Below are 42,080 nucleotides of genomic sequence, written 5' to 3'. Positions count from 1 at the left end.
TTATCTACCGAAGCCCAACATTGTACAACGTTGTTTGCTGCGATGGAATGAATTGTAGCGCAGTTCTTGAAGGGTTCAGGAAAAACGCCACAATTTTTTCAAACTCAATGCTTGACCGCAGTTTCGGACGGCTTGGCATCGGTGGCCGCAACGGCTGCCACCGGTTCCTCGGCCAGGGGCTCTGGCACATGCTCCAGCGCCACCTTGAGCACCTGATCGATCCACTTGACGGGCACGATCTCCAGACCGCTCTTCACGTTGTCCGGAATCTCCTGAAGATCCTTGACGTTCTCCTCGGGGATCAGCACGGTCTTGATGCCGCCGCGCAGGGCCGCCAGCAGCTTTTCCTTGAGGCCGCCGATGGCCGTCACTTCGCCACGCAGGGTGATCTCGCCCGTCATGGCCACATCGGCTCGCACGGGAATGCCCGTCAGAGCGGAGACGAAGGCCGTCGTCATGGCGGCACCGGCGCTCGGGCCGTCCTTGGGCGTCGCGCCATCGGGCACGTGCACGTGGATGTCCTTCTTCTCGAAGGCCTCGTCCTTGATGCCCAGCAGACGCGCACGGCTGCGCACCACGGTACGGGCGGCCTCCACCGACTCCTTCATCACGTCGCCCAGCGAACCGGTGCGCGTGATCACACCCTTGCCGGGCATGGTGGCGGCTTCGATGGTCAGCAGATCGCCGCCCACCTCGGTCCAGGCCAGGCCCACGACCTGACCGACCTGGTTGTTGCGTTCGGCATGGCCGTAGCTGTACTTGCGCACCCCCAGGTATTCGTTGAGATTCTCGGCGGAAACCACGACCTTGGGCTGGAGCTTGCCCAGCTGCAGACCCTTGACCACCTTGCGGCAGATCTTGGAGAGTTCGCGCTCCAGAGAGCGCACGCCGGCTTCACGCGTGTAGTAGCGCACGATGTCGCGGATGGCCGACTCGGTGACTTCCAGCTCGCCGTCGCGCACGCCGTTGTTGGTGATCTGCTTGGGCAGCAGATAGCGCATCGCGATATTGGCCTTCTCGTCTTCGGTGTAGCCCGAGAGGCGGATCACTTCCATGCGGTCCAGCAGGGCCGAAGGAATGTTCATCGAGTTCGACGTGGCCACGAACATCACGTCGGACAGGTCGAAGTCCACCTCGACGTAGTGGTCGCCGAAGGTATGGTTCTGCTCGGGATCCAGCACCTCCAGCAAGGCACTGGACGGGTCGCCGCGAAAATCCATGCCCAGCTTGTCGATCTCGTCGAGCAGGAACAGCGGGTTGCGGGTGCCGACCTTCTCCAGGCTCTGCAGCACCTTGCCCGGCATGGCACCGATATAGGTGCGGCGGTGGCCGCGAATCTCGGCCTCGTCGCGCATGCCGCCCAGCGCCATGCGCACGTACTTGCGACCGGTGGCCTTGGCGATGGACTGGCCCAGCGAGGTCTTGCCCACGCCCGGAGGACCGACCAGGCACAGGATCGGCGCCTTGACCTTGTCCACGCGCTGCTGCACGGCAAGATATTCGAGAATGCGGTCCTTGACCTTTTCCAGACCGAAGTGGTCCTCGTTGAGCACAGCCTCGGCATTGGCCAGGTCGTGCTTGATCTTGGTCTTCTTGCTCCAGGGCAGGCCGGTGAGCACGTCGATGTAGTTGCGCACCACCGTGGCCTCGGCCGACATGGGCGACATCAGCTTGAGCTTCTTGAGCTCGGCTTCGGCCTTCTTGCGCGCCTCGGCCGGCATGCGGGCCGACTTGATCTTCTTTTCGATCTCCTCGATGTCGGCCCCGTCCTCGCCTTCGCCCAGTTCCTTCTGGATGGCCTTGACCTGCTCGTTCAGGTAGAAGTCGCGCTGGTTCTTTTCCATCTGGCGCTTGACGCGGCCGCGGATGCGCTTGTCGACGTTGAGGATGTCCACCTCGCGGTCGAGCTGCTCGAACAGGTTCTCGAGGCGCTCCTTGATGTCCACCAGGTCGAGCACGGCCTGCTTGTTCTCGAGCTTGAGCGGCAGGTGCGCGGCAATCGTGTCCGCCAGTCGTCCGGCATCGTCGATGCTGGCGATCGAGGTCAGGATTTCCTGCGGAATCTTCTTGTTGAGCTTGACGTACTGGTCGAACTGCTGCGTCACGGCGCGGCGCAGGGCTTCGATCTCGCTGGGCTTGCTGGCCTCTTCGTCAGGCTCCACAGGCACCACGGACGAGGTGAAGTGCGACTCCTCGTCGTTCACGTTCTTGACCAGGGCACGCTGCTGGCCTTCCACCAGCACCTTCACGGTGCCGTCGGGCAGCTTGAGCATCTGCAGGATGGTGGAGACGCACCCCACATCGAACATGTCTTCGGCGGCCGGCTCATCCTTGGAAGCGGTCTTCTGCGCCACCAGCATGATGCGGCGATCCCCTTCCATGGCCAGCTCCAAAGCCTTGATGCTCTTGGCGCGACCCACGAACAGCGGAATCACCATGTGCGGGAACACCACCACATCGCGCAGCGGCAGCAGTGGCAGGTCTAGCGGTGTGGAAGGCAAAGGGGTTTGTCCAGACATAGGTATCCTCGGTTTCTTTGCGGAAGATGGTCCGCCTACCGGTGTATTTCAACCCTGAGACAGAAATTGTTTTTCCCGCCTCAGGGATATGGGCCTTTGAAGGCCTGCAAGGCACGATGCCGGCCGCCTATTGCGTCCGGCGCCGCACTGCCTGTCTCCATCAGGCTTTTTTTGCAGCTTCCCGGTAAACCAGCAACGGGGCCTTGCCGTCCTCGATGGTGGCTTCCTCCACCACGACTTTTTCCACGTTCTCCGCATTGGGCAGCTCGAACATGGTACCAATCAGGGATTGCTCCAGGATGGAGCGCAGGCCGCGAGCACCGGTCTTGCGCGCCAGCGCCTTGCGGGCAATCGCCTTGAGGGCCGCGGGGCGGATCTCCAGCTCCACGCCTTCCATGGCCAGCAGCTTGCTGTACTGCTTGACCAGCGCATTCTTGGGTTCGGTCAGGATCTGCACCAGCGCGTCCTCGCCCAGTTCGGCAAGCGCCGTCACCACAGGCATGCGGCCCACCAGCTCGGGAATGATGCCGAACTTGATCAGGTCTTCGGGCTCGATCTCCTGGAACACTTCCGAGATCGAACGCTGCTTCTTGCTTTTGACCGCAGCGCCGAAACCGATGCCCGAGGCCTCGGTACGGTTTTCGATCACCTTTTCCAGGCCCGCGAATGCGCCACCGCAGATGAACAGGATGTTGGTCGTGTCGATCTGCAGGAAGTCCTGGTTCGGGTGCTTGCGCCCGCCCTGGGGCGGCACGCTGGCCATGGTGCCTTCGATGAGCTTGAGCAGGGCCTGCTGCACGCCTTCGCCCGAGACATCGCGCGTGATGCTGGGGTTGTCGGACTTGCGCGAAATCTTGTCGATCTCGTCGATGTAGACGATGCCGCGCTGCGCGCGCTCCACGTCGTACTCGCAGCTTTGCAGCAGCTTCTGGATGATGTTCTCGACGTCCTCGCCCACATAGCCGGCTTCGGTCAGCGTGGTCGCATCGGCCATCACAAAGGGCACGTTGAGCTGGCGTGCCAGCGTCTGGGCCAGCAGCGTCTTGCCGGAGCCCGTGGGGCCGATCAGCAGGATATTGCTCTTTGCCAGCTCCACTTCGTCCTTGCCGGCCTTGTCCTTGTAGCGCAGGCGCTTGTAGTGGTTGTAGACCGCCACGGCCAGCGTGCGCTTGGCCTGCTCCTGGCCGATCACGTAGTTATCGAGATTGGTCTTGATTTCGGCAGGTGTGGGCAGATCGCTGCGGCCTTCCTTGGCATCTGCGGCCGGCTGTTCGTCGCGAATGATCTCATTGCACAAGTCAATGCATTCGTCGCAGATGAAAACGGATGGACCTGCAATCAGCTTCTTGACCTCATGCTGGCTTTTGCCACAGAAGGTGCAATACAGATTCTTTTCGGTGGAAGAGCCTTTTTTATCGGCCATGGGGGCAGTGCCTCGTTGCAAAAAAACGAAAAAAGATGATAACCAAAGACAAAGCGGCGTTTCCCTTCAAGGGCAAACGCCGCCATTGACCGCATCAGGGTCATAGAGCGTATTCACGGCCAGGACAGAGCCGGCCTGACGGCCGGCCCTGCTCAGGCACGCTTGCTGATGACCTGGTCAACCAGACCGTAGTCCTTGGCTTCCTCTGCCGACAGGAAATAGTCGCGCTCGGTATCGTGCCGGATCTTCTCCAGGGGCTGGCCTGTGCGCTCGGCCAGGATCTTGTTCAGGCGCTCGCGCGTCTTGAGGATCTCGCGGGCGTGGATCTCGATCTCGGTGGCCTGGCCACGCGCACCGCCCAGCGGCTGGTGGATCATGACCTGGGCATTGGGCAACGCATAGCGCTTGCCCTTGGCACCGGCAGCCAGCAGGAAGGCGCCCATGCTGGCAGCCATGCCCGTGCACAGCGTCGAGACGTCCGGCTTGATGAAGTTCATGGTGTCGAAGATCGCCATGCCTGCCGACACGCTGCCACCGGGGGAGTTGATGTAGAAGGAAATATCCTTGTCGGGATTTTCGCTTTCGAGGAACAGCAGCTGGGCAACCACCAGGTTGGCCGTCTGGTCGTTCACTTCCCCGACCAGGAAAATCACGCGCTCCTTGAGCAGGCGCGAGTAAATGTCGTAGGAGCGCTCGCCGCGACCCGACTGTTCAATGACCATGGGCACCATGCCCAGACCCAACGTTTCCAATGCGCTCATATCTTCTCCAGTGCTATGCGCCTACTGTAGCCGCAATCCAGAACGTATTCACGATCTTCTCGACGCTGCGCCAGCAACTTCGCGGGATGGGATGCCAGGCGTGGCTCGCAGCCACTAGCTCGCTATTGGCAAGATTCGCAACACCGCAGACCACCCGCAAAGGCGCTACTCCTAAGGGTCGGGGTGAAACCGGACGGTTTCTTCGCGCTCACCCCGATTGCATCCCAACGCAGCAGCGACAAGATCGTAAACACGTTCCAAACGAAAATGGGGCTTGCGCGTAAAAGCACAAGCCCCGCCCGTCATGTCTTGTTCACCTGCCGCCAGGCGGCAGGCGCGACAGGGTCCAAGCTATCAGGCCTGGCCCATCAGTTCGTCGAAGGACACGGCCTTGTCGGTCACCTTGGCCTTGCCCAGCACGAAGTCGGTCACGTTGTTTTCGATCACGACGGCTTCCACCTCGGCCAGGCGGTTGCGGTCACCGAAGTACCAGCGCACCACGTCCTCGGGCTTCTCATAGCTGGAGGCCAGCTCTTCCACATGGGCCTTGATCTGCTCGGGCGTGGCCTGCAGGTTGTTGGTCTTGACCAGCTCGGCCACGACCAGGCCCAGGCGCACGCGGCGCTCGGCTTGGGGCAGGAAGATGTCTTCGGGGATCTCGGCCTGGGCGGCGTCCTTGATGCCGCGCTGATGCAGTTCGGCACGGGCGCCTTCCAGCAGGCGGGCCACTTCGGCCTGAACCGAAGCCTTGGGCAGTTCCAGCTCGGCCTTGGACACCAGGGCGTCCATCACGGCCTGCTTGTTGCGGCCCTGGACGCGGAACTTGACTTCGCGCTCCAGGTTCTTCTTGATGTCTTCGCGCAGGGCTTCTACAGAGCCGCCTTCCACGCCCAGGGTCTTCACGAACTCTTCGTTGACTTCGGGCAGCTGGGGCGCTTCGACCTTCTTGACCGTCACCAGGAAGTCGGCGGTCTTGCCGGCCACGTCCTTGCCGTGGTAGTCAGCGGGGAAAGCCAGGGGGAAGGTCTTGGATTCGCCTGCCTTCATGCCGCGCACGGCGTCTTCGAACTCCTTGAGCATCTGGCCTTCGCCGACCAGGAACTGGAAATCTTCGGCCTTGCCGCCGGCAAAGGGTTCGCCGTCGATCTTGCCTTCGAAGTCCACGGTCACGCGGTCGCCGTCCACGGCAGCCTCGGCTGCTGCACGCTCGGTGAAAGTGCGGCGCTGCTTGCGCAGGATGTCCACGGTCTTGTCGATGGCGGCATCGTCCACTTCGGCGGTCAGCTTCTCGACTTCGGCCGTTGCCAGATCGCCGATCTTGACTTCGGGCATCACTTCGAACACGGCGTCGAACTGGGCTTCGCCCTCGGGCGCGCCTTCCTTCTCGGTGATCTTGGGCTGGCCGGCCACGCGCAGGTTGGCTTCGTTCACGGCGGCGGCAAACGCTTCGCCCACCTTGTCGTTCAGCACTTCGTACTGGACGGAATAGCCGTAGCGCTGAGCCACCACGCTCATGGGCACCTTGCCGGGACGGAAGCCGTCCATCTTCACGGTGCGGGCCACCTTCTTGAGGCGGGCATCGACTTCGGACTGGATGGAGGACAGGGGCACGCTCAGCGTGATCTTGCGCTCGAGCTTTTCAAGAGTTTCGACGTTAACGGCCATGATTTTTCCTATGAGGGATGTGGACCGTGCAGGCTGCTGCTGCAACCCGCACCGTAATTGCGCAAAGTCACGGTGCGCACAGACAAAGAATCTTGCGAACTGCGGCACCTTAGATTTTCCGGAGCCTGCATCCGGCGGCTGTGGCGTCTGGCGCCAGGCGGTCGTGAATGGATACAGGCGAAGCCGACCATTATAACGAGGCGCCAACCGCCCCTATCCCGAGCCCGCAACCGGGTTTGCCCGCAAGGGGCCAGGTGGTGCTGGCAATGCCTTGCCCCTTCACGCGCCGGAACCGTGCATGGCCAGACATGAAAAAAGCCCGTATCTTTCAGGGGATACGGGCTGGGTCGCCGTGGCGGGAATTTCTTGGTGCGCGGAGCCGGACTCGAACCGGCACGGTGTTGCCACCGTCAGGACCTAAACCTGGTGCGTCTACCAATTTCGCCACCCGCGCGGTCCAGCAGAGAGCGCAAAAATGCGTCTACTGCGGTCAAGATGCAGATTCTAGCCGCAATTTTTTACCTCTCTGGCCAATCTGCCTCTAGGCATTCTCGCGTTTGATGCGAAAGACTGCGGCATACATGGCCGGCAGCGCCAGCAGCGTCAGCGCGGTGGCGACGATCAGACCGCCCATGATGGCCACGGCCATGGGGCCCCAGAACACGCTGCGCGACAGCGGGATCATGGCCAGCACGGCGGCCGCGGCCGTGAGCACGATGGGACGCAGGCGGTGCACGGCCGCCTCGACGATCGCATCCCAGGCCGCCAGGCCCTGGGCCCGGCCGGCTTCGATCTGGTCGATGAGGATCACCGAGTTGCGCTGGATCATGCCCATCAGTGCCACCACGCCCAGCAGGGCCACGAAGCCGAACGGGCGCCCCAGCAGCAGCAAGGCTGCCGCCACGCCGGGAATGCCCAGCGGCCCGGTGATGAACACCAGCAGCGAGCGGCTCACGCTGCGCAGCTGCAGCATGAGCAGCGTGAAGACAATGAACAGCAGCACCGGCACGCCGGCCACGATGGCGCCCGATCCCTTGGAGCTTTCCTCCACCGCGCCGGCTACCTCGATGCGGTAGCCCGTGTCGCCGGCCGCATGCCATGCGGACTCGATCTCGCGCAGCCTCGGCAGCAGTTCGTTGGTGACGGTGGCGCCCTGCAAGCCTTCGCGCACGTCGCCCTGCACGGTGATGGCGAAGTCGCGCTTTTCGCGCCACATCACGCCGGGCTCCCAGGCCATGGCCGGCTTGGCGATCTGCGTGAGCGGAATGGACTGGCCCGTGCCCGTGGTGACATAGGTGTTGGCGATGTCGGAAATCATGTCGCGCTCGTTGCCGGGCGGCCGCATGACGATGTCGATCAGCTTGTCGCCCTCGCGGTACTGGCCCACGGTGGTGCCGCTGAAATTCATGCTGGTCGCATCGGCGATGGACTTGCTGGTCACGCCCAGGGCACGGGCCTTGTCCTGGTCGATCTGCAGGCGCACCACCTTGATGGACTCGTTCCAGTTGTCGTTGACGCCGCGCATGTCGGCGTTTTCCATCATGACCTTCTTGACCTCGTCCGCATAGGTGCGCAGCTTGGCGGGGTCGCTGCCCATCACCCGGAACTGCACCGGATACGGCACCGGCGGCCCGTTGGGCAGCAGCTTGACGCGGGCGCGCACCTCGGGGAACTCTTCGGCCATGAGCGCCGGCAGCAGCTTGCGCAGCGTCTCGCGCTCGGGCAGGCTCTTGGCGACCAGGATGAACTGCGAGACATTGTTCTGCGGAAACACCTGGTCCAGCGGCAGATAGAAACGCGGCACACCCGAGCCAATCCATTCGCTGACCGATTCCACGCCGTCCAGCCGCATGAAGCGCTGCTCGACGCGGCGCGTCACCGCCTCGTTGGCCTGCAGCGCCGTGCCTTCGGGGAACCAGATGTCCACCAGCACCTCGGGGCGGCTGGAGTCCGGGAAGAACTGCTGCTGCACCTTGCCCATGCCCGCCAGTCCCAGCACGAACACCAGTACCGTGGCGGCGATGGTGAGCCAGCGGTGCTGCACGCACCAGTCCACCATGCGGCGGAAGCGGTTGTAGAACGGGCTGTCGAACACTTCATGCTCGCCGGCCGCGGTGTTGATGCAGGCGTCCTCGGCCCGGACCTCGCCCGACGCCACCTCGGGCGGCAGGGTGGCCGCATGGGGCGGGCGCTTGAGCAGCAGCAGGCCCAGATAGGGCACGAAGTACACCGAGGCGAACCAGCTGAGCACCAGCGCGATCACCGTCACCGCGAAGATGGCAAAGGTGTACTCGCCCGTCATGGACTTGGCCATGCCGATGGGCAGAAAGCCGGCGGCCGTGATCAGCGTGCCGGTCAGCATGGGCTTGGCCGTGATCTCGTAGGCAAAGGTGGCCGCGCGGTATTTCTCGTAGCCCTCTTCCATCTTGCGCACCATCATCTCCACGGAAATGATGGCATCGTCCACCAGCAGGCCCAGGGCGATGATGAGCGAGCCCAGCGAGACCTTGTGCAGGCCGATATTCCAGTACCACATGGCCAGGAAGGTGGCCGCCAGCACCAGCGGAATCGTGATGCCCACCACCAGGCCCGGGCGCGGATCGATGTACCAGCGCCTGTACCAGGGCTGCCGCCCTTCGCGCTTGTGAAAGCCCAGGCTGATGAAGCTGACGGCCAGCACCACGACCACGGCCTCGATCAGCACGTGCACGAACTCGCCCACGGAATCGGCCACGGCCTTGGGCTGGTCCTGCATATTGGTCAGCGTCACGCCGGCCGGCAGGCTCTTGCCGATCTGGGCCGAAGCCTCATGCAGGGCCTTGCCCAGGCGGATGATGTCCCCGCCCTTGATCATGGAAACGCCCAGCGCGATGGCGTTCTGCCCCTGGAAGCGCACCTTCACATTGGCCGGATCGGCATAGCCGCGCACGATGGTGGCGATATCGCCCAGCCGCAGCATGCTGCCCGAGGGGCCGCGTATCGGCATGGCGCGCAGCTGCTCCATGTCGGCGAACTGGCCGTTCACCCGCAGCTGCAGCGTGTCCTGCGGGGCCTGGACCACACCCGCGCTGGCCACGGCGTTCTGCTGGTTGAGCTGGTCCAGCACCTGGTTGAGATTGAGCCCCAGCTGCGACAGGCGCTGGGGCGAGATCTCCACGTACACCTTCTCGTCCTGCACGCCGAACAGGTCCACCTTGGCCACGTCGGGCACGCGCAGCAGGCGCTGGCGCACGTCGTCGGCCATGGTCTTGAGCTCCGCATAGCTGAAGCCGTCGGCCTGCAGCGCGTAGATCACGCCATAGACGTCGCCGAAATCGTCGTTGAAGAACGGCCCCTGCACGCCCTGCGGCAAGGTGTAGCGCATGTCGCCCACCTTCTTGCGCACCGTGTACCACAGCTGCGGCACCTGCCCCGGCGGGGAGTTGTCCTTGAGCTGGAAGATGACCTGCGACTCTCCGGGCTTGGAGTAGCTGCTGATCTTGTCCGCGTACGGCACCTCCTGCAGCGTGCGCTCTATCTTGTCCGTCACCTGCTGGGCCATCTGCTCGGCCGTGGCACCCGGCCAGTAGGAGCGGATCACCATGGCGCGGAAAGTGAACGGCGGATCCTCGTCCTGCCCCAGCTGGAAATAGGCCGCAAAGCCCAGCACCATGATCACGACCATGAAATAGCGCGTCAGCGCCACATGGTCCAGCGCCCAGCGCGAAAGATTGAAATGCGCCCCCGGCGCAGCCTTGCGCGGCGCGCTCACCGGCTGCCCTCCGCGGCCTTCACCCCGCCAGCCCCTACGGTTTCAGGAGCATCAGGCGCATGCCCTTCCTTGGTTTGTGCAGGGTTCTTTGCATATTTGTCGCGGTAGACCGTGACCTTCTGCCCCGGCGTGAGCACATGCACGCCGGTCGCCACCACCTGCATGCCGGGCGCCAGGCCCGACGCGATCACGGCCTCGTTGCCGTCGGCCGTGGCAATCTGCACGGGCTGCAGCCTGACGGTGCTGCTGGCCGCATCGAACACCCATACCGCCGTGCCCTGGCCGCCACCCCCTTCCTGGCGCAAGGCCGTGGTCGGCAGCTTGATGGCTGCCTGGCCGGCAGCATTCATGCCCTGCGGCTGGGCGCGGATGGTCGCACCCAGCGGCAAGGCCGCCTGCCCCGGCAGCGCCACCTTGACCTGGTAGGTGCGCGTGGCCGGATCGGCACTGGCAGCCACCTCGCGCACCTGGCCCTCCAGCGGCGGCTGTTCGCCGGCCCAGGGCGTGATGCGCACGCCCTGGCCGATCCGGACGGCCGCGCGCTTGTCCTCGGGCACGCTGAACACGGCATCGCGCGCGCCGTCCTGGGCAATGCCCATGACCGGCGTGCCCGCAGCCACCACCTGGCCGGGCTCGGCATTGACGCTGGTGACGATGCCGTCCGCATCGGCCACCAGCAGCGTGTAGTTTTCCTGGTTGGACTGGGCGGCCAGCTGGGCCTTGGCCTGGTCCAGCGTGGCCTGGGCGGCCTTGAGGCTGGCTTCGCGGCGCTCCATCTCGGCCGCGCTGATGAAGTTCTGGGCGCGCAGCGCGCCAAAGCGCTTGACATCGGCCGCCGCCAGATCGCGCTGCGTGGTGGCCGAAGCCACCTGGGCGCGCGCCGCATCGGCGCTGAGCTGGTAGTCGCGCGCATCCAGGCGCGCCAGCACCTGGCCGGCCTTCACATGCTGGCCCGGCTCCACCTCGCGCTTGACGATCTTGCCCGCGACACGAAAGCCCAGGCGCGACTCCACGCGGGCGCGCACATCGCCCGAATATTCGAGCTGCGACTGGATCTGCCCTTCGCCCACCGTGAGCAGCTTGACCGAGCGCACCGGCTCGGGCGCAGCCTCCTTGCTGGAGCAGGCCGACAGCAGCACGGCGGCGGCCACTGCAGACAGGGCGCCAGCATGCAGAACGCGGGAGCGCAGGCCCTTCTTCGCGAGGGGCAGGCGGAAAATGAGAGGGTTGGTTGAAGCCATGGCGCAGATTGTGCACGAGCGTTCGCCAATGACCGCCACAATAGCGGGCGTGAACGTCCAACGCGATCCTCCCGCCCCTTCCGCGACCTCGTCTGCTGCGGCATCCGCCCGGCCGGCGGCCGTCACGCATTACGAGAACTTTCCCGTCGCCTCCTGGCTGTGCCCTCCTGCGCTGCGTCCGCCCATCGCGGCCATCTATCACTTCGCGCGCACGGCCGACGATCTGGCCGACGAAGGCGATGCGCCGCATGCCGAGCGCCTGGCCGCGCTGCAGCGCCTGCGCGCGGACCTGCGGCAGCTGGGCACGCCCCGGCAGGACGAAATGCTGACCCGCACGGCCTGGTCCCAGGTCCTTGCGCCGCTGGCCGCGCAGGTCCGGGCCCATGCCCTGCCCATGGACCTGCTCGACGACCTGCTGGACGCCTTCGAGCAAGACGTGCGCATGACCGCCAGCCAGGCCGCCTATGCCGACACGGAGCAGTTGCTGGACTACTGCCGCCGCTCGGCCAACCCGATAGGCCGCCTGCTGCTGCACCTGTACGGCGTGCACGACGCTCAGGCGCTGGCGCAAAGCGACGTGATCTGCACCGCGCTGCAGCTGATCAACTTCTGGCAGGACCTCAGCGAAGACCTGCCGCGCGGCCGCCACTACGTGACGGATGCCGACCTGCACGCCCACGGCCTGGCCCGCGCGGACCTGCGCCCCGAGCGCGCCGCGCTGACCGCGCCCGTGCGGGCACTGCTGGCCGCGCTGGCTGCCCGGGCCCGCGCCCTGATGCGGCAGGGCGCGCCCCTGGTGCACCGGCTGCCCGGCCGGGCCGGCTGGGAACTGCGCCTGGTGGTGCAAGGCGGGTTGGCCATTCTGGACAAGCTCGACCGCATGCAGGGCGCCAACCTCTACCGGCGCGTGCAGCTGCGCAAAGGCGATCTGCCGCGCATGCTGTGGCGCGCCTGGCGGATGAAGCCCCGGAACTGAGCAGGGCATCTTGTCCGGCAGATATGAAAAGCATAGCTGTCTGCACCCTTGCCCATTGATATGCAGTACGAAATGCCTTTGAAATGAAGTAGCTGCAGGCGCTGGCAGCTATCGTATTCAATAGCCCCGTGCCGGCGCCGAGCGCGGGCCGGCATGGGACAATGCCACCCCTATGAATCCGGATCAGTACGTCCAAGACAAGGCCGCCGCCTCGGGCAGCAGCTTCTACTACGCCTTCCTCTTCCTGCCCAAGGAGCGCCGCGCCGCCATCACGGCCTTTTATGCGTTCTGCCGCGAAGTGGACGACGTGGTGGACGAAGTCTCCGATCCCGGCGTGGCCGCCACCAAGCTGGCCTGGTGGCGCAACGAAGTGCACCAGGCCTTTGCGGGCCAGCCCACGCACCCGGTCATGAAGGCGCTGATGCCGCATGCCGCCACCTACGGCATCGAGGAGCGCCACCTGCAGGCCGTCATCGAAGGCTGCCAGATGGACCTGGAGCAGACGCGCTACCTGGACTTTGCCGGCCTGCAGCGCTACTGCCACCTGGTGGCCGGCATCGTGGGCGAGGTCGCGGCCCGCATCTTCGGCCAGCAGGACGAGCGCACCACCGCCTACGCCCACACGCTGGGCCAGGCGCTGCAGCTGACCAACATCATCCGCGACGTGGGCGAGGACGCCCTGCGCGGCCGCATCTACCTGCCCATCAGCGAGCTGCAGCAGTTCGACGTGAAGGCGCACGAAATCAACAAGCGCGAATATTCGGAGCGCTTCACGGCGCTGATGCGCTTCCAGGCCGAACGCGCCCATGGCCTGTACGACAAGGCCCTGGCCCTGCTGCCCGGCGCCGACCGCCGCACCCAGAAGCCCGGCCTGATGATGGCCAGCATCTACCGCACGCTGCTGCGCGAGATCGAGGCCGAGAATTTCCAGGTGCTGCACCAGCGCATCAGCCTGCCGCCCATGCGCAAGCTCTGGCTGGCCTGGAAAATGCAGGCGCTGGGCCGGATGTAAAGAGCGCATGCACGCTCCTGCTTCATGAAAGTCGCCATCGTCGGCGCCGGCTGGGCCGGCATGGCCGCCGCCGTGCAGCTGGCGCAGGACGGCCATGACCCCTGCGTCTTCGAAGCCGGCCGCCACCTGGGCGGGCGCGCCCGCACGCTGGAGCTGCCTGGTGCCCTCGAGGCCGACAACGGCCAGCACATTCTGATAGGCGCCTATGCCGAATGCCTGCACCTGATGCGGTCGGTCGGCATCTCCGAAACGGAGGGCCTGCTGCGCCGCCCCCTGGCCATGCGCCATGCCGACGGCAGCGGCCTGGCCTTCCCCCCTCTGCCCGCGCCGCTGGATGCGCTTTTCGGCATTGCAGCCGCCCGCGGCTGGACGCTGCGCGAACGCCTGGCCCTGCTGGCGCGCGCGCTGCGCTGGCGCGTGCAGGGCTTTCGCTGCGCACCGACGGCCACCGTGGCCGAGCTTTGCCACGGCCTGCCGCAGCGCCTGCTCGACGAATTCATGGAGCCGCTGTGCGTCTCGGCCCTCAACCTGCCCACGGCCCGGGCCAGCGGCAGCGTGTTCCTGCGCGTGCTGCAGGACGCCCTGTTTGCCGGCAGCGGCGGCTCGAACTTCCTGGTGCCGCGCGTCAGCCTTGGTGCGCTGCTCCCGGAGCCCGCCGCACGATGGCTGCAGGCGCACGGCCATGCCGTGCATACGGGCCGCCGCGTGCAGCAGCTGGCTCCGCCGGGCCGGCAGTGGGCAGTGCACGCGCCGGTGCAATCCACGGCAGTTGCCGAACCCGCGCACTTCGATGCCGTGCTGCTGGCCTGCCCCCCGCAGGAAGCGGCCCGGCTGGCGCTGGCCGCCGCCGGGGACGAGCGCCTGCCCGCACGCGAAGGCCTGCGTTACCGGCGCTGGGCGCAGGCCGCGCAGGCGCTGGAACACACGGCCATTGCCACCGTCTATGCCCATACCGGCCAACGGCTGCCTTCCGGGCTGCCCTGGCTGGCCCTGCGCCCCGGCCCCGGGCAGCCTGCGCAGTTCGTTTTCGACCGCAGCCACCTGATGCCTGCGCAGGCGCATGATCCGGCCCGGCCAGGTCTGATGGCCTTTGTCGTCAGCGACTGCCGCACGGAGCGCGCGACACTGCAGCAGCAAGTGCTGCAGCAGGCGCGCGAACAGCTGGGCTGGCAGGACATCCAGCCTGTCCGGACCGTCGTCGAAAAGCGCGCCACCTTTGCCTGCACGCCCGGCCTGCAGCGCCCCGGCATGGAGCTGGGCCACGGCCTGTGGGCCTGCGGCGACTATGTCGACGGCCCCTATCCGGCCACGCTGGAAGGCGCGGTGCGCAGCGGCATCCAGGCTGCGCGGCAGCTAGCCGGCACACAGACGCCGCCGGGCAGCCCCGGGAAAACCTGATGTGGCATCGGCCCCTCAGCAGGCCATTTGACAGCCAATTGACAGCCAGGCTGCGCACCATGCGCAGACCCGCCATACCCATCAGAAAACAACCGGAGACTCCATGGCCAAGACATTCGACGTGCCGACCAGCGCGCTGCTATCCCTTTCCCGCCGGCACCTGCTTGCCGGAGCCGGCGCCCTGGCCTGCGGCAGCCTGATCGGCACGCGCGCACAGGCCGCCGACGCCGCCTGGCCCACCCGACCCATCCGCTTCGTCGTGCCATTCGCACCGGGCGGCAGCTCGGAAATCGTGGCGCGCTCCACGGCTGCGGAGCTGTCCAAGACCCTGGGCCAGAACGTGTTCGTGGACAACAAGCCCGGCGCCGCCGGCAATATCGCCATGCAGGAAGTGGCGCGGGCCGACGACCAGTCCACCGTCATCCTGGGCCATATCGGCACGCTGGCGGTCAACCCCTACATCTTCGACAAGCTGCCCTACGACCCCAAGAAGGACTTCGTGCCCGTCAGCCTGCTCGCCAAGATTCCCAGCCTGTACGTGGTGCATCCGGACCTTCCGGTCAAGAACATCGCCGAACTCGTGGCCTACGCCAAGAAGAACCCGGCCAAGCTCAGCTACGGCTCGGCCGGCAACGGCAGCGCGGGCCATCTGGCTTTCGAATACCTGAAGATGACGGCAGACATCTTCATGCTGCACGTGCCCTATCGCGGCACCGGCCCGATGATGACGGACCTGCTCTCGGGCCGCCTCGACGCGGCATCGGTCGGCGCGGCGGCGCTGCTGCCCTTCATCAAGGCCGGCAAGGTACGCTGCATCGCCACCGGCTCGGCCAAGCGCCTGCCCCAGCTGCCCGATGTGCCGACGGTGGCCGAACAGGGCTTTCCCGGTTTCGAAATGACCCAGTGGTACGGCATGCTCGCCCCCTCGTCGCTGCCGCGCCCGCATGTGGACAAGCTGGCCGCCGAATGCGCCAGGGCCGTCAAGGCGCCCGATGCGCTCAAACGTCTGCAGGGCGACGCGGCCGAGCCCATCGGCAGCACGCCAGAGCAGTTCGCGCAATTCATCGCCACCGAGCAGACCCGCTGGCAGAAGGTGCTCCAGCGGGCCCAGGTGAAACCTGGTTAACTCCCTGAGCGGCTATGCCGCTTCCCGCTGAAGGGGGACTTCATCTTCGCTGCGGGCGATCCTTGCTCGATGTCTCTGAGGGAGGTCGCGCCAAGGGCCGCAGGTCAGTGGCTTTCTATCCACCATTGAATAATGATCTTGGCCAGGTAGCCGACAAAGCCCACGCCCAGGCCCAGGAAGATCACGAAGGTGCCGAACTTCCCTGCCTTGGACTGGCGCGCCAGCTGCAGGATGATGAACACCATGAAGATGATGAAGGCCCCCACGCCATAGGTGAGGAAGAAATGGGCAATTTGTTCTTCTGTGAACCCGAATATCACGGCAAGCCATCCTACGCATACCCTGCGGGCCGGGTGCTTGCCTGAACGGGCAGCGGCTTCGGTCCGCTGCCGCCCGCCCTCTCACCGGCCGCCCGGGGCAAGGGCCCGGTCATCGGCATCCCGCGCGGGAAAGGCCGATGCATCCACCAGATCACGATAGGCATGCCAGCTCGCATGCCCCAGCAAAGGCATCACAACCACCAGCCCCAGCAAATAGCTGCCGAGGCCCAGCAAGGTCAACAAAACAATCAACGCCGCCCACAGGGCCAGAGGCCCCGGATTGGCAATCACCGCCAACCAGCTGGTCAGCACGGCCTGGCGCATGCTCACGCGCCGGTCCAGCATCAGCGGCATGGCCACCACGCTGGACGCAAAAATGGGCGCGGCCAGAAAACTGCCCAGCGCCATCCATCCCAGGAACAGTCCGCCATCCTGCGCCAGCACCACATGCGCCACGAAGTCCGCCGGCGTTGCCACAGGCACGGGCGACATGACCACGATCAGCGAAGCCGATACGGCAACCCAGCCAGTGGCCGCCAGCGCCAGCAGCAGGCCGAAGCGCACCATGCACCAGTAGCCGGCCTGCGCCGTGGCGCGGCCGCTTTGCCACTGCATCCAGGTTCTGCGGACCAGCGAGGCATCGGCCCTCTCGCCGCGCTCCTGCGCCCGGCTGAGTGCATACAGGCTGGTCGCCACCACGGGCCCCACCACCAGGAAACCCGACAGCGCGCCGGCCATCAGCCAGAAGCGATTGTGCCCCAGCGCCAGTATGGCCCAGCCGATCAGGGCCAAGCCCCCTCCATGCGCCATGCTGATCCACGGCGCCCTTGCCATGTCCCGCAAGGCCTGCTTCAGCCAGAAAAAGGGGCGGCTCCAGCCGATTGCATGCACGGGAGCCAGGGGCGGAGGAGTGAAAAGGCGGGTGGGCAGACAGGCGGGCATAGGCTGTGCAAGGGCTAGGCTGGCGATCTTGCGATCAACTGTCAGCCAGCCCCTGGCACAACTGCGAAAGGCTGGCCACCGTGATATGGGGCTCGCGCCCCTCGTGCGGCCATGCTACCCGGCCGCGGTTGAGCCAGACCGCGTGCATACCCGCATCCATGGCGCCCAGCGCATCCAGAGCCGCGTCGTCGCCGATATGCAGCACGTGCTCGGGCGCCACGCCGGCCGCTTCGGCCGCGGCATGGAAAAAACGCACGTCGGGCTTGGCCATGCCCGCGTCGCTGGCCGACAGGGAGGCGCGAAAGTGCTGGCCGATCCCGACCACATGCACATTGGCGTTGCCGTTGGACAAAGCCACCACCGGCCAGCGCTGCGACAGGAACTGCAGGGCAGGCAACGCATCGTCGAACAGCTCCACACGCTGGCGGGCAGCAAAGAATTCGTCGAACGCAGGCTCGGCCAGCGCCGGGTCGTCGCCGGCACGCGTCAAGGCCAGGCGTATGGATTCGCGGCGCAGGCCGCTGAGGTCGGCACGCAGGTCGGGGCGCAGCGCCACGATCTCATGCCGCAGGGCCCGCACCCTCGCCGTGTCGCCGAGATGCGCGGCCGTGCCCGGTGCATGCTCCGCCAGCCAGTCCAGCAAAACGGCTTCGGCCTTGGCAATCGTCGGCCAGATGGGCCACAGCGTGTCATCGAGGTCCAGGCTGATGGCCCGTATCCGCCCGCTGCGCCGCAGCTGCCGCAAGGTTTCCACGGCCATATCGGTTGTCATTTGGGGTTGCATGCGCCAAGAATAGCCGCCCGGCGATCGCCTCCAGACGACTGCGCCTATCCCAAGCTGCCACAATCGCAGCCATGTCTTCACGCTTTGCGCCCGAACCCGCCTTCCGCCACGACCAATCTGCCCGCACCGCGGTGCTGCTGTGCAACCTGGGCACGCCCGAGGCGCCCACGGCAGCGGCCGTGCGGCCCTATCTGGCCGAATTCCTCGGCGACAACCGGGTGGTGGAGATTCCCAGACTGGCCTGGTGGCCGATTCTGCACGGCATCATCCTGCGCACGCGGCCGGCCAGGTCGGCGGCCAAGTACGCCACCGTCTGGCACGAGAAGAACGGTTCGCCGCTGCTGCACTGGACCCAGCGCCAGGCCACGCTGCTGCGCGGCTGGCTGGGCGAGGCCGGCCACAACGTGCTGGTGCGCCATGCCATGCGCTACGGCAAGCCCTCGATCGCCTCCCAGCTCGATGCCCTCAAGGCCGAAGGCGCGAACCGCATCCTGATTCTGCCGCTCTACCCCCAGTATTCGGGCACCACCACGGCCAGCGTGTTCGACGCGGTCTACGACTGGGCCAGAACCCAGCGCCACATCCCCGAGCTGCGCTTCGTGAACCGCTACCACGACGATGCAGGCTATATCGAGGCACTGGCCCAGCGCATCGAGGCACACTGGCGCGGCAACGGCCGCGGCGAGAAGCTGGTCATGAGCTTTCACGGCGTACCCGAGCGCACGCTGCGCCTGGGCGACCCCTACCACTGCGAATCGCACAAGACGGCGCGGCTGCTGGCCCAGCGGCTGCGGCTCGGCGACAACCAGTATCTCGTGACCTTCCAGTCCCGCTTCGGCAAGGCCAAGTGGCTGGAGCCCTATACCGAGCCCTCGCTAATCGCCCTGGCCCAGCAGGGCACCAGGCGCGTGGACGTGGTGTGCCCGGGCTTCACCAGCGACTGCCTGGAAACCCTGGAGGAAATCAACCAGGAAGCGCGCGAAGCCTTTGTGCACGCAGGCGGCCAGCAGTTCGAATACATCACCTGCCTCAACGACGATGCGCCCTGGATCACGGCCCTGAGCCGGATTGCCCAGCAGCATCTGCAGGGATGGCCCACGCAGCGCGAGGATGCCGCCCAGTTGCAGGAACGCAGCCGGCGGGCCCAATCGGCCGGCGCCGCTCAATAAACCTGGTCGGCTGTATGCGCATCGGCCATTGCCTGCAGTTCCGTGATTTCCGCGCCGCCGATCTGCCCGTGGTGGCCCAGGCCATGGGCGATGCCAGGGTCACGCAGTTTTACGGCCTGGAGACAGAGCAGACCGATGCCCAGGCCATAGCCCGCGAACAGCTGGCCTGGTACCAGGAGCAGGCAGCGCAAGGCACAGGCTGGTGGCAGGCCACCTGCGCGCAAGAGCAGGTGCTGGGCGCCCTAGGCATCTATGACCGTGACGATGACGGCGACAGTGCCGAGCTGGGCTACTGGCTGCTGCCCCGCCATTGGGGCAAGGGCCTGATGCGGCAGGCATTGCGCCAGTGGCTGCCCCGGGCTTTTGAAAAGCTGAAGCTGCACAGCGTCGTGGCCTATGTGGAGCCCGAGAACCTGGCCTCGGCCCGGCTGCTGGCAGCGGCAGGCTTTTCCCACGAAGGCCTGCTGCGCGAATGCACCCGGCGCGGGGAACGCTATGCATCGCTGCACCGGTTTTCTCTGCTGGTACACGAGCTTTCGTTGCATAGCTGATCACGCTGATCCAGCCTCGGCCAGGCAGCGACGAGACTGGAATCCCGAGACTGCCCGCAGCCGAATCTCGCCCATTACCACAAGCGACAAGCAGGCAAATTTTCCAGCCCGGGGCCGGACCGTCCAAAGCCGGACAATAGAGGCTTCGGCCATAGCCACGACTGCCGGCGACCCGGTTCTGCCGACTCCTGCCATGAAAAACGCCTCTCTCACTTACGCACTGGCCATGGGCCTGGGCCTTTCCACCAGTACCTGGGCGCTGGCCGCCCCGCCCCTGCTCACGCCCGAGCAGCTGCAGCCGCTGCTGCAGCAGGCCGACACCCGCGTGATCGACATCCGCGATCCCAAGGCCTTCGAGGCCGGCCATATTGCCCAGGCCGTGAATGCGCCCTACGGCAAATGGCGCGGCCCGGCCAGCAACCCGGGCGAGCTGCCCGACCAGGCCAGGCTGGTCGCGCTGGTGCAGTCGCTGGGCCTGACGCCTGCCACCCATGCCGTGGTGGTCTCCAGCGGTGCCGATGCCACAGACTTCGGCGCCATGGCGCGCGTGTACTGGACTCTCAAGAGCCTGGGCCTGAAGGAACTGTCCATCGTCAACGGCGGCATGAAGGCCTGGGAATCGGCCGGCAAGCCGGTGAGCCAGGCGGCCGTGAAGGTCGCGCACAGCAGCTACGCACCCACGTTCGATGCCCAGTGGCTGGCCACGCGCCAGGATGTGGGCCGGCACCTGGACCTGTCGAATGCGGCCCTGGTCGATTCGCGCCCCGACGCCTTCTACCAGGGCAAGGTGCGCGCGCCTGCCGCCAAGCTCTCGGGCACGCTGCCCGGCGCCCAGCAGCTCGATTTCAACCAGTGGTTCGTGCCCGGCACCTCGCAATTCGTGGATGCCGCCAAGGCCAGGGAAATCGCCGGCAAGCTCCAGCGCCAGCAGGGCCAGGACACGGTGGCCTTCTGCAACACCGGCCACTGGGCGGCCACCGACTGGTTCGGCCTGTCGGAGATGGCCGGCCTGCCCAATGTCAAGCTCTATGCGGGCTCCATGGTGGACTGGACCCAGTCCAAGGAGGCACCGCGCATGGCCAACCAGCCGGGCCGCGCCCAGTCCCTCGCCTACGACGCACAAAAGTGGTGGGACAAAAACTTCAAATAACCCCTGAGGCGCTGCGCGCCTTCCCCTTGAAGGGGGAGGACGCCTTCAATGTGATACCCCAAACATGAAACGACTTCCCATTGCGGCCGTACTGGCCGTTTTCTTTGGCTGGCTGCTCTGGAGCGTCTCGGTGCGCCAGGCTGCGCTGTTCCTCGTCGGCATCGGCCTGGGCGCCGTGCTGGCCGGCCAGCGCTTCGGCTTCACCACAGGCTGGCGCATGCTGGTCGAGGAAAAGGACGCCAGCGGCATCTTCGGCCAGTTGCTGCTGCTGGCCCTGGCCGCCGCCATGGCCATGCCGCTGCTGGGCCACTTTCCCGAGCTGACCGCGGCGCTGGGTCCACCCAGCATCAGCCTACTGGTCGGCGCCTTCGTCTTCGGCCTGTGCATGCAGATAGCCGACGGCTGCGGCAGCGGCACGCTGTACAAGGCCGGCATGGGCATTCCCATGAACACGGCCATCCTGCCCATATTTGCGATCGGCAGCTTTCTGGGCAGCCTGCACCTGGGCTGGTGGCTGGACCTGGGCCATACCGCGCCCGTGGGCCTGATAACCGAATGGGGCTGGGCACCAGCCCTGGGCGCCACGCTGGCGGCACTGGCCGCAATTGCAGCGGGGGTGGCATGGTATGCCAGGCGCGCCAATGCGGCGCTGGGCCGCGCGCCCAGGCCGCTGCTGGTGCGCAAATGGCTGGTCGGCGCCGTGCTGCTGGCCGTCTTCGCCACGCTCAACCTCGTCATCGCGGGCCAGCCCTGGGGCGTGGTCTACGGCTTCGGCCTCTGGGCCGCCAAGGTAGCCAACGCCACAGGCGCCGTGGACCTGGCCGGCAACTGGTTCTGGAGCCAGCCCGGCAATGCCGCACGCCTGCACGAAACCGTGCTGCTGGATGTGACCAGCATCACCAACATCGGCATCCTGGGCGGCGCACTATGGATTGCCGCAGGCAAGCCTGCCGCCGCCAAGGCGCTAACCGGCACGCAGTGGGCAGTGGCGCTGGCGGCCGGCCTGGTGCTGGGCTACAGCTCGCGCCTGGCCTTCGGCTGCAACGTGGGCGCCATGTTCTCGGGCATTTCCACGGGCTCCGTCCATGGCTGGATCTGGGTGCCCATGGCCTTCATGGGCACGATTTTCGGCCTGCGCATCCGCCGCCATTTTGGGTTCTGAGCCCCGGAGATTCGGATGACACAACAAAACACTTTGCGCACCGTCTTCTGGGCCGTGCTGGTTCTTTTCCTGGCCTGGGACTTCTGGCAGTCGCCGCCCGTGGATCTGCGCTTCGAGGCGCCGCTGATTGCAGCGGGTTCGGGCCAGGCGGCCCAGGGCGGACACTGCTCCATGCCCGCGGGCAAATAAGCCAGAAAGCCTTTGCCAGGCCGCCGGTCAGGACGGCGTCATGGTCTCGGAAATCCCGGAGGCCGCAGCCGCCTCCGGCGCGGGCTCGGCCTCGTTGCCGGCCTTTTCCACATCGAAGCCGGCGGCCTCCCAGGCCGACAATCCGCCCACAAGGGGACGGACATTGGTGAAGCCGGCACGCATCAGCTGCCTGGCCACGCGCGCCGCCGAGATTTCATTCGGGCAGTCGCAATAGACCACCAGCCCATGCGCATGCTGCTCGCGCGGCAGCAGCGCCTCGTAGGCAATCCGGCCCTCTTCCTGGCTGCGCTGCCAGGGCCGAGCGCCGGGAATGTGGCCACGGTCGTAGAGGATGGACTCGCGCACGTCGATCACCGTGGGGCGCACGCCCTGGGCATGCAGGCCGGCCAGCTCGGCCACCGACATGCGCGGCATCTTGAGCGAGCGGATCACGCGGTGGCGCTGCCACCATTTGCGCGCCACGAAGACGGCAAAGGCCACGAGCAGAAGCAGCAGTCCCCATTTGCCCAGGGCCGTGAGCACATCGAGCAGGCTCTCCACGGTCGAGGCGAACAGCGATCCCAGGAAGACGGCCGAGCCTACCCAGATCAGCGCGCCCAGCATGTCGAACAGCACGAAGGTGCGCAGCGGCGTGCCGACCACGCCGGCCAGCGCGCTGGCGATGGAGGCAAAGCCCGGCACGAACTTGGCCACCAGCAGCGACTTGGCGCCCCAGCGGCCGTAGACCGACTCGGTCTGGCGTATGCAGGCATCGGGCGACAGCGAAATGCGGCAGATGCGGCCCAGCACGCGATGGCCGTAGGCCTTGCCCGCCTGGTACCAGATCACGTCGGCCAGCAGCGCCGCGGCCACGGCCAGGGCTGTGAGCCAGCCCAGACGCGCGCCGCTTGCACCTTCGAGCGCGCCCGTGACCACCAGCACGGGATAGGCCGGCACCGGCGCTCCCAGCTGTTCCACGAACACATTGAGGAACACGATGCCCAGGCCGTATTCCCGAATCAGATCCACCAGAAAACCCATGGCCTCAACTCCAGGCTGACTGCAGCCACCGTCGCCGCATGCGCGCCATGCTAGCGCCGCCGCCGCACCCCTGCTGCGCCAGGGTTGAATCGCGCCGGAAAAGTCCTTGCAGTTCCGATGCGCTGACAGGCAATCGACCGACAGCCGTGGCAGGCGACGCAGGTGCAATATGAACCGGTCAGGGTCCTGGCCGGCCGCCGGTTCGGCCAGCCAGGCCCGCAGCGCATACACGCACTTGGAACGTATCGGCGTCCCCTGGCGCCGCGGCAGCGGCTTTACGGAGCGGGATGGTGCGCGAAGTCGTCCGCAAGGCTTCTTGCCTGCGTGCGGCTGCCACACCGCAGCCCGAACCCCGGCGGCTGCGTGGAGAGCGTCCGCACGTTCTGACAGGAAAGGCAGTCCATGCAAGAGTCATACAACCGCACGTCCACCCCTGCAGCGCAGGACGCTGCAGCACCGCGCAGCTATACCCCCGAGGAAAGGCGGCACCGGGTCTTCGCCATCATGGCGGCCTCGTCGGGCAATCTGGTCGAGTGGTTCGACTTCTATGTCTACGCATTCGCCGCGCTGTATTTCGCGCCTTCGTTCTTTCCGAAGTCCGATCCCACGGCCCAGCTGCTCAACACCGCGGGCGTGTTCGCGGCGGGCTTTCTGATGCGGCCCATCGGCGGCTGGCTGTTCGGCCGCATCGGCGACCGGCTGGGCCGCAAGACCTCGCTGCTGATCTCGGTGACCATGATGTGCGCGGGCTCCCTGGTGATCGCCGCCCTGCCCACCTACGACCAGATCGGCGCCTGGGCACCGTTCCTGCTGCTGATATGCCGGCTGTTCCAGGGCCTGTCCGTGGGCGGCGAATACGGCACCACGGCCACCTACATGAGCGAGGTCGCGCTACGCGGCCAGCGCGGCTTTTTCTCCTCGTTCCAGTACGTGACCCTGATCGGGGGACAGTTGCTGGCCGTGCTGGTCATCGTCATTCTCGAGGCCCTGCTGACGGAGGCCGAACTCAAGGCCTGGGGCTGGCGCATTCCGTTCGTCTGCGGCGCCGTCGCGGCCGTGGTCGCGTTGCTGCTGCGCCGCACGCTGCACGAGACGCAGACCGAGGCCGCCAGGAAAACCGCCGAGGCCGGCACCATCGGCGGCCTGCTGCGCCACCATAAGGCAGCGTTCCTCACGGTCCTGGGCTACACGGCCGGCGGCTCGCTGATCTTCTACACCTTCTCGACCTATATGCAGAAGTACCTGGTCAACACGGTGCATCTGCCCATCAAGACCGCCAGCCATGTGATGACCTTTGCGCTGCTGGTCTTCATGTGCGTGCAGCCGCTGTTCGGCATGCTGTCGGACCGCATCGGCCGGCGCACCAACATGATGCTGTTCGGTGGCCTGGGCGCCCTGTTCACCGTCCCCATCCTGACGGCGCTCCAGCATGTGCAAAGCCCGTTGCCGGCCTTTTTGCTGATCACCGCAGGCATGCTGATCGTGAGCTTCTATACCTCGGTGTCCGGCATTGTGAAGGCCGAGATGTTCCCGCCCGAAGTGCGCGCCCTGGGCGTGGGCCTGGCCTACGCGATTGCCAACGCGATCTTCGGCGGATCGGCCGAATACGTGGCGCTGGGGCTCAAGACCCTGGGCCACGAGCATGCTTTCTTCTGGTATGTGACGGCCATGATGGTGCTGGCTTTCTTCGTCAGCATGCGGCTGCCCCGGCAGGCCGCCTACCTGCACCACGATCACTGACGCAAGTGCCCCAGCACGGCGTCGAAGTGCGCCGGCACATTGAGGGCCGGCGCATGGCCGCAGCCTTCGATTTCCAGCCAGGTCAGCAGCCCCTGGGTACCGGGCCCGCGCTGCTGCATGCGCTCGGCCACGGGCCTGAGCACCAGATCCGAATCCACGCCGCGCAGCAGCAACACGGGCAGCGCCAGCGCATCGTAGTGCTCCCAGATCAGGTAGTCGTCATCGTGCGCGGTGAACTGCTGGATCATGGCCGGGTCGTAGTGCGGCGTCACGCGGCCGTCGTCGGTGCGGCGCGTGCTGGTCTCGGTGAGCTTGCGCCACTCGGCCTCGCTGAGCCAGCCATAGGGTTTGTAGGCCGTGCGGAAAAAGTCCTCCAGCTCGGCCACGGTGGCAAACACCGGCGGCTGTCCCGCATAGGCCCTGATGCGCGCCAGCGCTGCATCGGCCAGCTCGGGCGCGTTGTCGTTGAGCGTGAGCGTGAGAATGCGCTGCCTGAGCGCTGGCTCGAACAGGCCCGAGGCGCAGACCGTGCCTATCGCTCCGCCCATGGAGGTTCCCACCCAGTGCACCTGCTCCAGCCCCAGCGCATCCATCAGCTCGCGCGCCAGCCGCGCGTAAAAGCGCAGGTTGTATTCCTCTTGCGGCGCCCGGCTCCACTGGCTCAGGCCCCGGCCCAGCGTGTCGGGGCAGATCACGCGATAGCCCTGGCCGGCCAGGAACTGCGCCAGCGCATCCATGTCACGGCCCGTGCGGGCCAGGCCGTGCCAGGCGATCACCGTGGCCACGGGCTCGCTGGTCGGCTGCCAGTCCATGTAATGAATCTCGTAGCCAGCGCAGTTCGCATAGCGGGATGCCGGCACGATGGCCGCAGAAGCACAGTTGTTGGGCATGGCAAATTTCAGCATCAAAAGTGCCTCCAGCGCTTATGTGATAAGCACCATCAGCTATCAAATTCGGTAGTCAGCCGGTAGCCGCAGCCGCCGGCCGGTCATGCGCATCAGTCCGGCACGCGGATGGCACCGGCACCGACCTCTATCCTGTCGGCCGCCGCCGGCGTGCCGGCTATCACCGGCAGGTTGGCCGGCTGCAAGGCCGGTGCCTGCCCCGGCATGCCGCCGCGCGGCACTGTGCGCACCACCTGGCTGGGCGGCAGCGCCTTGCCGCTGGCCAGGTGGTCGTACATGGCATCGAGCGCGCGGTTCAGGTAGACATGCAGCGGGATGTAGCGCGTGTCGTAGCCCGGCAGCACGGCGGGCAGTCCGATGAAGCTGTCGAAGTGCTGGGCATTCGTGACCTCCACATAGCTGAGCTTGCTGGCGGCCCCCTCCACTTTCCGGTTGAGCGCCACATAAGGCCGCGTCGTGTGGTTCACGGGCAGCAGCGCATCCGCGCGGCCGTGGACGATGATGGCCGGCTTGCCGCGCAGATTGCCGTTGCGCCGCGTCTCGTCGACACCGGCCTGCAGCGCCCTGGCGGCGGCATCGCTGCCGGTGACCAGATTGCGCAGGCACAGCGCGCCCGGCGTGTTCCAGTCGGCCACGCCCGAGTTCACCGAGACGGAGAGGAAGTCGCGCGCGGCGCCGAACTTGCCCTTGTTGTTGATGAGCTGCACGCCGCTCGATGGCGGAACGCCGTTGCCCGTGGAGAACATGCTGGCCAGCGCCTCGGGCGCCAGCGGCGCCACGGCGCCGGAAGCGCTTGCTGCCGCATAGCTGTAGCCGCAGAGGCTGTCCTTCACGCTGGCGCGCGAGAGCGAATTGGCAAAAGTGACCGACACGGCGGGCGCCACCTCGAAGGCGGCCAGCGAGGCATGCAGCTCGCCGGACTCGGGCTCCCAGCCATAGTCGCGCAGCTTCTGCAAGGCTTCCTCGGCCTGGGCCGCCGTGGTCGTGGCGCTCAGCAAACCGGCGGTCCTGAGCGCCGCGCAGCGGTTGGGCGCAATCGGCAGCGCAGCACTCGCAAAGCCCGCGGCGAACGCCGCCGCATAGGGCGAGCCACTGACCGATGCCGCCAGCGAGGCGCAGGGTTGGTAGAGATTGGCATAGGTCGTGAAATCCACCAGCGTCCTGCCCACCACGGGCAGCGCCGCGCTGCCGCGCTGCACGGTCACGCCGGGGCTGGCGGGCAGCTCCACCGCAGGCTCGGACACGGCCACGCCGTCGATGAGGCCCTGCGTGTCCTGCTCGGCCGCGGCAATCGCCGCGCCGCCGCCGTTGGAGATGCTCGATGCGATGACGATGGTGTTGCCGGGCTTGAGCGTCTTCAGGCGCTCGCCCAGCACGTTGCGGTCCCCATAGCGCTCGTTGAGCACGTAGTAGGCGAACTCCACGGCCTGCAGCGTGGTACGGCCCCAGTCCTTCTCGGCGTTCTGGCCCGAGTGCGCATGCTTGAAGGCAAAGCGGTTGGGCGTGGCGGTGTTGAAGGCGGCCAGTTCGCCGGCCGTGAGTCCCGCGTTGAAGGCCGCCTGCTTGCCCGCCGCGGCGGCCGTGGCGCGCGTGCCGTCGATCAGCGGCACGGTGTCGCCCATGAGGTCGTGCGGCGCGGCGCCCGTGCCCTTGTCGGAATAGGCCACCGCGCAGCCGCGCTTGAGCCCCCATTCGCCCGTGGAGATGGCGCCGTACACGCCGCGCGAGCCCGAAGCCGTGGCGGTGACGATGCAGGCCTTCCTGGGATCGAAGCTGTCCGGCACCTGCACCATGAGCGTGACGTTCTTGCGGCCCGTGCCGTCGTCCGAGAACGCGATGTACTCGGTGCCAGCGATCTTGCCTTCGCCAGCCGTCACCCGGCCCTGCGCATCCACATTGGGGCCGTAGAACGTGCCGTAGCCGCCCGCCGCCGTCATGTCCAGCATGGCGCGGTAATTGGTGTGGATGGCCAGGCGGCGCAGCTCGGCCGCCGTGGGCCTGAGCGCATCGGCAAAGCCCGGCGCCGTGGCGGCGGCCAGGCCGCTCCTGCCCAGGCCCGCAGTCAGCAGGTCGTCGCTGCTGCCGTCATAGCTCTGCTGCCGCACCTCGCCCAGGTAGCCGGGCTTGGCATTGCGTTCTCCGCCGTCGCCGCCCCCGCAGGCGGCCAGAACGGCGGCCGCCAGCGCGGCAAGAGCCCCCAGGGGAAGGGGCGGCAAGGCAATCACAGGGTTCTTCTTCATGGACCATGTCTCCTGTCGTGGTGAAAGCAGTCAGGGAAGGGATGCCGGGGAAAGAATGGGAACTTCGGGCTCAGGCCTTGCGCGCCGCTGCCGCGCGCAGCCGGCCCACCACGCCGGTCGGGAAGTAGTAGACCGACAGCACGAACAGCAGCCCCAGCCACAGCAGCCAGCGGTCGGGCGAGAGCAGCGCGGCCAGCCAGGGCAGGCTGCTGGCGGTCTCGCTGGCCAGGCGCAGCAGGTCCTGCAGATAGCTCTGGGCGATCAGGAACACGACGGAGCCGACCACCGCGCCGTAGACGGTGCCCATGCCGCCGATCACCACGATGAGCAGGCAGTCCATCATGATCTCGAACGAGAGCGAGGTATCGGGTCCGTTGTAGCGCAGCCAGACGGCCAGCATGGCCCCCGCCACGCAGGCGAACAGGGCCGACAGCACGCTGGAGGTGGTGCGGTAGACCACCACGCGGTAGCCGATGGCCTCGGCACGGAATTCGTTCTCGCGGATCGCCTGCAGCACGCGGCCGAACGGCGAATTGACGATGCGCAGCAGCATCAGGACCAAGACCACGGCGAGAACGAACAGCAGGTAGTAGCTGAGGATCTTGCCGTCGATGGTCACGCCGAAGATCTCGCTCTCGAAAGGCTCGAAGCTGGGCGACAGCCATTCGGGCATCCTGAAGGTCAGGCCGTCCTCGCCCCCGGTCCAGTCCGACAGCTGCGAGGCCAGGGTCTGGAAGGCCGCGGCCACGGCCAGCGTGATCATGGCGAAGAAGATGGCCCGCACGCGCAGCGAGAACAGGCCCACGGCCAGCGACAGCAGCAGCGAAACCGCGAGCGCGCCGCCCAGCCCCGCAGCCAGCGCGCCCCAGCCCGCGCCCAGGCGCGTGGAGGCAATGGCCACGCCATAAGCGCCTATGCCGAAGAACATGGTGTGGGCAAAGCTCACGATGCCGGTATAGCCGAGCAGCAGGTCGAAGCTGGCCACCAGCACCACAAAGATCAGCACCTTGGCCGCCACATTGAGCGCCTTAACGCCGGGAAAGAGAAACGGCGCCAGGGCCAGGCCCGCGAAGATGGCCAGCAGCATCACGGCCAGCACGCGATTGCGCGGCATATCGCCGGAGAGCAAACGGTTGAGCATTCTGTTCTCCCTCAGCGGTTGGCGACCGGATAGATGCCTTGGGGACGCCACAGCAAGACAGCCACCATGAGCGCGATATTGGAAAACAGCGCCACCTTGGGCACCAGAAAGCCCGTGTAGTTGGCCATCAGCCCGACGAGCAGCGCACCGATCAGCGCACCGCCCGTGCTGCCCAGGCCGCCGATGATGATGACGATGAAGATCAGCACATTGACCTGGGCGCCCATCTGCGCCACCACGTTCTGCTGGTACAGGCCCCACATCACGCCGCCCAGGCCGGCCAGGGCCGAGCCCGCGACGAACACGGCCACGAACAGGCGGCGCACGCGGTAGCCCAGGGATTCGACCATTTCGCGGTCCTGCACGCCGGCGCGGATCAGCAGGCCGATCTTGGTGCGTGCCAGCGTCCAGGCCAGCACCGCGAACACGGCGGCGCCCACCAGCACGGCGAAGACCCGGTATTTCTCCACGGCCGCGTCGCCCAGCAACCAGGCGCCCTTCATGGCCTCGGGCAGCGGCAGCGGAATCTGCTGCGGCCCCCAGATGACCTTGATCAACTCCTCGCCGATGATCATGCCGCCCATGGTGATGAGAATCTGCTTGAGGTGCTGGCCGTAGACGGGCCGCACGATGAAGCGCTCGAAGGCCAGGCCCAGGGCGCCCGCCACCAGCATGGCCACCACCATGGCCGGCAGCACGGCCACCAGGTTGCGCCACAGCTGCGCCGAACCCGTCCAGTCGCCCATGGCGCCGAGCACGCTGGTGGCGACGAAGGCGCCCAGCGCAATGAACACGCCATGGCCGAAGTTGAGCACGTCCATGAGGCCGAACACCAGCGTCAGGCCCGAAGCGATGATGAAAATGATCATGCCCATGGCCAGGCCCGCCACCGTCAGCGTGAGCCAGGTGCTGGGCGATCCCACCAGCGGCAGGGTGGCCAGCGCCAGCATCGGCACCAGCAGCAGCGGCTTGTAATCGCGGTCCTTGCGCATCATGTCCTCACCTCGGCGCCAACTTTCATATCCATAGCTGCCAGCGCTTGACCAGCAAGCGCTTGAGCTGCTTTTTGCTTTGATTTTTGTGACCTCATAGCGCCAGCCCCAGCAGCGACTGCTGCAGTTCCTCGTCGGCCGCGAGATCGGCCATGCGGCCCGCATGCACGACGCGGCCGTTGTCCATCACGGCCACACCGTCGCCCAGTCGCTTGGCAAAGGCGATGTTCTGCTCCACCAGCAGAATGCTCACGCCGCTGGCTTTGAGCCGGGCAAAGGCGTCGATCATGTTGTTGATGATGGCCGGAGCCAGCCCCTTGCTGGGCTCGTCCACGATGAGCAGGTCGCGCGGCTCGACGATGGCGCGCGCCACGGCCACCATCTGCTTTTGCCCGCCGCTGAGCTTGCCGGCCGGGTGGTCCCAGAACTTCTGCACGGCAGGGAACAGCTCGCAGATCCAGTCCAGGCGCTGGCGGTCCATGCGTGCGGCGTTCGAGGCCGAGCGTGCGGCCAGCAACAGGTTTTCCTTGACCGTGAGGTCGGCGAAGATGCCCATGTTCTCGGGCACATAGGCGATGTTGAGCCGGGCTATCGCCGGCGTGGACAGGCGCGTGATGTCCTGCTGGGCGAAACGGATGCGGCCCTGGCTGGCCTGCCACAGGCCCATGATGGTGCGCAGCGTGGTCGTCTTGCCCGCGCCGTTGCGGCCCAGCAGCATGGTGACCTCGCCTCGCGGCACGGCCAAATCCACGCCGTGGAGGATGTGATAGGCGCCGATGTGGGTGTGCACGCCCTGGAGTTCAAGCAAAGCGTTGCTCATGCGGCCTCCTTGGCGGCGCCTGCGACATTGCCCAGATAGGCTTGCTGCACGACGGGCGAAGCGATCACCTCGGCCGGCAGCCCATCGGCCACCAGCGTGCCGTTGGTCAGCACGATGATGCGGTCGGCCAGTTCGCGCACCACGTCCATCTTGTGCTCCACCAGCAAAATGGTCTTGCTGCGGTCCTTCTTGAGTTCGCGGATCAGGTCGAGGATCACCGGCGCCTCGTCATGGCTCATGCCCGCCGTGGGCTCGTCGAACATATAGACCTGCGGCTCCAGCGCCATGAGCAGCGCCACCTCCAGCTTGCGCTGGTCGCCATGCGGCAGGGCCGAGACCGGTTCGTCGCGCCGCGCCCACAGCGCCACCTGCTCCAGGATCTGCTGCGCACGCGCCAGCAGCATGCCGTGGTCGCTCCAGATGCTCCAGAGGTTCATGCCACGCCGGTGCGCCCCCTGGCGCGTGGCCTGCACGGCCAGGCGCACGTTCTCCAGCACCGACAGGGCCGGAAACAGATTCGTGAGCTGGAAGGCCCGCCCCAGGCCGGCGCGCGTGCGCGCCGAAGGCGGCAGGTCCGTGAGGTCGCGGCCCTGCAGCGACACCCGGCCCTCCGTGGCCCGCAACTGCCCCGAGATCAGATTGAAGTAGGTGGTCTTGCCCGCGCCGTTGGGGCCGACGATGGCCGTCAGCGTGCCCGGCTCGAAGGAGCAGGTCACGCCGTTGACCGCCACATGGCCGCCAAAGCGAATGGTGAGCTTGTCAGTGGTCAGCATGAGAAATAGGAAAATCAGCCCCTAGCGCCCTACACACAAGCGCATGCAGCTATCAAAAAGTGAACCAAACCCTGCCCGCGCTGACCAAGTCAGAGACGCCGAGCAAGAGCCGCCTCGCGGCGATGGCGTCGTCCCCCTCCCGAAGAGAGAGGGGGAAGGCGCGAAGCGACTCAGGGGGTGGTTACCGTCCGTTCCGGACGGGAACGTTCATTTCTTCAGGCTTGATCTCGCGCACCAGCTCCGGCACGCCCCAGGCAAAGGCCGGGTCGTTCTTGATCCTGAAGTGGTACATGCTCTGCATGGCCTGGTGGTCCTGCTTGCGGAAGGTCATCGGTCCCTTGGGCGTGTCGAAGCTCATGCCTTCCATGGCCTTGATCAGCGCATTGGCCTTGGTGTCGCCATTGGTCTTCTTGAGCGCCGTGACGATGGCCATGGCGGCCGAGAAGCCGCCCGCCGTGAAGAAGTCCGGCGGCGCCTTGAACTGCTTGTAGTTCATGGACACCAGCGCCTCGTTGACCGGATTCTTGGGAATGCCGTAGTAGTAATAGGTCGCGCCTTCCATGCCCGGCAGGTTCTTGTAGGCGGCCATGGCAGGCAGGATGTTGCCGCCCGTGGCGATCTCGATGCCGTAGCGCTTGAGGTCCATGTCGGCGATCTTGAAAGGATTGCCGGCGCCTGCCCAGACGATCCAGATGATCTTCCTGCCCGGCTGGTCCTTGAGCTTGTCGATCAGGCGCTGGGCGCCGGCCGTGAAGTCGGTCGTGGCCGCGGGCAGGTACTCCTCGTGCACCAGCTTGCCCTTCTTGATGGCTTCCTTGAAAGCCTTGACGCCGTCGCGGCCGAAGGCATTGTCCTGAGCCAGCGTGGCAATGGTCACGCCGGGCTTGTCGATGGCCACGGCATTGCTGATCGCATCCTGGCTGGAATTGCGGCCCGTGCGGAAGATGTACTTGTTCCACTTGTCGCCCGTGATCGAGTCGGCCACGGCGGGCTCCACGATCAGGATCTTCTTGTATTCCTCAGCCACGGGCAGCATGGCCAGCGCCACGCCCGAGGCGCTGGGGCCCACGGCCAGGTCGGCCTTGTCGTCCGAATACGCGGTGGCCAGCTGGCTCTTGCCCAGATCGGGCTTGCCCTGGTCGTCCTTCTCGATCACCACCAGCTTCCTGCCCGCCACCGTCATGGTGCCGCCGGTCGCATATTCCAGGCCCATCATCAGGCCGGCCTGGGTCTGCTTGCCGTAGGCTTCCAGAGGGCCGGTCTTGCTGTAGACGTGGGCAATGCGGATTTCGGACTCCGCGAGCGCCGCAGGCGCCATGGCGGCCGCTGTCATGGCCATCGCGGCCAGCGCAGCCGACTGGATCAGGGTGCGCCGCTGGGGGTGCTTGAGCATGGGTTTGTCTCCGGTTCGTTCTTCAGATCTCGTACAGGTCTTTGCCTGCCTGCGCATTGTCTAGCAGGGTTCATGCCAAGGCATCCATGTCTTGCGACGCCTGCTTGGTCACCCATTGGATGCCCGAAATCCAGACATCGAATTGCCTGAACTTCAGACAAATGCCTGAATTGCAGACAAAGCCTACAGATTCAGCGCCGCCATGCGGTCATACAGAGTGGCGCGTGAAATGCCCAGCGCCTTGGCCGTGGCCAGCTTGTTGCCGGCGTGTACCTCCAGCGCCGCGCGGATGGCCTGGCCCTCCAGTTCGGCAATCTGTTCGGCCAGCGGGCGCAGCAGCCGGCGATCCGCACTCGCCTTTTCGCCTGAAGCACCGGCTTGCGCGGAGCGTGCATGCGCCGACAGGTCGGCCGGCTCCAGCCCTGAGGATTTGAGCACCTGCAGCAGCACTTCGGGGCCGATCAGGCTGTCGTCGCATTGCATGGCGGCCTGCTCCAGCACGTTGCGCAGCTCGCGGATATTGCCGCGCCATTCCTGGGCGGCCAGCAGCTCCAGTGCCCTGGCGCCCAGTTCGGGCATGGGCATGTCGCTGCGCAGCGCCAGGTCCTCGCCCAGCACTTCGACCAGCGCCGGAATGTCGCTGCGGCGCTCGCGCAGCGGCGGCACGCGGATGGGCAGCACATGCAGGCGGTAGAACAGGTCTTCGCGGAACAGCCCGTCGCGCACCATCTGCGGCAGGTCGCGCGAGGTGGCGGCCACCACGCGCACATCGAAGCGCACGATCTGGTTGGAACCCAGCGGCTCGATCTCGCTTTCCTGCAGGGCGCGCAGCAGCTTGGCCTGCAGACTTGGCGGCATGTCGCCGATCTCGTCGAGGAACAGCGTGCCGCCGTCGGCCAGCTTGAACTTGCCGTCGCGCGGCTTGCGCTCGGCACCCGTATAGGCGCCGGGCGCCACGCCAAAGAACTCGGCTTCCAGCAGCGCTTCGGGAATGGCGGCGATGTTGACGCTCACGAAGGGGCCGCCGGCGCGGGCCGAGGCGCTGTGGATGGCATGGGCCAGCAGCTCCTTGCCCGTACCGGTCTCGCCCAGCAGCAGCACAGGGCTCATGGACTGGGCCGCGCGGCGCGCCTGGCGCTTGACCTCCACGGACGCCGGGCTGCTGCCCACGAAGCTGGCAAAGCTGTACTTGGCGCGCCGGGCGCCATCGACCGAGGCACGCAGGCTGCGGGTGCGCTGGGCAGCCAGCTCCCGCTTGGCCTCATCCAGGTCGCGCTGCAGCAGCGCGAACTTGCTGATCAGCGGCTGCAGCGTGGTTTCGGGCTGGTCGAACAGCACGATGCCGATGGCGCCGAACAGCACGCCGTCGCCGTCATGCAGCGGCAACCGGCTCACGACAAAGGTGCCGGCCCGGTTGGTCAGCAGGTCGATGAGCACGGGCTGGCCGGTTTCCAGCACGCGGCGCATCTGGGTGTTGGGAATCACCTCCTCGACCTTGTGGCCCAGGAAGTCGTGGACCGATGCCACGCCCAGCCGCGGCAGAAAGCGCTCGTAGCCCTCGTTGACCCAGACGATGCGCCCGGTCTGGTCGACCAGGAACATGCCCTGGCTGATGGACGAGAACAGCTGGAACATGGAGCGCGCGGCCAGCGCGTAGATGCCTTCGGCGTCCAGCGGCAGGGCCGCGCCCTGGGCGGCGGATGGAGTCTCGGTGGTTTGCAGGGGTGGGGCCATGGTGGGAGGCGCTCCGATAAAGAGAGCTGCTGGCGCTTTGACATAAAGCACTCCAAGGCATTCTGAGGGATATTCCATTTCGCCCCAAGAGGATGTCCACCGGAAAGCCCCCGGCACTTGCACGCTCCGTGCAGCCATGGTCCAGCAGACGTTCTGCCCCGGGGCGGCCCATAAAAAAACCCTCTGTCTTTTGGACAGAGGGTGTGAGTGCCCGCAGATGCCATGCGTGGCTCATCCGCAGTAGGCTAGCAAAGGATTGCCTCAGGCGGCCGCACCCTCCTCCAGGCGCGCCTGCCTGGCATCGGCCATGCGCTTGATCACGCGCGGCACGATGAGCACGGCCAGCACGATGACGATCAGCGTCAGCGACATGGGGCGCTGCAGGAAGATCCACCAGCTGCCTTCGCCGATGGAGACCGCGTTGCGCATCTGCGCTTCGGCCAGGGGGCCGAGGATCATGCCGACCACCACGGGGGCGGTGGGGAAGTCGAAGCGGCGCATGATCACGCCCAGCACGCCGATGCCGTAGAGCAGGAACAGGTCGAACGCGCTCTGGCGCATGCCGTAGGCCCCCACGGTGGCGAAGATCAGAATGCCGGCGTACAGCTGGGGGCGGGGAATCTTCAGCAGCTTGACCCACAGGCCCACCATGGGCAGGTTGAGCACCAGCAGCATGACGTTGCCGATGTACAGCGAGGCGATCAGCGCCCATACCAGGGCCGCGGAGCTGGTGAACAGCTGCGGGCCGGGGTTGATGCCGTAGTTCTGGAACGCGCCCAGCAGCACGGCCGTGGTGTTGCTGGTGGGAATGCCCAGCGTCAGCAGCGGGATCAGGGCCGCCGTCACCGTGGCGTTGTTGGCGGACTCGGGGCCGGCCACGCCTTCGATGGCGCCCTGCTTGCCGAATTCGGCCTTGTCCTCGCCCTTGGCCAGCTTCTTTTCGGTCGCGTAGCTCAGGAAGGTCGGAATCTCGGTGCCGCCGGCGGGAATGCAGCCGAACGGCGTGCCGATGACGGTGCCGCGGATCCAGGCGGGCCAGGAGCGCTTCCAGTCGCGACGGGTCATGTGGACGCGGGTCAGCTTGTTCTGCGACTCCTCGACCTTGCCTTCATAGAGGGCGGCGTACAGCACCTCGGCCACGGCGAACAGGCCCACGGCCACCAGCACGATGTCGATGCCGTCCAGCAGCTCCATCTGGTTGCCCGTGTAGCGGGCCGCGCCGGAGATCTGGTCCATGCCCACGCAGCCGGCGGCCAGGCCCACGAACAGCGCTGTCATGCCGCGCAGCGAGCTCTGGCCCAGCACCGCGCTCACCGTGGTGAAGGCCAGCACCATGAGCATAAAGTACTCGGGCGGGCCCAGCTTCACGGCGAAGTCGGCCACGTAGGGAGCGAACAGCGTCACGACCACGGTGGCGAAGGTGCCGGCCACGAAGGAGCCGATGGCCGCCGTCGCCAGCGCCGCGCCGGCGCGGCCGCTCTTGGCCATCTTGTTGCCCTCCATGGCCGTCACCATGCTGGCGGTTTCGCCGGGGGTGTTGAGCAGGATGGAGGTGGTCGAGCCGCCATACATGGCGCCGTAGTAGATGCCGGAGAAGAAGATCATGGACGCCGTCACGTCCACCTTGGCAGTGATCGGCAGCAGCATGGCCACGGCCACTGCGGGGCCGATGCCGGGCAGCACGCCCACGGCCGTGCCCAGCGCGCAGCCCACCAGCGCCCACAGCAGGTTGACGGGGGTGATGGCCGTGGCAAAGCCGGCCAGAAGTGCGTTGAAGATATCCATTACAGCCACCCTGTTTCAGTCAGGCCCGGCAGGTTGATCGCCAGGAATTGCGTGAACATCCAGAACACGGGAGCCGAGATCAGCAGGCCCGTCACGACGTCCTTGGCCCAGGTGCCGATGGCACCGGCCTGGCTCTGGCCCGCCGCGCGTCGCAGGCCCTGGACGGCCAGTACATAGCACAGCGCGCAGCTGAAGATGAAGCCCAGCTTGGCGATCAGCGCGGCATTGACCAGCAGGCCCGCGGACACCCAGACAAAGGGCAGGATGTCGGCCTTGGGCTGACCGCCGGGATCGGCCGCATGGCGAAAGCCGCCGGTGCGGGCTTCCCAGATCAGCATGGTGCCGCACAGGCCCAGCACTGCGGCGCACAGCCAGGGCAGGAAGTTGGGGCCGACGCCGCCGTAGCCGGAGTCGCCCGGAATCTGCAGCGCACCCACGGCCAGGCCTATGGCCACCAGCAGCACGCCGGCGCCCACAATGGTCTGCGCCATCGCGGAAGGCACGTTGGGGCTTTGGGGCTCGTCCGGATCGGCATAGGCCGAGACCTGGGCGGTCTCCGCGGCCTCGGCCAGTTTTTGGAAAGTTTCAGACATGAGATTGCATGTATTGGGGTGCCGGCACTCGGGGCGGAGTGCCTGCAATGGCACCGGAGGCTAAAAAAACGGTCAAGCCAAGGCTGGCAAGGCATGGCCCCAGGCATGACGCCTTCTTCGCCGAAGCAGCCGGACAGGGCGCCCGGCTGCCTGCCTTCATCACACCATGCCGGACTTGACCATGGTGGCGCGCAGGCTTGCGAACTCGTCGTCCACGAACTTGGCGAAGGCGTCGCCGGCCAGCCAGGCGGCCGTCCAGTCGTTCTTCTGCATGGCTTCGGCCCAGGCCTTGCTCTTGGTGGCCTTTTCGATCATGGCGATCAGCTCGTCACGCTGGGCCTTGCTGATGCCGGGCGCGCCGTAGACGCCGCGCCAGTTGCCGATTTCCACGTTGATGCCCTGCTCCTTGAGCGTGGGCGTGTCCAGGCCCTTGAGGCGCTGGCCCGAGGTGACGCCGATGGGCTTCATCTTGCCGCTGGCGATGTACTCGGCAAACTCCGAATAGCCGCTGCCGCCCACGGTCACGTTGCCGCCCAGGATGGCGGAGATCGCCTCGCCGCCCCCGCGGAAGGCCACGTAGTTGATCTTGGCGGGGTCCACGCCGACTTCACGCGCGATCATGGCTGCCGCAATGTGTTCGGTGGAGCCGCGCGAGCCGCCGCCCCATTTGATGGAGCCCGGGTCCTTCTTGAGCTGGGCGACCACCTCGGCCATGTTCTTGTAGGGCGAATTGGCGGGCAGCACGAAGACGTTGTATTCGCTGGTCAGGCGCGCCAGCGGCGTGGCCTGGCTCAGGTTCACGGGCGGCTTGCCGGTGATGATGCCGCCCACCATCACGGCACCCATGACCATCATGGCATTGGGATCGCCCTTGCTGCTGTTCACAAACTGCGCCAGGCCGATGGCGCCGGCTGCGCCGCCCTTGTTGTCGTAGGTCACCGAGGACGCCACGCCGGCATCCTGCAGGGCCTTGCCCAGGGCACGGCCCGTGGTGTCCCAGCCACCGCCCGGGTTGGCCGGCAGCATCATCTTGATGGCTGCCGCGGCCTGGGCCGACAGCGGCAGGCTGCCAACTGCCGCCAAGGCGGCCAGCGACTTCAAAAAGGTATCACGACGCATGGTTTGCTCCTTTTGTAATGGGTGGGGCGATGATGAAGGTCCTGCCTGTCAAACAGCTGTCCAAACACCTAGGGCATTCCCTAGATTCACGGGGGCATGCCGGCCCGCGGAGAACGCCGGCATCAGTCGGTGCTAACGTGCGCGCCATGCAATTGCTGCTTGTTGAAGACGACTCTGCCATGCGCACCACGCTGCAGCGCACGCTGATGCGCCGCGGCCTGAATGTGGAAGTGGCCGCCGACGGCCCCAGCGCCCTGGCCCACTGGCTGACGCGCGAGCCCGATGCCGTGGTGCTGGACCTGAGCCTGCCCGGCCTGGACGGCCTGCAGGTGCTGGAGCGCGTGCGCGCCCAGGGCCTGCGCACCCCCGTGCTGGTGCTGACGGCGCGCGGCACCGTGGGCGACCGCGTGCTGGGCCTGAACGCCGGCGCCGACGACTATCTGGCCAAGCCCTTCGATCTGGACGAACTGGAGGCGCGGCTGCGCGCCCTGCTGCGGCGCAGCCATGACAGTTTCACACCCAAACCGGCCTCGGAGGCCGTGGAGATGGGCGCACTGCGCTACGAAAAGGAAAGCGGTGCGCTGTATCTGAACAACGAGATCATGGAGCTGACTCCGCGCGAGCTGGCCATGATGCATGCGCTGCTGGCCCGTCCCGGCCATGCGGTCGCCAAGGAAAGGCTGTTCAGCCTGGTCTTTCCCGGCGAAGTCGACGTGCAGTACGAAGCCATCGAAGTGGTGGCCTACCGGCTACGCAAAAAGCTCTCCGGCACCGGCCTGCAGCTGGTCACGCTGCGCGGCCTGGGCTACCTGCTCAAGACGGAAAGCGCGGCATGACAAGGCTGGGCGACCCGGGCGACGCCTCTTCGGCAGGGCGGCGCAGACGCACGCCCTGGTCGCTGCGGCGGCTGCTGCTCACGGGCATTCTGCTGCCTGTCATCCTGCTGATCGCCCTCAACGCCTGGAGCCTGTACCAGCAGACATTGGCCACGCTGCATACGGCCTACGACCGCACGCTGCTGGCTTCGGCCAAGAGCATCAGCGAGGAGATCGACGTCACCGGCTACGACGAGAACGCCAGGCTGCGGGCCATTGTTCCCTATTCGGCGCTGGAGACTTTCGAGGCCGACAATCAGAGCCGCATGTTCTACCGCGTCTCCACGCTCGACGGCGAGCTGATTTCGGGCTTCGACGAACTGCCCATGTGGCACGGCCACATACCGCAGCGCCCGCCCTATGCGGCGCTGGTCGATTTCTACAACGACACGTTCCGCGGCCATCCGGTGCGCGTGGCCGTGCTGCTGCAGCCCGTGGCCAGCTCCAACGGCCGCGGCATGGCGGTGATCCAGGTGGCCGAGACACTGGAGCTGCGCGAGACCCTGGCCCTGCAGATCCTGCGCGATACCCTGATCCGCCAGGCCCTGCTGGTCATGGTGGTGGCACTCATCGTCGTCATCGTGGTCCAGCGCGCCACACAGCCTGTGCGCCAGCTCAGCCAGAGCCTGCATGCGCGCTCCCAGGGCGACCTGAGCCCCCTGGATGCCTCGCAGGCGCCCCGTGAAGTGCAGCCGCTGCTGGATGCCACCAACCAGCTCATGGGCCGGCTGCGGCGGCTGCTCGACAACCAGAAACGCTTCGTGCGCGACGCCTCCCACCAGTTGCGCACGCCGCTGGCGGTACTCAAGGCCCAGGTGCAGTCCGCCCAGCGCGGCGACATCCCGCCCATGCAGGCACTCGAGGAAATCGGCACTACGGTCGACCGCGCCACGCGCGTTGCCAACCAGATGCTGGCCCTTGCCAAGGTGGAGCAACTGCGCCAGGAAGACAGCAATGCACCCCAGCCCACGCCGCCGGTGTTGCTGGATGAGATCGTGCGCGACATCGCCCTGGAGCTGTCGCCCCTGATCGCCGAGCACGATATGGATTTCGCCATAGACACCCGTCCATGCCCCGTTCCCGCGCACGAATGGATGTTGCGCGAACTCACGCGCAACCTGCTGCACAACGCCATCCGCCACACGCCGCCGCGCGGCCAGCTGCAGATCCATGTCCAGGCGCAGGGCCCGGATGCCATGCTGAGCATCCGCGACAGCGGCAGCGGCATCGACCAGGAGCTGGCTCAGCGCCTGTTCCAGCCCTTTTCGGCCGGCAATGCGCGCAGCGGCTCGGGTCTGGGGCTGGCCATCTGCCAGGAAATCGTCCAGACGCTGGGCGGCCGCATCGCTCTGAGCAATCTGCATGATGTGGACGGCCAGGTCCGCGGCCTGCAGGCCCTGGTACGGTTACCGATGTTTCCAGTCGAAAAAACCAGTGAGGCAGCAGCGCCCAACGACTTGGCTTGAGTCACCAAAGCCTCGCAAAATACGCATATGAGCGAACTGGAATCCATGCGTCTGGACAAGTGGCTGTGGTGCGCGCGCTTTTACAAGACGCGCAGCCTGGCCGTGGAGGAAATCGGCAGAGGCCGGGTCACGGTCAATGGCAGCCATGCCAAGGCCGCCCGCGAAATACATCCGGGCGACACGATTGCCCTCAAGCAGGGCAACATTCCCAAGGAAGTGATCGTGCGCGGCCTGAGCGGCATGCGCGGGCCCGCTCCCGTGGCGCAGACGCTATATGAGGAAACGGCACAAAGCAAGCTCAACCGCGAACAGCTGGCCGAACAAAGGCGCCGGGCCCCCGAGCCGGCCGCGGCCCTGGCTGCCCAGCATACCGGCCGCCCCACCAAGCGCGACCGCCGCGACATGGAGCGCATGCGCGATCCCTGGGGAGACCGCTGGAGCGCCTCCATCGAGGACTGAACCGACTTCCATGACAGAAAGCGGCCACGGCAAAAAGTCTCCCTCAGGAGGCTTTTTTTATTTCCCGGGCTTGAGCAAGGCCAGCTCTTCTGGCGTCAGCCAACGCCACTGGCCCGGCGCCAGATCCACGGGCAAGACCAGACCGCCCATCTTCCAGCGGTGCAGGCCTTCCACGCGGTTGCCCACGGCGGCCAGCATGCGCTTGACCTGGTGGTACTTGCCTTCGGTCAAGGTCAGGTCCAGCACATGGCTGTCCACCTGCTCGCAGGCTGCAGCCTTGACCGGCTTGGGATCATCGTCCAGCACCACGCCGTCGAGCAGGCGCTGCACCTGCTTGTCGTCCACCGGATGCTTGCAGGTCACGCGGTACACCTTGGACACATGCTTCTTCGGCGAGGACATGCGGTGGATGAACTGGCCATCATCGCTGAGCAAGAGCAGGCCCGTGGTGTCCTGATCCAGGCGGCCCACTGCCTGCACACCCTGGATGGCCCCTTTGTTGGGCCGCTGCCGCAAAGGCGCTGGCAGCAGGGTATAAATGCTCGGATGGGCCGATGGCTTCTGGGAGCACTCGGTGCCCGCAGGCTTGTGGAGCAGTACATAGCCAAGTTCGTGGTATTCCCATTCCACGCCCTGTACCTTGAAGCGCAGCCCTTCGGGATCGATCTCCAGCGTCGAATCGAGCACCTGCTCCCATGCGTTGCTTTGTGCGTTCCACAGCTGCACCCACCCCTGTTGCACCAGACCCGAACACACGCGGCGGATGCCAAAACCCTGGGTATACAACATCTCCTGCAATTGCATGCCTGATCCTTTTCCTGCTCGCGAATATTCAACCCAGCAATAAAAAACCCCGCAGCCTTGG

The 42,080-nt window shown here is 66.3% G+C and carries 35 protein-coding genes and 1 tRNA gene; 13 read left to right on the top strand and 23 right to left on the bottom strand.

Going from position 1 to position 42,080, the window contains the following annotated elements:
• Positions 1-104 precede the first annotated feature (104 nt).
• The 7 genes from lon to Cte04_RS20770 all read right to left on the bottom strand — a co-directional run bounded on the left by lon (position 105) and on the right by Cte04_RS20770 (position 11,360).
• Positions 105-2,519 carry an endopeptidase La gene (gene lon / locus Cte04_RS20800; protein ID WP_066483695.1) on the bottom strand — a complete coding sequence of 805 codons (2,415 nt, stop codon included), beginning with the start codon at positions 2,517-2,519 and terminating at the stop codon, positions 105-107.
• Between the two features lie 160 nt (positions 2,520-2,679).
• Positions 2,680-3,942 carry an ATP-dependent Clp protease ATP-binding subunit ClpX gene (clpX, locus tag Cte04_RS20795; protein WP_066483690.1) on the bottom strand — a complete coding sequence of 421 codons (1,263 nt, stop codon included), beginning with the start codon at positions 3,940-3,942 and terminating at the stop codon, positions 2,680-2,682.
• 152 nt (positions 3,943-4,094) lie between these two features.
• Positions 4,095-4,703, bottom strand: a complete 609-nt coding sequence (gene clpP / locus Cte04_RS20790; protein ID WP_066483688.1) for an ATP-dependent Clp endopeptidase proteolytic subunit ClpP — start codon at positions 4,701-4,703, stop codon at positions 4,095-4,097.
• 354 nt (positions 4,704-5,057) lie between these two features.
• Positions 5,058-6,368, bottom strand: a complete 1,311-nt coding sequence (gene tig, locus Cte04_RS20785; RefSeq protein ID WP_066483686.1) for a trigger factor — start codon at positions 6,366-6,368, stop codon at positions 5,058-5,060.
• A gap of 367 nt (positions 6,369-6,735) precedes the next feature.
• Positions 6,736-6,822 (bottom strand) — tRNA-Leu (locus Cte04_RS20780).
• A gap of 87 nt (positions 6,823-6,909) precedes the next feature.
• Positions 6,910-10,119, bottom strand: a complete 3,210-nt coding sequence (locus Cte04_RS20775; protein ID WP_066483684.1) for an efflux RND transporter permease subunit — start codon at positions 10,117-10,119, stop codon at positions 6,910-6,912.
• Positions 10,116-11,360: an efflux RND transporter periplasmic adaptor subunit gene (locus Cte04_RS20770; protein ID WP_157082217.1), complete on the bottom strand. Its 1,245-nt coding sequence runs from the start codon at positions 11,358-11,360 to the stop codon at positions 10,116-10,118. The genes Cte04_RS20775 and Cte04_RS20770 overlap by 4 nt, the downstream gene beginning before the upstream one ends.
• 28 nt (positions 11,361-11,388) lie before the next feature.
• Here Cte04_RS20770 and hpnC point away from each other — a divergent pair, with 28 nt between their 5' ends.
• The 4 genes from hpnC to Cte04_RS20750 all read left to right on the top strand — a co-directional run bounded on the left by hpnC (position 11,389) and on the right by Cte04_RS20750 (position 15,872).
• Entirely contained in the window at positions 11,389-12,336 is a 948-nt protein-coding gene (gene hpnC, locus Cte04_RS20765) for a squalene synthase HpnC (RefSeq protein WP_066483680.1), read from the top strand.
• 172 nt (positions 12,337-12,508) lie between these two features.
• Positions 12,509-13,348 carry a presqualene diphosphate synthase HpnD gene (hpnD, locus tag Cte04_RS20760; protein WP_066483679.1) on the top strand — a complete coding sequence of 280 codons (840 nt, stop codon included), beginning with the start codon at positions 12,509-12,511 and terminating at the stop codon, positions 13,346-13,348.
• A gap of 24 nt (positions 13,349-13,372) precedes the next feature.
• The gene (gene hpnE, locus Cte04_RS20755) at positions 13,373-14,746 is read left to right on the top strand and encodes a hydroxysqualene dehydroxylase HpnE (RefSeq protein WP_066483678.1); all 1,374 of its coding nucleotides are present in this window, start codon (positions 13,373-13,375) and stop codon (positions 14,744-14,746) included.
• Between the two features lie 103 nt (positions 14,747-14,849).
• Positions 14,850-15,872, top strand: coding sequence for a Bug family tripartite tricarboxylate transporter substrate binding protein (locus tag Cte04_RS20750; protein WP_066483676.1), 1,023 nt, complete (start codon positions 14,850-14,852; stop codon positions 15,870-15,872).
• A 104-nt stretch (positions 15,873-15,976) separates the two neighbouring features.
• Here the strand turns inward: Cte04_RS20750 and Cte04_RS20745 are convergent, their stop codons facing one another.
• The 3 genes from Cte04_RS20745 to Cte04_RS20735 form a co-directional block, all read right to left on the bottom strand.
• The gene (locus Cte04_RS20745) at positions 15,977-16,192 is read right to left on the bottom strand and encodes a DUF2788 domain-containing protein (protein WP_066483674.1); all 216 of its coding nucleotides are present in this window, start codon (positions 16,190-16,192) and stop codon (positions 15,977-15,979) included.
• 81 nt (positions 16,193-16,273) lie between these two features.
• Positions 16,274-17,134: a DUF2189 domain-containing protein gene (locus tag Cte04_RS20740; RefSeq protein ID WP_066483672.1), complete on the bottom strand. Its 861-nt coding sequence runs from the start codon at positions 17,132-17,134 to the stop codon at positions 16,274-16,276.
• Between the two features lie 34 nt (positions 17,135-17,168).
• Positions 17,169-17,918 (bottom strand): HAD family hydrolase, encoded by a 750-nt coding sequence (locus tag Cte04_RS20735; RefSeq protein ID WP_083526788.1) that lies wholly within the window; start codon positions 17,916-17,918, stop codon positions 17,169-17,171.
• Positions 17,919-17,989: 71 nt separating this feature from the next.
• Here Cte04_RS20735 and hemH point away from each other — a divergent pair, with 71 nt between their 5' ends.
• The 5 genes from hemH (at position 17,990) to Cte04_RS21805 (ending at position 22,139) form a co-directional block, all read left to right on the top strand.
• Positions 17,990-19,087, top strand: coding sequence for a ferrochelatase (gene hemH / locus Cte04_RS20730; protein ID WP_066483668.1), 1,098 nt, complete (start codon positions 17,990-17,992; stop codon positions 19,085-19,087).
• Between the two features lie 14 nt (positions 19,088-19,101).
• Positions 19,102-19,638, top strand: coding sequence for a GNAT family N-acetyltransferase (locus tag Cte04_RS20725; protein WP_066483665.1), 537 nt, complete (start codon positions 19,102-19,104; stop codon positions 19,636-19,638).
• Between the two features lie 193 nt (positions 19,639-19,831).
• A complete protein-coding gene (locus Cte04_RS20720; protein ID WP_066483664.1) occupies positions 19,832-20,788 on the top strand; it encodes a sulfurtransferase in 957 nt (318 codons plus the stop codon).
• A gap of 64 nt (positions 20,789-20,852) precedes the next feature.
• On the top strand, positions 20,853-21,950 hold the full coding sequence (locus Cte04_RS20715; protein WP_066483660.1) for a YeeE/YedE thiosulfate transporter family protein: 1,098 nt from the start codon (positions 20,853-20,855) through the stop codon (positions 21,948-21,950).
• A 15-nt stretch (positions 21,951-21,965) separates the two neighbouring features.
• Positions 21,966-22,139: a hypothetical protein gene (locus Cte04_RS21805; protein WP_169798074.1), complete on the top strand. Its 174-nt coding sequence runs from the start codon at positions 21,966-21,968 to the stop codon at positions 22,137-22,139.
• A 27-nt stretch (positions 22,140-22,166) separates the two neighbouring features.
• Here Cte04_RS21805 and Cte04_RS20710 read toward each other — a convergent pair whose 3' ends face one another.
• Positions 22,167-23,180 (bottom strand): rhodanese-like domain-containing protein, encoded by a 1,014-nt coding sequence (locus Cte04_RS20710; protein WP_083526786.1) that lies wholly within the window; start codon positions 23,178-23,180, stop codon positions 22,167-22,169.
• Positions 23,181-23,582: 402 nt separating this feature from the next.
• On the opposite strand from Cte04_RS20710, the gene Cte04_RS20705 reads away from it, so the two are divergent.
• Positions 23,583-24,920 (top strand): MFS family transporter, encoded by a 1,338-nt coding sequence (locus tag Cte04_RS20705; protein WP_066483659.1) that lies wholly within the window; start codon positions 23,583-23,585, stop codon positions 24,918-24,920.
• Here the strand turns inward: Cte04_RS20705 and Cte04_RS20700 are convergent.
• The 11 genes from Cte04_RS20700 to Cte04_RS20650 all read right to left on the bottom strand — a co-directional run bounded on the left by Cte04_RS20700 (position 24,914) and on the right by Cte04_RS20650 (position 38,415).
• A complete protein-coding gene (locus tag Cte04_RS20700; protein WP_066483656.1) occupies positions 24,914-25,825 on the bottom strand; it encodes an alpha/beta fold hydrolase in 912 nt (303 codons plus the stop codon). The genes Cte04_RS20705 and Cte04_RS20700 overlap by 7 nt on opposite strands.
• Positions 25,826-25,917: 92 nt before the next feature.
• Positions 25,918-28,065, bottom strand: a complete 2,148-nt coding sequence (locus tag Cte04_RS20695) for a D-(-)-3-hydroxybutyrate oligomer hydrolase (protein ID WP_066483654.1) — start codon at positions 28,063-28,065, stop codon at positions 25,918-25,920.
• 70 nt (positions 28,066-28,135) lie between these two features.
• Positions 28,136-29,206, bottom strand: a complete 1,071-nt coding sequence (locus tag Cte04_RS20690; protein ID WP_066483653.1) for a branched-chain amino acid ABC transporter permease — start codon at positions 29,204-29,206, stop codon at positions 28,136-28,138.
• 11 nt (positions 29,207-29,217) lie between these two features.
• Positions 29,218-30,201: a branched-chain amino acid ABC transporter permease gene (locus tag Cte04_RS20685; protein WP_066483651.1), complete on the bottom strand. Its 984-nt coding sequence runs from the start codon at positions 30,199-30,201 to the stop codon at positions 29,218-29,220.
• A gap of 91 nt (positions 30,202-30,292) precedes the next feature.
• The gene (locus Cte04_RS20680; RefSeq protein ID WP_066483650.1) at positions 30,293-31,018 is read right to left on the bottom strand and encodes an ABC transporter ATP-binding protein; all 726 of its coding nucleotides are present in this window, start codon (positions 31,016-31,018) and stop codon (positions 30,293-30,295) included.
• A complete protein-coding gene (locus Cte04_RS20675; RefSeq protein ID WP_066483649.1) occupies positions 31,015-31,791 on the bottom strand; it encodes an ABC transporter ATP-binding protein in 777 nt (258 codons plus the stop codon). The genes Cte04_RS20680 and Cte04_RS20675 overlap by 4 nt, the downstream gene beginning before the upstream one ends.
• Before the next feature lie 181 nt (positions 31,792-31,972).
• Entirely contained in the window at positions 31,973-33,184 is a 1,212-nt protein-coding gene (locus Cte04_RS20670; protein ID WP_066483646.1) for a substrate-binding domain-containing protein, read from the bottom strand.
• 183 nt (positions 33,185-33,367) lie between these two features.
• Positions 33,368-34,918 carry a sigma-54 interaction domain-containing protein gene (locus tag Cte04_RS20665; RefSeq protein WP_066483644.1) on the bottom strand — a complete coding sequence of 517 codons (1,551 nt, stop codon included), beginning with the start codon at positions 34,916-34,918 and terminating at the stop codon, positions 33,368-33,370.
• Between the two features lie 261 nt (positions 34,919-35,179).
• Complete coding sequence (locus Cte04_RS20660; RefSeq protein WP_066483643.1) at positions 35,180-36,703, bottom strand: tripartite tricarboxylate transporter permease; 1,524 nt, start codon at positions 36,701-36,703, stop codon at positions 35,180-35,182.
• Entirely contained in the window at positions 36,703-37,296 is a 594-nt protein-coding gene (locus tag Cte04_RS20655; RefSeq protein WP_066483641.1) for a tripartite tricarboxylate transporter TctB family protein, read from the bottom strand. The genes Cte04_RS20660 and Cte04_RS20655 overlap by 1 nt, the downstream gene beginning before the upstream one ends.
• A gap of 159 nt (positions 37,297-37,455) precedes the next feature.
• Entirely contained in the window at positions 37,456-38,415 is a 960-nt protein-coding gene (locus Cte04_RS20650) for a Bug family tripartite tricarboxylate transporter substrate binding protein (protein WP_066483637.1), read from the bottom strand.
• A gap of 146 nt (positions 38,416-38,561) precedes the next feature.
• Here Cte04_RS20650 and Cte04_RS20645 point away from each other — a divergent pair, with 146 nt between their 5' ends.
• Genes Cte04_RS20645 through Cte04_RS20635 form a run of 3 tightly spaced genes read left to right on the top strand, consistent with a single transcriptional unit; the run spans position 38,562 to position 41,215 of the window.
• On the top strand, positions 38,562-39,251 hold the full coding sequence (locus Cte04_RS20645; protein WP_066483636.1) for a response regulator: 690 nt from the start codon (positions 38,562-38,564) through the stop codon (positions 39,249-39,251).
• The gene (locus Cte04_RS20640; protein ID WP_066483635.1) at positions 39,248-40,756 is read left to right on the top strand and encodes a sensor histidine kinase; all 1,509 of its coding nucleotides are present in this window, start codon (positions 39,248-39,250) and stop codon (positions 40,754-40,756) included. The genes Cte04_RS20645 and Cte04_RS20640 overlap by 4 nt, the downstream gene beginning before the upstream one ends.
• 27 nt (positions 40,757-40,783) lie before the next feature.
• Positions 40,784-41,215 (top strand): Hsp15 family ribosome-associated heat shock protein, encoded by a 432-nt coding sequence (locus Cte04_RS20635; RefSeq protein WP_066483633.1) that lies wholly within the window; start codon positions 40,784-40,786, stop codon positions 41,213-41,215.
• 57 nt (positions 41,216-41,272) lie between these two features.
• On the opposite strand, the gene Cte04_RS20630 is transcribed toward Cte04_RS20635, so the two are convergent.
• Entirely contained in the window at positions 41,273-42,019 is a 747-nt protein-coding gene (locus Cte04_RS20630) for a 16S rRNA pseudouridine(516) synthase (RefSeq protein ID WP_066483629.1), read from the bottom strand.
• Positions 42,020-42,080 lie beyond the last annotated feature (61 nt).

The organism is Comamonas terrae (assembly GCF_001544075.1).
Lineage (GTDB): Bacteria > Pseudomonadota > Gammaproteobacteria > Burkholderiales > Burkholderiaceae_C > Comamonas > Comamonas terrae.
The sequence above is the reverse complement of the archived record's forward strand: the minus strand, read 5'-3'. Positions and strand labels throughout refer to the sequence as shown.

Coding starts and splice junctions, on each gene's coding strand:
- lon (WP_066483695.1), bottom strand. CDS start 2,519: ATGTCTGGACAAACCCCTTTGCCTTCCACACCGCTAGACCTGCCACTG.
- clpX (WP_066483690.1), bottom strand. CDS start 3,942: ATGGCCGATAAAAAAGGCTCTTCCACCGAAAAGAATCTGTATTGCACC.
- clpP (WP_066483688.1), bottom strand. CDS start 4,703: ATGAGCGCATTGGAAACGTTGGGTCTGGGCATGGTGCCCATGGTCATT.
- tig (WP_066483686.1), bottom strand. CDS start 6,368: ATGGCCGTTAACGTCGAAACTCTTGAAAAGCTCGAGCGCAAGATCACG.
- Cte04_RS20770 (WP_157082217.1), bottom strand. CDS start 11,360: ATGGCTTCAACCAACCCTCTCATTTTCCGCCTGCCCCTCGCGAAGAAG.
- hpnC (WP_066483680.1), top strand. CDS start 11,389: ATGACCGCCACAATAGCGGGCGTGAACGTCCAACGCGATCCTCCCGCC.
- hpnD (WP_066483679.1), top strand. CDS start 12,509: ATGAATCCGGATCAGTACGTCCAAGACAAGGCCGCCGCCTCGGGCAGC.
- hpnE (WP_066483678.1), top strand. CDS start 13,373: ATGAAAGTCGCCATCGTCGGCGCCGGCTGGGCCGGCATGGCCGCCGCC.
- Cte04_RS20750 (WP_066483676.1), top strand. CDS start 14,850: ATGGCCAAGACATTCGACGTGCCGACCAGCGCGCTGCTATCCCTTTCC.
- Cte04_RS20740 (WP_066483672.1), bottom strand. CDS start 17,134: ATGCCCGCCTGTCTGCCCACCCGCCTTTTCACTCCTCCGCCCCTGGCT.
- Cte04_RS20735 (WP_083526788.1), bottom strand. CDS start 17,918: ATGCAACCCCAAATGACAACCGATATGGCCGTGGAAACCTTGCGGCAG.
- hemH (WP_066483668.1), top strand. CDS start 17,990: ATGTCTTCACGCTTTGCGCCCGAACCCGCCTTCCGCCACGACCAATCT.
- Cte04_RS20725 (WP_066483665.1), top strand. CDS start 19,102: ATGCGCATCGGCCATTGCCTGCAGTTCCGTGATTTCCGCGCCGCCGAT.
- Cte04_RS20720 (WP_066483664.1), top strand. CDS start 19,832: ATGAAAAACGCCTCTCTCACTTACGCACTGGCCATGGGCCTGGGCCTT.
- Cte04_RS20715 (WP_066483660.1), top strand. CDS start 20,853: ATGAAACGACTTCCCATTGCGGCCGTACTGGCCGTTTTCTTTGGCTGG.
- Cte04_RS21805 (WP_169798074.1), top strand. CDS start 21,966: ATGACACAACAAAACACTTTGCGCACCGTCTTCTGGGCCGTGCTGGTT.
- Cte04_RS20710 (WP_083526786.1), bottom strand. CDS start 23,180: ATGGGTTTTCTGGTGGATCTGATTCGGGAATACGGCCTGGGCATCGTG.
- Cte04_RS20705 (WP_066483659.1), top strand. CDS start 23,583: ATGCAAGAGTCATACAACCGCACGTCCACCCCTGCAGCGCAGGACGCT.
- Cte04_RS20700 (WP_066483656.1), bottom strand. CDS start 25,825: ATGCTGAAATTTGCCATGCCCAACAACTGTGCTTCTGCGGCCATCGTG.
- Cte04_RS20695 (WP_066483654.1), bottom strand. CDS start 28,065: ATGAAGAAGAACCCTGTGATTGCCTTGCCGCCCCTTCCCCTGGGGGCT.
- Cte04_RS20690 (WP_066483653.1), bottom strand. CDS start 29,206: ATGCTCAACCGTTTGCTCTCCGGCGATATGCCGCGCAATCGCGTGCTG.
- Cte04_RS20685 (WP_066483651.1), bottom strand. CDS start 30,201: ATGATGCGCAAGGACCGCGATTACAAGCCGCTGCTGCTGGTGCCGATG.
- Cte04_RS20680 (WP_066483650.1), bottom strand. CDS start 31,018: ATGAGCAACGCTTTGCTTGAACTCCAGGGCGTGCACACCCACATCGGC.
- Cte04_RS20675 (WP_066483649.1), bottom strand. CDS start 31,791: ATGCTGACCACTGACAAGCTCACCATTCGCTTTGGCGGCCATGTGGCG.
- Cte04_RS20670 (WP_066483646.1), bottom strand. CDS start 33,184: ATGCTCAAGCACCCCCAGCGGCGCACCCTGATCCAGTCGGCTGCGCTG.
- Cte04_RS20665 (WP_066483644.1), bottom strand. CDS start 34,918: ATGGCCCCACCCCTGCAAACCACCGAGACTCCATCCGCCGCCCAGGGC.
- Cte04_RS20660 (WP_066483643.1), bottom strand. CDS start 36,703: ATGGATATCTTCAACGCACTTCTGGCCGGCTTTGCCACGGCCATCACC.
- Cte04_RS20655 (WP_066483641.1), bottom strand. CDS start 37,296: ATGTCTGAAACTTTCCAAAAACTGGCCGAGGCCGCGGAGACCGCCCAG.
- Cte04_RS20650 (WP_066483637.1), bottom strand. CDS start 38,415: ATGCGTCGTGATACCTTTTTGAAGTCGCTGGCCGCCTTGGCGGCAGTT.
- Cte04_RS20645 (WP_066483636.1), top strand. CDS start 38,562: ATGCAATTGCTGCTTGTTGAAGACGACTCTGCCATGCGCACCACGCTG.
- Cte04_RS20640 (WP_066483635.1), top strand. CDS start 39,248: ATGACAAGGCTGGGCGACCCGGGCGACGCCTCTTCGGCAGGGCGGCGC.
- Cte04_RS20635 (WP_066483633.1), top strand. CDS start 40,784: ATGAGCGAACTGGAATCCATGCGTCTGGACAAGTGGCTGTGGTGCGCG.
- Cte04_RS20630 (WP_066483629.1), bottom strand. CDS start 42,019: ATGCAATTGCAGGAGATGTTGTATACCCAGGGTTTTGGCATCCGCCGC.